The sequence below is a fragment of the Bartonella capreoli genome (genome assembly GCF_902813205.1).
Classification (GTDB): Bacteria; Pseudomonadota; Alphaproteobacteria; order Rhizobiales; family Rhizobiaceae; genus Bartonella; species Bartonella schoenbuchensis.
This window is the reverse complement of record NZ_CADDZX010000004.1, coordinates 57,672-115,342: the sequence shown is the minus strand read 5'-3', so window position 1 is coordinate 115,342 and position 57,671 is coordinate 57,672. Positions and strand designations below refer to the sequence as shown.

General features: G+C 35.1%; 53 protein-coding genes and 2 tRNA genes (2 of these 55 cut by a window edge). 28 read left to right on the top strand and 27 right to left on the bottom strand.

The genetic code is table 11. The features are described from left to right. Positions 1 to 334, top strand: the 3' end of a protein-coding gene (locus J7R05_RS04885) for a multidrug effflux MFS transporter (protein ID WP_208541417.1). 866 nt of this gene lie to the left of the window's left edge; the window shows 334 of its 1,200 coding nt (coding positions 867-1,200); the start codon falls outside the window, past its left edge; its stop codon occupies positions 332 to 334. Positions 335 to 936: 602 nt separating this feature from the next. On the opposite strand, the gene J7R05_RS04880 is transcribed toward J7R05_RS04885, so the two are convergent. After that, the gene (locus tag J7R05_RS04880) at positions 937 to 1,503 is read right to left on the bottom strand and encodes a hypothetical protein (RefSeq protein ID WP_208541416.1); all 567 of its coding nucleotides are present in this window, start codon (positions 1,501 to 1,503) and stop codon (positions 937 to 939) included. A 471-nt stretch (positions 1,504 to 1,974) separates the two neighbouring features. Here J7R05_RS04880 and J7R05_RS09270 point away from each other — a divergent pair, with 471 nt between their 5' ends. From J7R05_RS09270 to J7R05_RS04865, 3 genes are all read left to right on the top strand, one after another. Beyond that, positions 1,975 to 2,220 (top strand): single stranded DNA-binding domain-containing protein, encoded by a 246-nt coding sequence (locus J7R05_RS09270; protein WP_281388219.1) that lies wholly within the window; start codon positions 1,975 to 1,977, stop codon positions 2,218 to 2,220. Between the two features lie 149 nt (positions 2,221 to 2,369). Next, the gene (locus tag J7R05_RS04870; RefSeq protein ID WP_208541415.1) at positions 2,370 to 3,506 is read left to right on the top strand and encodes a N4-gp56 family major capsid protein; all 1,137 of its coding nucleotides are present in this window, start codon (positions 2,370 to 2,372) and stop codon (positions 3,504 to 3,506) included. A gap of 457 nt (positions 3,507 to 3,963) precedes the next feature. Further along, positions 3,964 to 4,101 (top strand): hypothetical protein, encoded by a 138-nt coding sequence (locus tag J7R05_RS04865; protein ID WP_208541414.1) that lies wholly within the window; start codon positions 3,964 to 3,966, stop codon positions 4,099 to 4,101. A 240-nt stretch (positions 4,102 to 4,341) separates the two neighbouring features. Here J7R05_RS04865 and J7R05_RS04860 read toward each other — a convergent pair. The 4 genes from J7R05_RS04860 to J7R05_RS04845 form a co-directional block, all read right to left on the bottom strand. After that, positions 4,342 to 4,417, bottom strand: a tRNA-Thr gene (locus tag J7R05_RS04860). 205 nt (positions 4,418 to 4,622) lie between these two features. After that, positions 4,623 to 5,969 carry an acetyl-CoA carboxylase biotin carboxylase subunit gene (gene accC, locus J7R05_RS04855; RefSeq protein ID WP_208541413.1) on the bottom strand — a complete coding sequence of 449 codons (1,347 nt, stop codon included), beginning with the start codon at positions 5,967 to 5,969 and terminating at the stop codon, positions 4,623 to 4,625. Positions 5,970 to 5,983: 14 nt separating this feature from the next. Beyond that, a complete protein-coding gene (gene accB / locus J7R05_RS04850; RefSeq protein ID WP_208541412.1) occupies positions 5,984 to 6,469 on the bottom strand; it encodes an acetyl-CoA carboxylase biotin carboxyl carrier protein in 486 nt (161 codons plus the stop codon). 226 nt (positions 6,470 to 6,695) lie between these two features. After that, positions 6,696 to 7,553, bottom strand: a complete 858-nt coding sequence (locus tag J7R05_RS04845; RefSeq protein WP_208541411.1) for a DsbA family protein — start codon at positions 7,551 to 7,553, stop codon at positions 6,696 to 6,698. Between the two features lie 671 nt (positions 7,554 to 8,224). Between J7R05_RS04845 and glpD the strand changes: the two genes are divergently transcribed. The 3 genes from glpD (at position 8,225) to cobT (ending at position 12,677) form a co-directional block, all read left to right on the top strand. Then, positions 8,225 to 9,730: a glycerol-3-phosphate dehydrogenase gene (gene glpD / locus J7R05_RS04840; protein ID WP_208541410.1), complete on the top strand. Its 1,506-nt coding sequence runs from the start codon at positions 8,225 to 8,227 to the stop codon at positions 9,728 to 9,730. A 436-nt stretch (positions 9,731 to 10,166) separates the two neighbouring features. Next, the gene (dusA, locus tag J7R05_RS04835; RefSeq protein ID WP_208541409.1) at positions 10,167 to 11,147 is read left to right on the top strand and encodes a tRNA dihydrouridine(20/20a) synthase DusA; all 981 of its coding nucleotides are present in this window, start codon (positions 10,167 to 10,169) and stop codon (positions 11,145 to 11,147) included. Between the two features lie 531 nt (positions 11,148 to 11,678). After that, complete coding sequence (gene cobT / locus J7R05_RS04830) at positions 11,679 to 12,677, top strand: nicotinate-nucleotide--dimethylbenzimidazole phosphoribosyltransferase (RefSeq protein ID WP_208541408.1); 999 nt, start codon at positions 11,679 to 11,681, stop codon at positions 12,675 to 12,677. 526 nt (positions 12,678 to 13,203) lie between these two features. Here cobT and J7R05_RS04825 read toward each other — a convergent pair. The 5 genes from J7R05_RS04825 to topA all read right to left on the bottom strand — a co-directional run bounded on the left by J7R05_RS04825 (position 13,204) and on the right by topA (position 20,658). Further along, on the bottom strand, positions 13,204 to 13,839 hold the full coding sequence (locus J7R05_RS04825; protein ID WP_208541407.1) for a uracil-DNA glycosylase family protein: 636 nt from the start codon (positions 13,837 to 13,839) through the stop codon (positions 13,204 to 13,206). Positions 13,840 to 13,882: 43 nt separating this feature from the next. Further along, entirely contained in the window at positions 13,883 to 14,455 is a 573-nt protein-coding gene (locus J7R05_RS04820; protein WP_208541406.1) for a thermonuclease family protein, read from the bottom strand. A 540-nt stretch (positions 14,456 to 14,995) separates the two neighbouring features. Continuing rightward, positions 14,996 to 15,163: a 50S ribosomal protein L33 gene (gene rpmG / locus J7R05_RS04815; RefSeq protein WP_007477349.1), complete on the bottom strand. Its 168-nt coding sequence runs from the start codon at positions 15,161 to 15,163 to the stop codon at positions 14,996 to 14,998. A gap of 609 nt (positions 15,164 to 15,772) precedes the next feature. Further along, complete coding sequence (gene rnr / locus J7R05_RS04810) at positions 15,773 to 18,049, bottom strand: ribonuclease R (RefSeq protein WP_208541405.1); 2,277 nt, start codon at positions 18,047 to 18,049, stop codon at positions 15,773 to 15,775. 59 nt (positions 18,050 to 18,108) lie between these two features. After that, on the bottom strand, positions 18,109 to 20,658 hold the full coding sequence (gene topA, locus J7R05_RS04805) for a type I DNA topoisomerase (protein ID WP_208541404.1): 2,550 nt from the start codon (positions 20,656 to 20,658) through the stop codon (positions 18,109 to 18,111). A gap of 247 nt (positions 20,659 to 20,905) precedes the next feature. Between topA and J7R05_RS09575 the strand changes: the two genes are divergently transcribed. Then, positions 20,906 to 21,112 (top strand): hypothetical protein, encoded by a 207-nt coding sequence (locus J7R05_RS09575; protein ID WP_343070503.1) that lies wholly within the window; start codon positions 20,906 to 20,908, stop codon positions 21,110 to 21,112. On the opposite strand, the gene dprA is transcribed toward J7R05_RS09575, so the two are convergent. Genes dprA through J7R05_RS04785 form a run of 4 tightly spaced genes read right to left on the bottom strand, consistent with a single transcriptional unit; the run spans position 21,042 to position 25,159 of the window. Beyond that, a complete protein-coding gene (gene dprA, locus J7R05_RS04800) occupies positions 21,042 to 22,274 on the bottom strand; it encodes a DNA-processing protein DprA (protein WP_208541403.1) in 1,233 nt (410 codons plus the stop codon). The genes J7R05_RS09575 and dprA overlap by 71 nt on opposite strands. Further along, positions 22,231 to 22,884, bottom strand: a complete 654-nt coding sequence (gene plsY, locus J7R05_RS04795; protein WP_208541402.1) for a glycerol-3-phosphate 1-O-acyltransferase PlsY — start codon at positions 22,882 to 22,884, stop codon at positions 22,231 to 22,233. The genes dprA and plsY overlap by 44 nt, the downstream gene beginning before the upstream one ends. Before the next feature lie 8 nt (positions 22,885 to 22,892). After that, entirely contained in the window at positions 22,893 to 24,197 is a 1,305-nt protein-coding gene (locus J7R05_RS04790) for a dihydroorotase (RefSeq protein WP_208541401.1), read from the bottom strand. After that, a complete protein-coding gene (locus tag J7R05_RS04785; protein ID WP_208541400.1) occupies positions 24,194 to 25,159 on the bottom strand; it encodes an aspartate carbamoyltransferase catalytic subunit in 966 nt (321 codons plus the stop codon). The genes J7R05_RS04790 and J7R05_RS04785 overlap by 4 nt, the downstream gene beginning before the upstream one ends. Before the next feature lie 112 nt (positions 25,160 to 25,271). Here J7R05_RS04785 and J7R05_RS04780 point away from each other — a divergent pair, with 112 nt between their 5' ends. After that, on the top strand, positions 25,272 to 26,897 hold the full coding sequence (locus J7R05_RS04780) for an acyl-CoA dehydrogenase family protein (protein WP_208541399.1): 1,626 nt from the start codon (positions 25,272 to 25,274) through the stop codon (positions 26,895 to 26,897). On the opposite strand, the gene ruvX is transcribed toward J7R05_RS04780, so the two are convergent. Then, positions 26,882 to 27,361 carry a Holliday junction resolvase RuvX gene (ruvX, locus tag J7R05_RS04775; protein WP_010703727.1) on the bottom strand — a complete coding sequence of 160 codons (480 nt, stop codon included), beginning with the start codon at positions 27,359 to 27,361 and terminating at the stop codon, positions 26,882 to 26,884. The genes J7R05_RS04780 and ruvX overlap by 16 nt on opposite strands. A gap of 155 nt (positions 27,362 to 27,516) precedes the next feature. Between ruvX and gatC the strand changes: the two genes are divergently transcribed. Beyond that, positions 27,517 to 27,804, top strand: a complete 288-nt coding sequence (gene gatC / locus J7R05_RS04770; RefSeq protein WP_078663314.1) for an Asp-tRNA(Asn)/Glu-tRNA(Gln) amidotransferase subunit GatC — start codon at positions 27,517 to 27,519, stop codon at positions 27,802 to 27,804. 29 nt (positions 27,805 to 27,833) lie between these two features. Next, positions 27,834 to 29,318, top strand: coding sequence for an Asp-tRNA(Asn)/Glu-tRNA(Gln) amidotransferase subunit GatA (gatA, locus tag J7R05_RS04765; RefSeq protein WP_208541398.1), 1,485 nt, complete (start codon positions 27,834 to 27,836; stop codon positions 29,316 to 29,318). Between the two features lie 101 nt (positions 29,319 to 29,419). Here the strand turns inward: gatA and J7R05_RS04760 are convergent, their stop codons facing one another. The 5 genes from J7R05_RS04760 to J7R05_RS04740 all read right to left on the bottom strand — a co-directional run bounded on the left by J7R05_RS04760 (position 29,420) and on the right by J7R05_RS04740 (position 34,286). Continuing rightward, positions 29,420 to 30,130, bottom strand: coding sequence for an ABC transporter ATP-binding protein (locus tag J7R05_RS04760; protein ID WP_208541397.1), 711 nt, complete (start codon positions 30,128 to 30,130; stop codon positions 29,420 to 29,422). Next, complete coding sequence (locus J7R05_RS04755) at positions 30,117 to 30,899, bottom strand: ABC transporter ATP-binding protein (protein WP_208541396.1); 783 nt, start codon at positions 30,897 to 30,899, stop codon at positions 30,117 to 30,119. The genes J7R05_RS04760 and J7R05_RS04755 overlap by 14 nt, the downstream gene beginning before the upstream one ends. After that, a complete protein-coding gene (locus tag J7R05_RS04750; protein ID WP_078689743.1) occupies positions 30,896 to 31,954 on the bottom strand; it encodes a branched-chain amino acid ABC transporter permease in 1,059 nt (352 codons plus the stop codon). The genes J7R05_RS04755 and J7R05_RS04750 overlap by 4 nt, the downstream gene beginning before the upstream one ends. After that, entirely contained in the window at positions 31,954 to 33,030 is a 1,077-nt protein-coding gene (locus tag J7R05_RS04745; protein ID WP_208541395.1) for a branched-chain amino acid ABC transporter permease, read from the bottom strand. Before J7R05_RS04745 ends, J7R05_RS04750 begins: the two co-directional genes overlap by 1 nt. A gap of 122 nt (positions 33,031 to 33,152) precedes the next feature. Then, positions 33,153 to 34,286, bottom strand: coding sequence for an ABC transporter substrate-binding protein (locus tag J7R05_RS04740; protein ID WP_078689745.1), 1,134 nt, complete (start codon positions 34,284 to 34,286; stop codon positions 33,153 to 33,155). A gap of 304 nt (positions 34,287 to 34,590) precedes the next feature. On the opposite strand from J7R05_RS04740, the gene J7R05_RS04735 reads away from it, so the two are divergent. The 4 genes from J7R05_RS04735 to J7R05_RS04720 all read left to right on the top strand — a co-directional run bounded on the left by J7R05_RS04735 (position 34,591) and on the right by J7R05_RS04720 (position 37,635). Next, entirely contained in the window at positions 34,591 to 35,166 is a 576-nt protein-coding gene (locus J7R05_RS04735) for a cold-shock protein (protein WP_208541394.1), read from the top strand. A gap of 186 nt (positions 35,167 to 35,352) precedes the next feature. After that, positions 35,353 to 35,799, top strand: coding sequence for a DUF192 domain-containing protein (locus J7R05_RS04730; RefSeq protein ID WP_208541393.1), 447 nt, complete (start codon positions 35,353 to 35,355; stop codon positions 35,797 to 35,799). Then, the gene (locus tag J7R05_RS04725) at positions 35,796 to 36,569 is read left to right on the top strand and encodes an alpha/beta fold hydrolase (protein ID WP_010703737.1); all 774 of its coding nucleotides are present in this window, start codon (positions 35,796 to 35,798) and stop codon (positions 36,567 to 36,569) included. The genes J7R05_RS04730 and J7R05_RS04725 overlap by 4 nt, the downstream gene beginning before the upstream one ends. 853 nt (positions 36,570 to 37,422) lie before the next feature. After that, positions 37,423 to 37,635 (top strand): DUF3126 family protein, encoded by a 213-nt coding sequence (locus tag J7R05_RS04720; protein ID WP_010701184.1) that lies wholly within the window; start codon positions 37,423 to 37,425, stop codon positions 37,633 to 37,635. Between the two features lie 48 nt (positions 37,636 to 37,683). Here J7R05_RS04720 and radC read toward each other — a convergent pair whose 3' ends face one another. From radC to sfsA, 3 genes are read right to left on the bottom strand one after another with little or no spacing between them, the layout of a single operon-like run. Then, the gene (gene radC, locus J7R05_RS04715) at positions 37,684 to 38,478 is read right to left on the bottom strand and encodes a RadC family protein (protein WP_208541392.1); all 795 of its coding nucleotides are present in this window, start codon (positions 38,476 to 38,478) and stop codon (positions 37,684 to 37,686) included. A gap of 17 nt (positions 38,479 to 38,495) precedes the next feature. Further along, positions 38,496 to 39,326, bottom strand: a complete 831-nt coding sequence (gene map, locus J7R05_RS04710; protein WP_208541391.1) for a type I methionyl aminopeptidase — start codon at positions 39,324 to 39,326, stop codon at positions 38,496 to 38,498. Beyond that, positions 39,310 to 40,035, bottom strand: a complete 726-nt coding sequence (gene sfsA / locus J7R05_RS04705) for a DNA/RNA nuclease SfsA (RefSeq protein WP_208541390.1) — start codon at positions 40,033 to 40,035, stop codon at positions 39,310 to 39,312. Before sfsA ends, map begins: the two co-directional genes overlap by 17 nt. Positions 40,036 to 40,357: 322 nt before the next feature. Here sfsA and J7R05_RS04700 point away from each other — a divergent pair, with 322 nt between their 5' ends. From J7R05_RS04700 to ttcA, 4 genes are all read left to right on the top strand, one after another. Next, the gene (locus tag J7R05_RS04700; protein ID WP_208541389.1) at positions 40,358 to 41,197 is read left to right on the top strand and encodes an RNA methyltransferase; all 840 of its coding nucleotides are present in this window, start codon (positions 40,358 to 40,360) and stop codon (positions 41,195 to 41,197) included. Beyond that, positions 41,190 to 42,002, top strand: coding sequence for a glutamate racemase (gene murI, locus J7R05_RS04695; protein WP_208541388.1), 813 nt, complete (start codon positions 41,190 to 41,192; stop codon positions 42,000 to 42,002). The genes J7R05_RS04700 and murI overlap by 8 nt, the downstream gene beginning before the upstream one ends. A gap of 178 nt (positions 42,003 to 42,180) precedes the next feature. Next, a complete protein-coding gene (gene rpsD, locus J7R05_RS04690) occupies positions 42,181 to 42,798 on the top strand; it encodes a 30S ribosomal protein S4 (protein WP_010703743.1) in 618 nt (205 codons plus the stop codon). A gap of 354 nt (positions 42,799 to 43,152) precedes the next feature. Continuing rightward, positions 43,153 to 43,941 (top strand): tRNA 2-thiocytidine(32) synthetase TtcA, encoded by a 789-nt coding sequence (ttcA, locus tag J7R05_RS04685; protein ID WP_208541387.1) that lies wholly within the window; start codon positions 43,153 to 43,155, stop codon positions 43,939 to 43,941. Position 43,942: 1 nt separating this feature from the next. Here ttcA and rimO read toward each other — a convergent pair whose 3' ends face one another. Together rimO and lexA are read right to left on the bottom strand one after the other, a co-directional pair. Beyond that, a complete protein-coding gene (gene rimO / locus J7R05_RS04680) occupies positions 43,943 to 45,256 on the bottom strand; it encodes a 30S ribosomal protein S12 methylthiotransferase RimO (protein WP_208541386.1) in 1,314 nt (437 codons plus the stop codon). A gap of 274 nt (positions 45,257 to 45,530) precedes the next feature. Then, a complete protein-coding gene (lexA, locus tag J7R05_RS04675; protein WP_208541385.1) occupies positions 45,531 to 46,244 on the bottom strand; it encodes a transcriptional repressor LexA in 714 nt (237 codons plus the stop codon). 915 nt (positions 46,245 to 47,159) lie between these two features. Between lexA and J7R05_RS04670 the strand changes: the two genes are divergently transcribed. From J7R05_RS04670 to J7R05_RS04635, 8 genes are all read left to right on the top strand, one after another. Beyond that, positions 47,160 to 47,235 (top strand) — tRNA-Lys (locus J7R05_RS04670). A 377-nt stretch (positions 47,236 to 47,612) separates the two neighbouring features. Then, positions 47,613 to 48,491, top strand: a complete 879-nt coding sequence (locus J7R05_RS04665) for a septal ring lytic transglycosylase RlpA family protein (protein WP_208541384.1) — start codon at positions 47,613 to 47,615, stop codon at positions 48,489 to 48,491. Between the two features lie 613 nt (positions 48,492 to 49,104). Next, a complete protein-coding gene (tmk, locus tag J7R05_RS04660) occupies positions 49,105 to 49,749 on the top strand; it encodes a dTMP kinase (RefSeq protein WP_208541383.1) in 645 nt (214 codons plus the stop codon). Beyond that, positions 49,746 to 50,801 carry a DNA polymerase III subunit delta' gene (locus tag J7R05_RS04655; RefSeq protein ID WP_208541382.1) on the top strand — a complete coding sequence of 352 codons (1,056 nt, stop codon included), beginning with the start codon at positions 49,746 to 49,748 and terminating at the stop codon, positions 50,799 to 50,801. Before tmk ends, J7R05_RS04655 begins: the two co-directional genes overlap by 4 nt. 60 nt (positions 50,802 to 50,861) lie before the next feature. Then, entirely contained in the window at positions 50,862 to 52,421 is a 1,560-nt protein-coding gene (gene metG, locus J7R05_RS04650; RefSeq protein ID WP_208541381.1) for a methionine--tRNA ligase, read from the top strand. Beyond that, positions 52,411 to 53,184: a TatD family hydrolase gene (locus J7R05_RS04645; RefSeq protein ID WP_208541450.1), complete on the top strand. Its 774-nt coding sequence runs from the start codon at positions 52,411 to 52,413 to the stop codon at positions 53,182 to 53,184. Before metG ends, J7R05_RS04645 begins: the two co-directional genes overlap by 11 nt. 5 nt (positions 53,185 to 53,189) lie before the next feature. Further along, positions 53,190 to 54,002 carry an MBL fold metallo-hydrolase gene (locus tag J7R05_RS04640; protein WP_208541380.1) on the top strand — a complete coding sequence of 271 codons (813 nt, stop codon included), beginning with the start codon at positions 53,190 to 53,192 and terminating at the stop codon, positions 54,000 to 54,002. Positions 54,003 to 54,314: 312 nt separating this feature from the next. Then, complete coding sequence (locus tag J7R05_RS04635; protein WP_010703753.1) at positions 54,315 to 54,680, top strand: response regulator; 366 nt, start codon at positions 54,315 to 54,317, stop codon at positions 54,678 to 54,680. A gap of 141 nt (positions 54,681 to 54,821) precedes the next feature. Here the strand turns inward: J7R05_RS04635 and rpsI are convergent, their stop codons facing one another. After that, complete coding sequence (gene rpsI / locus J7R05_RS04630) at positions 54,822 to 55,319, bottom strand: 30S ribosomal protein S9 (RefSeq protein WP_182479443.1); 498 nt, start codon at positions 55,317 to 55,319, stop codon at positions 54,822 to 54,824. Positions 55,320 to 55,322: 3 nt separating this feature from the next. After that, positions 55,323 to 55,787: a 50S ribosomal protein L13 gene (gene rplM / locus J7R05_RS04625; RefSeq protein ID WP_208541379.1), complete on the bottom strand. Its 465-nt coding sequence runs from the start codon at positions 55,785 to 55,787 to the stop codon at positions 55,323 to 55,325. Between the two features lie 297 nt (positions 55,788 to 56,084). Here rplM and recJ point away from each other — a divergent pair, with 297 nt between their 5' ends. Then, on the top strand, positions 56,085 to 57,671 hold the 5' portion of the coding sequence (gene recJ / locus J7R05_RS04620; RefSeq protein ID WP_208541378.1) for a single-stranded-DNA-specific exonuclease RecJ. It continues 198 nt past the right edge of the window; only the first 1,587 of its 1,785 coding nucleotides appear in the window; the start codon lies at positions 56,085 to 56,087; the stop codon falls past the right edge of the window.

Below are 57,671 nucleotides of genomic sequence, written 5' to 3'. Positions count from 1 at the left end.
GGGAATGTTGTTTGCTTTACAAATATTTGTAAGCCCATGGCCACTTGTGACAAGTTTAATAACTATTTCTATTATTACTTTTGGTAATGGTTTTTTATTGCCGTTGGGAACTGCATTGGCCATTTCATCTCATTCACACGCTGCTGGAGCAGCATCTGGCGTTATGGGAGCTTTGCAATTGGGTAGTGCTGCATTAAGTGCCGCAATTATCGGAAAAATATCTGGACATATTCCATGGGTTGTAGCGATTTTATTGGCTACATATTGCCTAGTAGGTTTTATCATTTATATTCGAAGAGCGCATTATTTTATGACTTTGGAGATAAAATCGTAAGCTAAATTAAAAGATACAATGGGAAAATTTTTGCTTTGTGAGGAAGTTTCAATTTTTTCGGTTACAAGCAATTTTGAAACACGTTTGAGTAATTTAGCTGTTAAATAGGGTGTTACGAAGCTTTTTATTTGCAAGAGATTATTAAACACGGAATAAAGGAAGCGGAGGATTATTACTTAGCTTGATAAGTGAAAGAGCGTGTTTGGAATGGAGATGCTTTTTATAACTTTGAGGAGGTGCGGCGTGAGCTTGGCTTGGACGATAGATATGAAAAAAGTTCCCAATTTTTTAAAAATAAAGTAAGAAGCACGGCGGATTATAATTTTTATGTCAATACATTGCTCCTCTCGAAAATGTATGTGCAATGGGTAAGTCCAGAGGTCAATTATTAGGTTTATAGAAGCATCATGTAGGAGATTACAGGATACTTCTGTAACCTTCTATGATAAGGAGTTTGTTGTGTTAGTTTTGGCTGTTAGATACAGGAAGAATATATATAAAGTTAAGGCAAATGCTTCGACTATTTTAAAATTAACATCATATCTTTGTATCCTCCATTAAAAATATTTAATAATTGATATTATTTACAACTATTAACTATATTATGGCTCCATCATATCGTATACTCTTTGAATATCTGTACAAAATTGTGGAACCTTTTTAATAATTTCACTATAAGCAGGTGTAGTAATTGCTACATCTATTGTAGACACTAGATCTGCCATTTGCGTTTCTGGGGTCATACCATCAGGGGAAGTAAGAAATTTTTCTGCGTACTTAAATATTGGATCTTTAAAATTTTGTGCCGAAATAAAAGCATTTTCTTTCCAATTATAGTCATAGCGTAGTGTACGTATATATGCTGGCAAGTTTGTCCATGACATTTCTTTATTATAATCACCCTGTAATAAATTTGCATAACGTCCACACAAAGTAATAAGTATGTGACGATGTCGTACTAAATGAAATCTTGAAAAGAAGTTATTATAACCACGAGAGTATATATATGCTGATGCTTTTTGCATTTTTTCGTAGTGTTCTAAATTTTTGTATTTTTTACTCACATATTTGTAATAAAGCGCATTATACTGATCTAAATCATTTACATTGGTACATCCAAATATCACTAAGGCGGGTAATAAAACTATAAATTTGACGATACGTATCATGATATTCTCCCCACCTTTTGCTTAATCAGTAATTTTTTACTACCGTATAATCGATTCGTTGAAAGGGAGCAATTTACACTAATTTAGATTGATTGAGATAAAAGTATACTAGATCGTGATTTTTTAGTTGACAGGGGTAAAAGAATACAGTATTTAATGACATTGTGGTACTAGTTTTATTGTGCCCAAAATTACAGTAATAATACTATTTTTATTTTTTACTATATTGCTAGAAGCCCTGCAAATGCGGGGTTTTTTGTTAAAAATATCAAGTTTATTCGTTTTTATTGATTGACGATTTATTGACCTTCTCTTTGTTCTCGAGAGTGAGGTCTTTTTTATATCTCAATCATTCAAAAGGAATAATCTATGGCATCTAGAGTAGAAAGGGTGAACTTTTGTATAACCACTTTCAAAGATATATAGGTCAAAGAATAAAGAATAGAGAAAACAGAATGACATTCTGTCGTAATTTTTCTATATTTTTCAAAGATTGTGCTGCAATATCTCAACAAAGGCTCTAGAGTTTACTGTATTAAAGATCAATTACAAACGCACGGATGGCAAGGTAAAAATGGACAAGAACGTTACATAATGGGAATTGTCTTGCCGCCATATAAGGGTGAATTAAAGCTACTGTGCAGAGAAAATGATGATGATTTTTGTCAAGAGAAGGCTTTACTCTATGACAAAAGCTCAATTTGTAGCATGGATTGAGCAAAATTCTGAAAAGTTTGAACAAGTTATGAGCGGGCATATAAAAGATATGCACCTTAGCTCACTAAAGATAACCAAGTGATGTTGCTTGGTTATGCCGCACAAATGCGGCATTTTTTTAAACAAAACAAAGAAAGGTATTTTAAAAAATGGTTACAACACAAATAGATATCAATGACCCATTAGCAATTAGCGTTTTTGCTAAGGAGCTCAATACAGAGATTTTAAAAGCATTGCCCATTACACCACTTATGGGGAAAGGTAAAAATAGCATCATCCAAGTTGAGGATAAATTAGGAAAAACAGCGGGTGATTCAATCACAATGGGATTACGGGCCAAACTTATGGGTGATGGTATTAGCGAAGGCCAAAAGCTCAAAGGTAATGAAGAATCGTTCCAGTTTAGTGATAGGATATTTATTGATGAGCTTGCTCACGTTGTACGTATTAAAAATGAAGGGTCGATCGATCAGGAACATGTTTTATTTAATCTGCGTAAAAAGGCGAAAGATAGATTTATTGATTGGTATGTAGACTGTTTAAGCATGATGTTTTTTATTCAAGCTACAGGGTATACAGTGCCATGGATGAAGCTTGAGGGGTGCACCATGCCAATTGAACCTGCGCATTATGGTTTTAATAAACCCTTAGAGCCAAGCAGTATGCGCATTGTTCGCCCAGGTCAGAAAAAAGCTGATGAAGAACTTACAAAAGACGATAAATTTACTCTATCTCTTATCGATCAAGCTGTGCTGCACGCAAAACTGGCTACCCCTCAAATTAGACCGGTGCGTATCAATGGAAAAAGTGTCTATGTGATGTATCTTCATCCAACACAGGTGACGCAATTACGCACAAATAAAGATTTTAATCAATGGGTGAATATTAACAAGGAAGTTTATGATAACCCAAGTTTTAAAAACACAATTTTTGATGGGGCAGTAGGGATGTATAATGATGTTATTTTACGTGAAGATACATATGTGCCTCACGGTGTTGATTCAAAAACGAAAGAACCTATTTTATCTGTTCGACGTGCTGTTTTGCTTGGTGCACAAAGTATTATCATGGCTTATGGGCGTGTTGGCAACAGTGAAGTCCAAGGTAATGAAGAAACACGCTATAATTTGGTGGAAAAGATGTTTGATTATGAATCTAAGTTTGGTGTGCTTACCAGAACTATTATTGGTATGAAAAAGTCACGCTATACTTTATCGTATTCTAATCAGGGGGAACAAGACTTTGGTACCATTGTCATCCCATCTTTTGCTGAAGGTAATGTATAATATCAATAAGCAAAATGAGATTTAAATAATATTTAGAAAATTAATAAATTTTTATATCTTAGTTTTCTGAGAATGATATTTATTGCAATTAACTTACTTTAGTTTTTTGGATTGAAAATTCCTATGTATTTGTTTTTACTAGAAATTTCTGTAATTATCTAAATGAATTTAATTATATAGCCATTAACTAAAAAGCATAAAGGGGAGAAGTGTTGTCTATCTTATTTTAAAAAGAACTACCTTTAGTTATTAAGTGGACTTTTTCCCATTGGTGATGCAAATAGTAAACAATGAATAATTTAATTATAACACAAACCAATGGCCAAATTGAGAAAATCTAATTTTTATAAAACACAAGAGTTATTGGGTATATAAATGACTATACACTAGAAGAAAATTTTGAATACAGTACTAAGATTGCGTCAGACAATAGAAACGAGTTCAGCGTCAGCAAACTTTGAAGTTTTTACAATCAAAAGGGCATAGTGATAAAGAGGCGCAAGTAATTGCACAAAACATTAATCTTGCTATGAAAATTATTAGCGATACATTAAGTCCTGTCGGCCCTCAGGAGGCTTATAGAATATTGATGTAAGAAAAAATAACACAAGGATAGCTTAATAATATGGCTTTCTACGTTGCAACATAGGCAGGCGAGATTATGCTTATCCAAGGAATATAACACTCTGCTTCTGCATTAAGGGAAAATAAATCTGGGTTAGGTTTTAACAATGTATTCTCAGAGCCTAAGCCTGGGTATATATACATTAACCTATTATTTTATCCCTAATCTTAAAAAATAAAATCAATAGGTTGTACGATAATAAAAAGCATATGGTGCCCCCAGAGAGACTCGAACTCCCGACCCCCTGATTACAAATCAGGTGCTCTACCAACTGAGCTATAAGGGCATTACTGTATCGGAAGTAACACAAACTTACAAAAAGGCAAATAGAAAATTATAGATTTCAATACATATTTTTAAAAAAGTATATTTTAAAGTTGAAATAGTTGGATTTGTATTATGCTCTTATCTCTTACAATTTTAATGTTTATTAAGAGATAAATAAAGCGTTATTCAAACCTAATCACTTTTGCTACTGTTTATAAATTTGGTCAAGCTGATTTATCAGCAAGATACTTTTCTAACCAGTGGATGTTATAGTTTCCATCAATAATATCTTGGTTACCAATAAGATCGCGAAATAAAGGTAACGTAGTTTTAATTCCATCAACCACAAACTCATCTAAAGCACGTCGTAAACGCATCATACACTCTAAGCGTGTACGCCCATGAACAATTAATTTGCCAATTAAGCTGTCATAATAAGGTGGAATATAATAACCTGAATAAGCACCTGAATCGACACGAACCCCTAAACCTCCAGGTGTGTGAAAATGTGTGATAAGTCCTGGTGATGGCGTAAAGTTAATTGGATTTTCAGCATTAATACGGCATTCAATAGCATGGCCAGAAAAACGAATATCATCTTGTGCAACTGAAAGCCCTTGACCAGATGCAATATGAATTTGTTCATGGACCAAATCTATACCTGTAATTGCCTCAGTTACAGGATGTTCAACCTGTAAACGGGTATTCATTTCAATAAAATAGAATTCTCCATTTTCATAAAGAAATTCAATAGTTCCTGCTCCACGATAACCAAGTTTTGCGCAAGCATTTGCAACAATGGAACCAATCTTTTTTCGTTCAAGTTCATTAAGGGCAGGTGAGTATGCTTCTTCCCATACTTTTTGATGGCGTCGTTGAAGTGAACAATCACGTTCTCCTAAATGAATGGCATTGCCAGCTCCATCACCTATAACTTGAATTTCAATATGGCGTGGTTTTTCTAAATATTTTTCGATATAAACTGCATCATTATTAAATGCAGCACGAGCTTCTGAACGTGCTGTATTGAAAGCAGTGGAAAGTTCTTTTTCAGAACGAACGACTTTCATACCGCGCCCGCCACCACCTGCAGAAGCTTTAATAATAACAGGGTAACCGATTTCATCAATAATACGCAGAGCTTCTTTTTCATCAGTTACAGCTCCATCTGAACCCGGTACAATAGGAATTCCAAGATTTTTAGCGGTTTTTTTTGCTTCAATTTTATCACCCATGATGCGAATATGCGCAGATGTTGGGCCAATAAATGTAATTTCATGGGCTTCTAAAATGTCTGCAAATTTTGCATTTTCAGAAAGAAATCCATATCCTGGATGAATAGCATCAGCTCCTGTAATCTCGCACGCAGAAATAATTTGGTGAATATTTAAATAAGAATCACGAGATGGAGGAGGGCCAATACAAACACTTTCATCAGAAAGACGAACATGCATAGCGTCAGCATCAGCAGTTGAATGAATAGCTACAGTTTTGATTCCAAGCTCTTTACAAGCCCGTAGGATGCGAAGAGCAATTTCTCCTCGGTTAGCAATGAGGATTTTCTGAATCATATCTACCTCTCGCTTTATTCAACAATAATAAGTGGTTCATCAAACTCAACTGGTTGAGCATCTTTAACAAGAACAGCAGTTACGGTGCCTGAACGTGGTGACGGAATATGATTCATTGTTTTCATTGCTTCAATGATGAGCAATGTTTGACCTTCAGAAACATTTTGTCCTATTTCTACAAAAGGTTGTGCACCGGGTGCAGGTGCAAGATATGCAGTACCAACCATTGGAGATGTTATTGCGTTATTTGATTGCTCTTCTTTTGTCGGGGTTGGAGCCGTTAGGTTTGAAGAAGAGGTTACAGTAGGAGCCGGAATAGACGCATAAATTGTTTGTTCAGAAGCTGCTAAAGTGTTTTGGCGTGATACACAAATACGAAGCCCACCTTGTTCAAGCTCAATATTAGTTAAATTTGTATCATTCAAAATTTTAGCAAGGTCGCGGATAAGTTCCATATTAATTTCGGTATGTTTAGTCGCATCCGTTTTTTTTATTGCCATTTTATTTATAACTCCTTGATCAATAAAGATCATCGCTATTTACATTTTTATGCTTAAATGTCTCTAGGCGGTTCATTACCTTTTTGTCTGGTGTTTTCATTACACTTTGCAGTTTTAGTTTATTCTGCTCGACAAAGTCACACTTATAAGCTTGTTAACAAAAAAGAGAAAGTTAGAAAATATATTTTGATATCTCTCAATAGTTTTAGTGGGGTAAAAAAAGGTTTCATTGTATGCTCTCTATTGCTTCTTTTAAAATATCTTCACTTACAGCTCCAATGAATACTTTATCGCCAATAATATGAGAGGGAGTACCGTTAATATTTAATGTGGAAGCAATTTGAATATTTCTTTTAAAGGACTCCTGCAGGTTCGGGTTTTGTATTGCATTATACAGATCTTTTTCATTTGCTCCTAATGAAACCGCTATTTTTATAGCCTTGGCTTTGTTTGCACGATTCTGGCTCGTTAAAAGTTTTTTATAAAATTGGAAATATTTCTCTGGAAATTGTTGTCGAAAAGCATAAGCAATTGTATGCGCTTCTATCGAATCAGGACCTAAAATGGGTAAATCTTTGATAATTATTCGCAGGTCTGGGTATTCTTTTATTAAGTTTACCATACTAGGGTAAAAACGTTTACAAAAATTACAATTGTAATCAAAAAATTCAACAAGTGTTACTTTACCATTTGGATTGCCAAAAACAGCATCGTGAGGAGATTGAAAAATTTCCTTTTCTAATGATTTAACAACAAAAGCTTGTTGTTCCTCTATCCCCCCCAGCTTTTTTTGGAGGACAAGCTGCATTTCAATCATAATTTCTGGATTTTGGAGAAGGTAGTCTTTTACAATTTCTCGGATATAATCATCGTTTGTACGTGTTGTGAGTTTTTCACTAAGTTTGGATAAAAAAGTGGAATCTTCCAGAAGCTGTATTTTAAGGCTTTCTGTGATTGAATTATTTAATGTTGTCTCTTTTGCTTTTAAGCTTGATAGAGGTAAGCAGATTAAAATACTTAACGTAACTATCACTGAAAATTTTGCAATGAATGTTGTTGTTAAGTGTTGAAGCTGATGTGTCATCTATATATCTTTATATTTTAATAGAGTATCTATAAAACTATAGGGGAAGTATTATGTATACGCAACAAAACATTGAATCATGGCATAAACTTAGTGGGTAATAGAAATAACATCAATTGCTTTTTTTACTACTATGAAAAATTATTCTATGATGCATGATTTGCAGTAGCTATATTTTCTACTCAGGTTGTTTTTTGTATTGAAAAACCTGAAATAAACGCACAAAAATAAATATTCTTCTAATCTTAATGCCATAAGGTCACTTTAATAAAAACTTTTTTTAAAGCTGCTATATTGTGTGTTATATAATGCCTTTCTATTATAATTATCTCAAAGTATGGCAAAACAATGCAAATTTTACAAAATGTTTGAAGAACCATAAATATTTTCTCAATGCCTTAAATATTGACCACTAAAATGTTTATTAGACAGTTTATTTTTTGCTCTAATATATCTATTCTTTTGAAGCTATATTTTTTAGTTTTTACAATAGTTTGATGGTGATATTTTTCTTTTTTTATTTAATGCCATTTTAATTTATTCTGGTATCAATATTGTTTATATTAAATAAACAGTAGTCCCATATTGGAGTGAGAATAATTCATACCGATTTAATTATCTTTTATATTGAGCACAGTGAAGCAAAATGCATTTAATATGAAAGTGAAATTATGAAAGCCACAACGCATTATGATTTGTTTATTATTGGGGGTGGGATAAACGGATGTGGAGTGGCAAGAGATGCAGCAGGTCGTGGGTTTAGTGTTGGATTAGCTGAAATGAACGATCTTGCATCGGGTACGTCAAGTGCATCAACAAAGCTTATTCATGGTGGTCTTCGTTATCTTGAATATTATGAATTTGGACTTGTTCGTGAAGCATTGAAGGAACGAGAAATTATTTGGCGTATGGCTCCACATATTGTGCGTCCTTTGCGTTTTATTCTTCCCTATCATAAAAGAATGCGTCCTGCTTGGATGTTACGTTTTGGGTTTTTCCTTTATGACTATCTTGGTGGTTGGAATCAAAAACTATGGCGTAGCAAAAAGGTTGATTTTTCAAAAGAATTTAGCACTCCACTTCAGAAAATTTATAATAAAGGCTTTGAGTATTCCGATGCAACAGTAGATGATGCCCGTTTAGTTATTGCCAATGCACGCGATGCAAAAAAAAGAGGGGCTGACATAAAAGTACGCACAGAAGTTTTATCTTTAAAAATAGAAGAACAAAAATGGCTTATAACGCTTCATGATAAGTTAAATAATCAAGAATATTGTGTTTCTGCCTCCTATATTGCAAATATGGCAGGACCTTGGGTCAATCATATTTTAAGCAATGTTTTAGATTATAAAGAATATTCACCAGTGCGGCTTGTCAAAGGGTCTCATATCGTAGTCCCAAGCCTTTATACTCATGATCGTGCTTATATTTTTAAAAATAATGATGGCCGTATTATTTTTGCTATTCCGTATCAAGAAGAATTTACATTAATTGGAACAACAGATTATGACTATCAAGGTGATCTTACTGATATTCGTATTAGCAATGCAGAGATTGACTATATTTGCGCAGCAGCAAATGAATATTTCGCTCAACCAATATTACGTGAAAACATTGTGTGGAGCTATTCTGGCGTTCGCCCGCTTTATGATAATGGTGCTACAAAAGCACAAGAGACTACACGTAATTATGTTTTGAAAGAAGTGGGCATAGGAAGTGCTCCACGAATTCTTAATCTTTATGGTGGCAAGATTACAACTTATCGTAAATTAGCTGAAGATGTAATGAAGTTTGTTGAAAAGGCGCTTGGTTCTAAGGGGGTGGCGTGGACAATAAATTCAGTGCTACCTGGTGGTGATTTTCCGTGTGATCAACTGGGTATGATTGAAAAAAAGATTGCTCTTTTGCTTCCAGATTTAGATGCATTTACATGGCGCAGGCTTGCTCGCTCCTATGGTACAGAAGCACTCATAATATTTGCCAATGGTAAGGCAGATAGAGGAAAAGATTTTGGGCATGGACTTTATGAAGTAGAAGTCAAATGGTTAATGGAAAAGGAATGGGCTAAGACGTGTGAAGATGTATTATGGCGTCGTTCAAAACTTGGACTTTTATTGAATAAACAAGAAACTGATGTTCTTGCTACTTATATAAAGGATAAAAGAAAGATCGACTAAAATTATAGATCTTATTGATTAATTAGCACTACGGTATTTTTAGTATATTTGTACCGAGACAATTTCTAATATATCACAATATTAGTCTTGTTATTACCTTATTTTAAAATGATCAAAATCCTTTAGATTTTAAAATGGTAAAATGTGTTGTGAAAAAATAGCAAAGATGAATTTGGGGTACGAGTGTTCCGTAGTTGAAATATGGAATAGTAAAGCAAATTTAGCTGTATCTAATGAAGGAGAACAATGCCTTTTGTATTTACTATTTAATTTTAACAAAATTTAGGTAATTTAGAAAAGGCAATAAGTATAAAGCGCGTTTTTATATCCTCAACCGATAGTAGAAAGTGATAAAAACTATTGTGGGTAGGAAAAAAGACATTTCTCGTATACATGAATAAAATGCTATGAATGAAAATGTATAAGTAATGCTTTTATGACGTTGTATAATTCTCCATCATTAGTAAAATTTGCAGTAGCACCAATGCTAGATTGGACGGATCGGCATTGCCGTTTTTTTTATCGTCTTTTGACAAAAAAAGCACTGCTTTATACTGAAATGGTTGTAGCAGATGCTGCAATCCATGGCATTCGTGAACGACTATTGGGTTTTAGTGATGATGAACACCCAATTGCATTGCAATTAGGTGGATCGGATTCGCAAAAATTAGCAGAAGCGGCGCGAATTGCAGAAGACTTTGGATATGATGAAATAAACCTCAATGTTGGTTGTCCATCAAATCGTGTTCAAGCAGGCATGTTTGGTGCTTGTTTGATGCTCCATCCTGATATTGTGGCAAGAGCTGTAGAAGCAATGAAGCAGGCTGTGACCATATCTGTGACTGTTAAATGTCGTATAGGTGTAGATAAACAAGATGAAGAATTAGCCTTAGATATTTTAGCTGACCAAGTATGGAACGCCGGCTGTGATGCGCTCTGGGTGCATGCACGCAAAGCGTGGTTAAAAGGATTAAGTCCGAAAGAAAATCGTGGTATTCCAGAACTCAATTATGAAAGAGTTTATAAATTAAAACGTAAATATCCCCATAAATTTATTGGGATAAATGGTGGAATTCAATCAGTTGATGAAGTCAAAGAACATTTAAAATTATGTGATGCCACCATGGTGGGACGGAAAGTTTATCACGATCCAGCTTTACTCATGTCCATTGATTCTAAAATATATGGTCAACCGCACAGCGATCTTAGTGATTGTGATCTCATTGATGCTATGTGTGATTATGCTGCTAAACATATAGCTTCAGGTGGACGTCTTTCTCATGTGACACGCCATATGATTAATTTATTTCATGGTCGAAATGGTGCACGTCGGTGGCGGCAAATATTATCAAATGACGCAACAAGAAGAGATGCAGATGTGTCTGTTTTAAAAGAAGCTTTTGCTGCTTTTGTTTAAGATAAATTTCGTTGAAATTCTAAATTATATTCTAATATTTTACATTAATTTATTTATATTATATATTGTAATTTATATATAATTTTATAATTATATTAAACAATCAAAAGAAAAGGGGAGGCGCTAAATACGATCATCTATTGATAATGAAACCCTGTTAAAATTTGAAAAAGAAGATGTGAAGGACTTTTTTATAAATACATATGTAATAAATACTGAAACATTACGATTTTTGGAATGTTTTCGCGGTAAAGAATCCATAAATTCGGTAAGCTTACCTTTGTTAAAGCATGCTAGTTATATATAGATGTTATGAGTAGGGTACAGATAAGCATTTCTATAATAAAAATAAGTCGCATTATTAGCAATATTATCAGCATTTAGAAATAAATGATTTTAAAAAATTAAAGATAAATCATTACTTCAATTACAACGTAGTATATTTATACTGTAAAAAAACAACGAATTATTTATACTCTGTTTATAAGATAAAATTTTATTGATACGCTATAGAGTTAAAAAGATATTTTTATGAACAGCAGTCCATTTGATGATTTTCATGCATTATTAACAAATTTACCAAGTCCTGATGAGTTTTCTATGATTTTGGCTAGAAAACAGCAAACACAATTAGTAAAGCCACAGGGAGCTCTAGGAAAGTTGGGAGATATCGCGGTTTGGTATGCAGGGTGGAGAGGTGAGGAAAAGCCAATTATAACACAGCCTTTAGTGGCTATTTTTTCTGGTAATCACGGTATTGTTGAGGAAAATGTTACACCGTTTCCGCAATCTATGACACAAGAGGTGGTAAAAAAGATTACTGCTGGTGGTGCGGCCATCAATCAAATCTGCATGGCTTATAATCTTAGACTAAAGGTATTTGACTTAGCTCTAGAATGCCCAACAATGAATATTACTAAAGATGCAGCAATGGGTGAGCATAATACAGCTGCAACAATGGCATTTGGTATGGAATCAATTGCTGGAGGAACAGATCTTTTGTGTATAGGTGAAATGGGAATTGGTAACTCGACAGTAGCATCAGCCTTATGTCTGGCTTTATTTGGTGGGGAGGCTGAAGAATGGGCTGAATCTGGTAGGGGGGCTGTAGGAGAATTTTATGAACGCAAAGTGAGGGCAATAAAAACAGCTATTTCTTTACATGAGGGTTATTTAAATGATCCTTTTGAAATTATGCGTCGCTTAGGAGGGCGTGAAATTGCAGCGATGGTGGGTGCTATCTTAGCAGCAAGAATGGAAAAAATTCCAGTTATCTTGGATGGTTTTGTAGCAACAGTAGCAGCAGCAGTATTATATAAAATAAATCCAAGGATACTTGATCATATTATTATTGGTCATATTTCTTCTGAACCAGCTCATCGTAAGCTTTTGGAAAAAATTGAAAAAGAACCACTTTTAGATTTAAAGATGTGTTTTGGAGAAGGAACAGGTGCGGCTATGGCTGCGGGTGTGGTCAAGGCTGCTCTTTTAACCCATGCACAAATGACAGCTTGTGAACAAGAAGATTAGAAAAAATAATAATGTGATCAATAAATATCGAGAAGAGTTTTAAGAGTTCTACTCATTTTTTGCTGTTTTATATAATCAAGGGGGTATATTGCCATCAGTTAATTCTATTATGAAAAAAGATGGGAAGCTGCAGAACGTCAATTTAACAATTAAAATCTTTTATAAAAGCCATCATGCTTTCAATATTGGAACTACAAAACGCAATAAGTAGTAGGTGTTTCAAACTTTATTTGATAAAATTTAATCATTTCGTGAAATTTTTTATAATTTTTGAAAAATATTAGAATTGTTTACGATGTTACTTGAGTCAAATAGGAATAACTGTGATATACGCAGCTGCTTTTTTAAGAAAAGTAGCAACACAACATTAAATAATACTATTTTTTAGAGTTTTTAAATTTTGTGCCAGAAAAGGGTTATAAAAATCAATTTTTTAAGGCAAATCGATGACAGAAAATGGTAATATTTTCTTGCGAAAAATAAATTTAAGATCAAGATAATTTATCCTTTTTTCTTCAGTACTAAATTATAAAAACTTACGCACCAAATGACGAAGATATACGATCAATTCATCATTAAACCATGGGTGTTGTTGTAGCCAAAAAGTATTTCGCCATGATGGATGAGGTAAGGGCATAACATTGTATCCTCGGGGTTGACGGATAGAAAGAATGTTTTTCCAATCATTAACGGTTTCTGAAACGGTTTTATGTTTAAGTTCTGCAATGTGCCATTTTTGTGCATAATTTCCAATAGCAAGGACAAGCTTTATTTGAGGCATAGCCTGAAATACTTTTTCATGCCATATTTCTTGACATTCGCGTCTTGGTGGTAAATCAGATTTATTTTGATCATAACCAGGAAAACAAAATCCCATGGGAACAATAGCAAATAAAGATCTATCATAAAATTGGTCGCTTGTTACACCTAGCCAATTGCGTAATCTATCTCCAGAACGATCATTGAAAGGAATAGAGGTTTCATGAACGCGTAATCCCGGGGCTTGGCCTGCAATTGCAATAGAAGCTGTTTTGGATAAATAAACAACAGGTTTTGGTTCATGGGGAAGAGGAGGAAAATAATGTGGACGTTCAATACAAACACGACAAGAACGAATTTGTTCTCTCAATTTAATAATTTGATCACGTTTTTGCTGCGTCATGATAGATAAAAACTAATGACAGCATTACGAAAAAGCAATAATTTTATCTTTTTATATAAGGGTGAACTTTTCGCCACTCTTGCGGTTGTTGAAAATACGATTGCCATATACCCTTTTTTTGCGCTTTAGCCTTTTGCTCTTCCTTCTGGTAGGTATAACCATAGTAACTTATAGCCCACCCATCACGCACCATTTTTGCATTAATATTTTTGACTTTTTCTGTTCTACATGTTCCAAGAACACGCTGATATTTGTCTTTTTTATTCCAATAACAGGTAACAAATCGGTTCGCTATAAGCTTTTGTAAATGCTCTTTGGCTCTAATGCCGCATGGGTAACGCTCTGCCTCGATACCACAAAATTGACGCAGTTCAGGAGCATCAATTCCTACAAGTCGGATCATAACATCGCCAATTCTGATTGAATCACCATCAATAACAATCGCATTCCCCGTAATGGATTCTGTTGAAGCAGAAACTACTTCTTGAGGTCGCGACCAAGCGCACCTCACATTAATCGTTACATTAATGAAAACACTGACGGCTATAAAAGCCTCTAAAACTGTAACTTTCCGATAAAAGTCACTTAAATCAAAATAAAAAGCATTATTTTTCATAAAAGAGTTAATATCATAATGTGTTCCATTAAGTCAAGATACAATTTATATTGTGGAATTATCTTATTTTTTTAATGTAGATTACATCATTATGATAATAAATATTTCGGAGCAATACCTATTAGTATTAATATTATACGGCTAAAAGCCCCTTTGAATACTCAAATATTCAAATTTATAATGTTGTTCGTTAACTAACTGAGTTTATTTTCTTATAATTTACGTATACAGTAAAAAAAATCCATTTGTTTGAGCTATTTTAAACTGCCCTAGTTGAGCAACCTTTGTTGTCATCTTCAATATAAAAAGTCTTTTCCCATAATAAAGCAGCAAAATATCCGACAATTAATGGAATTTTTGGCAAGATAAATCGTCATCATTTGGAGCAAAATACAAACTAATTATTTAACCAATTTTGCTTTAAATAGTAGCTATGAGATAAATCTTTTAAAAAACGCTCAACACTTATTAGTGTTTTTTAAGTGTGTTTATATAATTAGCAGAAATAAACAGCGCTACAATTTAAATAGATGAAATCAATTACTTGATTTTTGTTTCTTTAAACTCAACGTGTTTTCTAGCAATTGGGTCATATTTACGTTTGCTCATTTTGTCTGTCATTGTGCGGCTATTTTTCTTTGTTACATAGAAAAAACCAGTATCTGCAGTTGACAAAAGCTTAATTTTAATAGTTGCTGCTTTAGCCATAATAAGGATCCTATTAAACTGAAAATGATACTATTTTGCTCTCAAAACTCATTTTTGATGCAATTATATTTCATTATCAACACTACGGATGTTATAAAAAAAGTCAAGACTTGATTAGCTTTCTTATCAGGAAAGTGTAAGTACTGGATTAATATATCAGCCAAGAAAGTAAATCATCACAGAGGAAAAATAAAAAAGTTTTTAAATATTTGTTGCTTGACCAATAACAATTACTTCAATGAGTATGCTAATTCTAGATCGAAAATGATCCACGGTAATTGTTGTGATTTCACTATAATTAATGATGTTATTTTTAAAAATCTGTTTAGTCATTAGCAGTAAAGCAAATTGTGTTTTCTGCTTTTAATGTTAACACTTAATCTAAGCAGGGTAGGGTTTTTAAGAATTAATCTTATTTTTCCATATGCTTCTTGAACAATGATCAGTGTGATCGTTTGTATAGTCTAATTATAAATAATGAACTGCAACTTTTTTCAAATACGGACAGAATCAATTGAAGTAAAAATAAATATTCTTATAGCGTAGTGATAATTTAAATTCTTTCTTAGAAAAAGGTAATATCTAAGGACAAAGATATAGTTTATTTTTTCAATATCGTCTTTGTTTATAGGAATTACGTTCCCGTTTTTTTGCTATAAATTTGTTTTTACGATAGGGAATGGATGAAAAAGTAAACGAATGAGGTTGCGTTAATATTTCAAAACATAAAGCACCAGCAAGAGGCTGTACTTCTATAAGCTTTACCTCTACCTCGTCGCCAAGTTGATAGCCTTTGCAACTCCATTTTCCTATAAGGGTATGTTGTGTTTCATCAAAATGATAGTAATCACGTTTAAGTGTAGAAATGGGCACAAAGCCGTCTGCATTTAGTTTATCAAGTGAAATAAAAAGACCTGCTTTTGTAACTCCAGAAATGCGACCTTTAAATGAATGGCCTATTTTATTAGCCAAATAATGTGCAACAAGCCGATCAACAGTTTCTCTTTCAGCCATCATTGCGCGGCGTTCATATGCAGAAATTTGTATGGCAATTGCTGTTAAATTTTGTTCTTGTGAATCTGTTAGTTTGCCGTCACCTAATTGCAGGGATTTAATAAGTGCTCGATGAACAATCAAATCAGCATAACGACGGATTGGTGATGTAAAATGTGTATAGTTATGCAGATTTAAGCCAAAGTGACCTATATTTTCAGGATTATATTCAGCTTGAGATTGTGAGCGTAAAATAACCTGATTAACCAATTCCTGTTGTTGTGTATTAATGACTTGCGTAAGAATATTATTGAATCGTTCTGATGTAAGTTCTGCTCTTCGAGAAAATGATATTCCTAAACTCTGAAGAAAGTTCTGTAGTATTTCTTGTTTTGCGAGAGATGGCTTGTCATGAACGCGATAAATAAAGGGCTGATGATGTTCTTTTAATGTTTCCGCGGCTGCAACATTAGCTTGTATCATAAATTCTTCAATTAAGCGATGTGCTTCTAGATGAGGTGGAACCACGACATCTTTAATGCGCCCATTTTGATCAAGAATAATCTTTTTTTCTGGTACCTCTAATTCAAGTGGTTTTCGACGATTGCGTGCAATTTTGAGTTTGGTATAAGCGCTCCACAATGGTTGCAAGATATTCTCAAGAAGAGGGGCTGTTTTTTCATTTGTATTTCCTTCAATTGCACATTGTACTTCTTGATAGGATAGTTTAGCTACCGTACGCATAATAATACGGTGGAAACTATGTTTGCGTTTGTTGCCATTTGCATCAAAAATCATACGAACAGCTAAAGCAGGCCTGTCTTTTCCTTCAAGAAGAGAGCATAAATTATTAGAGATGTATTCAGGAAGCATTGGTACAACGCAATCAGGAAAATAAACAGAATTGCCTCGTTTCAATGCTTCTTGGTCTAAAGCACTTCCTGTTTTCACATAATAAGAGACATCTGCGATTGCTACAGTGACAATCCAACCATCGTTATTTGCAGGATCTTCATCTTTTACGGCATAAACGGCATCGTCATGGTCTTTTGCATCTGGTGGATCAATTGTAATAAACGGTAACTGTCGCCAATCTTCACGATTTGTTGTGCTGACAATAGGTTTTGCATCTTTGGCTTGCTTCAAGACCTCTTCAGGAAAAACATAAGGAATTCCTTTTGAAATAAGCGCAATCATTGAAAGTGCTTTTTCACTATCGATAGATCCCAAAACATTTTTTACTTTTGCGCTTTTTGATCTGTAAGCTGTATTTTTTCTAATTTCAGCTTCAACGAGATCACCCGATTTTATATCAACATCTAAGGGTGTTTCAATAATTAGGTCATTAGTTTTACGGTCTATAGAACAAAGCTGCCATTGGTTATTTTCTAATTTTTTTACTATACCAAGCATAGTCCTTTCTTGCTTATTAATTTTGCGGATAATACGCCCTGTATAGGAAAAACTTTGAGGGGTCTTATTTCGAAAAATTTTTACAAGAAAATAATCTCCAAGACTAATACTGACTCCTTTTATATAGCGAGGAGGTATTTCAATATTTGGCGTTAAATCACCCTTCCATTCAAGAGGGTGTGCAATAAAACCGCCATTATTATCTGATGCACTTATTTTAACTAAAGTAACAGGCGGCAGTCTTTCTTGAGTCGTTATTTTCTTATGTTTTTTTGATATAGAGCTAGGATCCTTCAACTGATCGAGCATATCTTTCAACCAACGGCGAGAATCGCCTTTTAAATTAAAAGCCTTAGCGATTTCGCGTTTATTTAATAGGTTAGGATTATCAGTAATAAAAGACAAAATTTCTGCTTTATTAGGCAGTTGTTCAGTATAAGAAGACTGAAGATATTTTGTTTTTTTCTGACCTTTAACCAAAATTTATGCCTCTTTTATTTTAGAAAAAATTTTTTCGATGCTATCTTTTTCTTGTGTAACTATTTTTTCCTATTCACTCTTTGCCCTTTTTTAGGAGCGGATGCTTTGGCCAAGAGAAGGTCTAATGCTTCTGAAAGTGTTACATCAGCGGGGTCTTTATCTTTTGGTAATGTGGCATTAATTTTTCCCCAATTTACATACAAACCATAACGTCCATCGCGCACAGTGACAGTTCCACCTTCTGGGTGCTCACCTAATGTGATCAGTGCTTCAGGTGTTGTCCGGCCCCGTTTTGTTTTATTTTCTTGTTTTTCAGCTAACACTGTAACAGCACGATTGATACCAATTTCAAAAACTTCATTGATATCAGAAAGATTTGCAGATTTTCCGTCATGAGAAAGATAGGGGCCATACCGCCCGATTGTGGCTGTGATTATTTTTCCTGTTTCAGGGTGAGCTCCAATTTCACGGGGAAGAGATAGCAAAGATAGGGCTTGATTAAGATCAATATTTTTTCTTGCCCACTCTTTTGGTAGCCCTACACGTTTTGCTCCTTTATCTTGACCAAGTTGAATATATGAACCAAAGCGACCAGTGCAAAGAAAGATATCTTTTCCCGTTTCAGGATCAACGCCAAGTACAAGAGGCTCGTCACTGCGCACAGCTTCACTTTCTTCTCCTGTATCTATACCAAGTTGGCGTGTATATTTGCATTCAGGATAATTGGAACAGCCAACAAATGCACCATAACGCCCTAATTTTAGCGATAACTGGCCATTTGTACAAAGAGGACAAGATCGGGGATCACTTCCATCTTCACGCGTAGGAAAAGCAAGAGGTGCTAATATTACGTTTAAGGCATCAAGGACAGGCGTTATACGCAATTTCTGGATATCGGTAACGGATGCATTAAATTCATTCCAAAAGTCATGTAAAACATCTTTCCAAGCTAGTTTTCCATCCGATATAAGATCGAGTTTTTCTTCAAGATTTGCTGTAAAGTCGTACTCTACATAACGGTTAAAGAAACTTTCAAGAAAAGCTGTGACAATACGTCCTTTAGCATCAGGAACAAGCTTTCGTTTATCAGTTACAGTATAGCCACGTTCAGAAAGTATCGCTAATATAGAGGCATAAGTTGAAGGGCGACCAATACCCAATTCTTCAAGTTTTTTGATTAATGAAGCTTCAGAATAACGGGGAGGGGGCTCTGTAGTGTGTTGAGTTACCTCAACTTTTTCTTTTGTTAGTGCTTCATTAGCGTTGATGTGGGGTAGGCGCGCTGATTCATCATCTTCACTATTTTCTTCATCTCGTTGATCGGTATAGGCAGAAATAAAACCATCAAAGCGAATAACAGACCCTGTTGCACGCAAATTTGCATTATTTTCTCCTTGAATCGCTTGAATTTCAACTGTTGTACGTTCAATTTCAGCAGAACACATTTGGCTTGCAATAGCGCGTTTCCATATCAATTCATATAATTTTGCTTGATCACTATCAAGAAAATTGCGTATTTGATTGGGGTTGCGTTGAAAATCTGTTGGGCGAATAGCTTCATGCGCTTCTTGTGCATTTTTTGCTTTTGTTGAATAAAAACGTGGTTTTTGAGGAACATAGTTATTACCAAAGGATTCTTTAATCACTTTTCGTGCTGAATCAATGGCTTCTGTTGCCATTTGTACACCATCTGTACGCATATAAGTGATAAGACCTGATGTTTCACCATTAATTTCAACACCTTCATAAAGTTTTTGTGCAATTCGCATAGTACGAGAAGGAGAGAAACCTAATTTTGAAGAGGCAGCTTGCTGTAACGTGGATGTTGTAAATGGTGGGGAAGGATTTCTTTTTATAGGTTTTGCTTCAACATTTAAAGCACGATATTCTGCCTCCTCCAGCATGGAGCGGATTTTTTCTGCTTGTTCTAAGGATTTAATATCAAGCTTTCCAAGTTTTTCTTGGTTAAATGCTACCAGTCGCGCGTAAAAATTATCATCTCGAATCGTTTTTAAGGATGTTGTAATCGACCAGTAATCTTCTTTAATGAAATGTTCTATTTCTGATTCGCGATCGCAAATAATACGTAAAGCAACCGATTGAACACGACCAGCTGAACGGGAACCTGGTAGTTTACGCCATAAAACAGGTGAAAGTGTAAAACCAACCAGATAATCAAGAGCGCGGCGCGCAAGGTAAGCATCAACGAGCGATATATCAATATCACGCGGATTATTCATAGCATCAAGTACAGATTTTTTAGTGATTGCGTTGAAAACAACCCGTTTAACAGGTTTATCCTTTAAAACTTTTTTTTGATTAAGAACATCAAGAATGTGCCATGAAATGGCTTCCCCTTCACGGTCGGGGTCTGTTGCCAAAATAAGACTATCAGCTTCTTTAACTGCTTTTGCTATTTCGTTTAAACGTTTTGCAGAAGCAGTATCGATATCCCATTTCATGGCAAAATCTTGATCAGGTAGAACCGAGCCATCTTTTGCAGACAAATCACGCACATGCCCAAATGATGCTACTACTTTATATTGAGGTCCAAGATATTTATTAATTGTCTTTGCTTTAGCTGGAGATTCGACGATAACGATATCCATGATTTTATCCGAATGTTAAAATAAAAAATTCTCTCTATAAACTCCTTTCAAATGAATAGCTAATGGCAATTAGTCAAGAACACATAAAAAAAACTATATTATACAACTTTTGATTGTTATTATTTAAAATACACTTTATAAGAGACCGCATAACTTATTTTCCGTGGCTCATATAAAAAAGTATGCGGTAAAATATTAAGATAACATCTATTGAGAGATGGGGAGAATGCTCAAGGATAAAAAAAATATGCCTATAAATCGTTTAAAAATTATCCATTATATCACGGATATGTCAAAACAAATGAGTCAAATGGCGCGTCAAGCTCATAGTCCACTTTTAGCATTACTCTTGGATATGGTAGCCAAAGAGGGGCAAAGTATTATTAATAACTCTGAGGGGCTTGGGGAGGATTCAACGCCGACAATGACACACAACCGTCAGAGTGTCGAATAAGCTTCCCAGCAAGTTCAAGTTCAACTAATAAGAGGTAAAGGTTTTGTAAGGGAATATTTGAATGACTACTTAATGTATCTAGATCAATTGGAGTTGTTGAAAGAGCTGAAAGGACAGCTAGGCGTTCTGAATCATTTCTAGTAGAAGCAGATTTATCAGTTTCTGTATTAGGTAAATTAAAACCTTCCTGTTGAAATTGAATTGGATATTCTTTTTCAAAAAGATTGAGCTGAGAACTTACAGTATTTGAGACTAATGGTGTAAGTGTTTCTATAATATCAGAAGGGTGTGTAACCAATAAAGCACCTTCTTTAATAAGATTATTTGTACCAACTGATCTTGGATCAAGTGGAGAACCGGGAATGGCAAAAATTAATCGTCCTATTTCAACAGCTTGACGGGCTGTAATTAAGGATCCTGACCGCATAGCTGCTTCTGTTACTAAGAGGCCAAGCGATAAACCTGCAATAATACGATTTCTTCTTGGAAAATCGATAGCACGTGGTTTCCAACCAACAGGCATTTCACTAATAATTGCTCCACCATTCGTGATAATATCATCATAAAGTTTTTTATTTTCAGGAGGATAGATATGATCAATTCCGCCAGCCATAACTGCAACGGTACCTGTTTTTAAACTTGTTTGGTGAGCAATACTATCAATTCCACGTGCAAGTCCAGAAATGGTTATAAAACCAGCGTTACCAAGAAAATGAGAAAATTGAGCAGTTAGTTTCTTACCTGCTGCCGAAGCGTTTCGAGAGCCAATAATCCCAACGGAGGATTTATGAAAAACTGAAACATTGCCTTTGATAGTAATGAGTGGTGGGGAGGCTTCTGTTACCTTAAGATATGCTGGATAATCTGGTTCTCCTACGCCGACAAAACGAATACCCAATTTTTCAGCTTTTTGCATCTCTTTTTCAGCATCTTCTAACGTTGCTATTCGAATAGGTGCACAACGACCACCTTTTCTACTAAGCTCAGGAAGTACAGCCAAAGCATTTTCTGCTGTTTTATAATGATCAATTAAATTACGAAAAGTAACAGGCCCAACATTTTCACTACGTAATAACCGCAACCAGTTTAAACGTTGATGATCAGTAAGTGGAATCCCTTTATTTATTTCTGTTTTTAGTGCCAATCTTACTTTCTTTCCCAACTAATAATCTACTGATATTCGTGTGATGTTTTATAATCACAAGTATGCTCATTATTACTATTATGCAATGAGCATAGAAGTAAGGAGAAAAAAAATAAATAAAAATTGGAACAATAATAACAGCAATAAGCCCGGATAATGAAGAATAATGCGTAAATAGAAAAATTCCTATCCAGATGATGACAAAAACAACTGCTGATGGCCAGTAAAACCCTAAGCATACACCTAGATAAGTAGCAACACCTTTGCCACCTTTAAATTTAAGCCATATGGGGAAAATGTGTCCTAAGAAAGCAAAAAAGCCAGCTAGAATAACAATAATACTGTGTTCTACTGGAATACTGCTTCCTGCTGGATAGATTAGAAGTTTTGCAATTAGGATAACAATAGTTCCCTTTAGCATATCGCAAAGAAAAGTAAGAGCTGCAATTGTCTTATTTCCTGTACGTAAAACATTTGTCGTTCCAATATTTCCAGAGCCAATTGTCCTTATATCGCCAAGTTTAGCAAAGCGTGTGAAAAGCAGCCCAAATGGGATAGAACCGATGAGATAAGATATCAGAAAAATAAATCCTATATGAACTTGAAAGAGCGCTTCTATTTCATTCATCAAAAATCTCATTTAATTTGTTGATCAAGCTTAAACACTGACTGGCCTTTAACAAGTGTTTGGATAACACGTCCTTGAAAGTGTGTGTTCTCAAATGGTGTGTTTTTTGAACGTGAATGAAGCATATCTGAAGATAGTATCCATGGTTCATCAAGATCAACTAAAATGAGATCTGCATTAGCACCTTTTATGAGTGTTCCAGCATTAAGACCAAAGAGTTTTGCAGGTGCTGTTGATAAGAGTTCAGTCAACCTCAAAAGAGATATCATTTCATTGTGATAGAGGAGTAAAGCCACACTTAAGAGAGTTTCCATGCCAATAGCACCTGCTTGAGCATCTTGGAATGGTAAGCGTTTTGTATCAACATTTTGAGGGTCATGAGAAGAAACAATAATATCAACTGTTCCATCTTTTATTGCTTCAATCATTGCTATACGATCTTCTTCTGCACGCAGTGGAGGCATTAAACGGAAAAAGGTACGATATTCACCGACATCATTTTCATTAAGGGATAAATGATTAATGGATACGCCGGCTGAAATTTTTGTATTGTTCTGTTTTGCTAAACGAATAGCATCGGCAGACATAGCTGTTGATATTTGTGCAGCGTGATAGCGTGCTTGTGTTAATGCAGCCAGTCGTAAATCTCTTTCCAATGGAATGATTTCCGCTTCACGCGGAATTCCACAAAGGCCAAGCCAACTTGCCAATAAACCTTCGTTCATAACACCTTGACCTGTAAGGTCTTTGTCTTGTGTTTCATGAATCAAAGTGACATCAAAATCACGCGCATAAGTCATTGCGCGTCGCATAACAGATGAATTTTGAAGAGTTTTTTTCCCTTCACTAAAAGCAACAGCACCTGCATTTTTTAATAAACCGAATTCGGCAATTTCTTGTCCACCTAAACCTTGGGTGATAGCAGCAACAGGATAAATATTGACCAATGACATTTCATGTGCTGTGCGCGTAATAAATTCAACAAGCGCCACATTATCAATAACTGGTTGTGTATCTGGCATCATGAGGAAGGAAGTAATACCTCCTGCTGCTGCAGATTGGCTAGCTAAAGCGATTGTTTCACGGTGCTCAGCTCCTGGCTCACCAACAAAAACTCGTGCATCAACAAGTCCAGGTAGAATCGCTTTATTTTGTGCATCAATAATTTCTGCACCTTCGGGTGTTCCTTGATTTAAAGCTTCTTTTCCAGCTGCTATAATCAGTCCATTTTCAATAATAACTGTACCAATTTCGTCAATTGTACGCGAAGGATCAACAATACGAGCGTTTTGAAAAACCATTGGTTTTGTCATTTCTTTTCTCCACTCCAATTATGACGCGAATCGAGTAAGGCTTCCATTACAGCCATGCGCACAGCGATTCCCATTTTTACTTGTGTGTGGATCACGCTTTGTACTCCATCTGCTATGTCAGAAGCAATTTCTACACCACGGTTTATTGGGCCAGGATGCATGACGATGCAATCACTTTTTGCATAAGCTAAATTCTCTTTATGTAAACCGAAATGATGAAAATATTCACGAACGGAAGGAATAAAGGCACCTACCATACGTTCGCGTTGTAAGCGTAACATCATGATAACATCAGCACCTTTAAGACCTTCTTTCATTGTGTTAAAAACTTCAACGCTCATGTCTGCTATTCCAGTTGGCAGAAGTGTTGAAGGAGCAATAACACGAACACGTGCTCCTAAAGCATTAAGGCTAATAATATTGGAACGTGCGACACGTGAATGCAAGATATCTCCACAAATTGCAACAGTTAATCCTTCAATACGTCCTTTTATTCTTCGAATAGTCAGGGCATCTAATAAAGCTTGTGTTGGGTGCTCATGTGCACCATCGCCTGCATTAATGACACAACAATCAACTTTTTGTGCTAAAAGAGCAGCTGCTCCGGCGCAGTTATGGCGAATGATGAGTATGTCCGGATTCATTGCGTTGAGAGTTATTGCTGTATCAATCAATGTTTCTCCTTTTTTGACGGATGAATTACTGATAGCCATATTCATCACGTTGGCTCCTAACCGCTTACCAGCTAGTTCGAATGAGGATTGTGTTCGCGTGGAGGCTTCAAAGAAAAGATTAATTTGAGTACGCCCATACAGTGTGGTTTTTTTGTTGTCAATTGCCTTGGAAAAAGTAATATTTGCATCTGCACGGTCAAGCAGTGTGGTAAGGTCTTGTACATTTAAACCTTTAATACCTAAAAGATGACGGTAGGGGAAAATCGGAAAAAGAGTATTTTGAGTCATAGCATTCTTTTCTAGAGATTTCTAAAGAATTTAAACAAGTATTTGTTTGAATGTAATAAATGTAAAAAGATAAATAGTCTATGATATCAATGATTCGAATAAGGAATATACTATGAGTGCTCTGTTTATACAGAATGGCCACCGAAAAAATGCGTTTCTTAGTGATACACTTATGTTTCGTATTGCATCTAATTTGCCTGCATCTTTATTAGCAAGTTTTGAAGAAATAGGGGCATTTGTAGCTAGCCATGAAGCACGAGATCTCTCCCGTTTAGCAAATCACCATCGACCAATATTACGCTATAATACCGAATGGAGCCAATTAACAGAACAGTTAGAAATTCACCCTGCCTATGATACTCTTCAAAGATATTCTAGACAAGTGGGGTTAAGTACTTCACTGTGGGAAAATATAGCTTCGGAAAGTGGAATACGTTATCAGGCACGTGCTATTCGTTTAGCTTTATCTGCCGGTCTGGAAACCGGTCATTTGAATGAGGTTATTATAACAAGTGCAGCTATTGCGGTATTAATTGGTGACGTTAAGTTATTTAAAAGATGGCGAAACGTGCTTTTGTCACGTCAATATGATTCATCCCTCAAGCCTATTGATGATAAAAAAGGTGCTTCTCTTACTTGTGCTTTTGATAATGTTGCAAAAAGTGAAAAATATCCTTCTAGTTTTCCAATTGCTCAGAAAGTTTCTTTTGATGAAAAGATGGGGCGTGATCTGTATCATTTAAATAGTGTGAAAACCAATGTTATTAATCCGGTCGCTGATGGGTATCTTGTTAGTGCGGAAATAGATGGTCATTTAAGCTGCTTTTTAGTTCCACGCGTGCAAGAAAATGGTGCAATAAATAATATCTCAATTCATTATTTATTGCAGCGTTCTGGAGAATATTCGGTGCCAGAGGGGGTTGTCCATTTCCAAGGCAGTTATGGTTGGCTTTTGGGAAATATTGGGGAGGGGGCTAAAATAATTAAAGATATCGAGACTATGACACGCTTTGATCAGTCTGTGATATCAACAGGTGTTTTGCGCGCAGCACTTCAATTTGGCATAGACTTTTTTCGACAAAAAATGCCAAATCAGCCTTTACCACCACTAACAGAGCGTATTTTTGCTGATATTGCACTTGATATTGCTGCTTCACAAGCATTGGTTTTACGTTTAGCACGGGCATTTGATAATGCTACAAATAGTCGCTCTGAAGCAGCTTTTGCACGTATTATGACGCCTATTATTGCTTGTCATGTAAATCAATTAGTTGTTCCTATTGTTAGTGAAATTATTGCACAGCTTGGTTTAGAAAGTTTTGTGGAAGGCAATCCATTATCGCAAATGTTACATGATGGATCTGCACGGATAGTTAGAAATAATGATTCTAATCAATTGGTGAGGGACGCGATTCTTATAGCTAATAAAGCACCTGGATTATTTCAGCAACTGTTAGAAAAAATTGCAACTAATATTGGGCCAGCAGGTCCGCGAGCAGTTGAAATTATCAAATCTGCTATCCATATGGCTTCAACAAATGAAGGAGCAGGTCGTTTTTTTGTTGAGCAAGTGGCATATGCTGCTGCAACTGCATCATTACGTTATAAGGAAATGGAATATATTGTAAATGCTTACATGGAAAGCCGCCTTGGAGGACAATGGAGACTATCCTATGGTATGATGATTGCACGATATAATCCCGGACAATTATTGGAGATCCTTTATCCTTCTGTGTGATTTAGGTTCTGAATTCTATCAAGAACGCCTTGTAATATAAAAGCAGCAGCTGCAGAATCAATACGGGCTGCTCTTTTAGCGCGCGATACATCCATTTCTAAAAGGGAGCGTTGTGCAGCAATTGTTGACAATCGTTCATCCCAAAAAACAAATGGAATTTTTGTATATGCTCCCATATTGCTAACAAAAGTTCGGGTTGCTTGAACACGAGGGCCGTTACTTCCATCCATGTTAACAGGCAAGCCAATAACGGCAACCCCTACATTTTCATTATTAAAGATTTGAACAAGTGTAAGGGCATCTAAGGTAAATTTTTTCCGCTGAATGACGGGGCGTGGATTTGAAAAGGTTAAACTGATATCAGAAATAGCAATTCCGATAGTTTTTGTGCCCAAATCCAAACCTGCTATCGTTTGTTTGGGTAAAAGATGTGTAGTAATTTCATGTATGTTAATGACAGCCATGTGTTTATACTTAGAGTTTCTTAATATTTTAGATTAATATTTATAGTGAAGTTTTGATACAGATATCAATATTCTTGCGCTTATAGAAGTGAGCTTGTATAGCCAAAACATGAAGAGAGTAATGTCGCAATCAAATTTGAGCAGAAAGGCATAATATGTCTGTTGATAATAAAACAGTCAAAAGAGTGGCACATTTAGCGCGTATTGCTATTCATGATGATGAAACAGAACGCATGACAAAGGAATTCAATGCCATTTTAGAGTTTGTAGAACAACTTAATGAAGTTGATATCAATGGAGTTGAACCATTAACATCGGTAATGCCTATGGCTTTGCGAATGCGTGAAGATAATATTACAGATGGTAATAAAGCTGCAGAAATTGTAGCAAATGCACCTATAACAGAAGAAAATTTCTTTCTTGTTTCAAAGGTCGTCGAGTAATTTTTAATATTTAAAATTCGAGAATCAATATGACTGATTTAACAACCCTAACGATTGCACAAGCTCGTGATGCTTTAACAAAGAGAGATCTAAAAGCAACTGAATTAACAGAAGCTTATTTAAAAGCAATTGAATTAGCTAATCCAACTTTAAATGTCTATGTGGCGCTAACAGCAGAACAAGCAACAAAAATGGCTGCTGAATCAGATAAGCGTTTTGCGAAAGGGCAAGCTGGTATTTTAGAGGGGATTCCACTAGGAATTAAGGATCTTTTTGCAACACAAGATGTCCATACTCAAGCTTGTTCATATATTCTCGATGGTTTTAAACCTAAATACGAATCAACAGTAACGGCTAATTTGTGGAAAGATGGGGCGGTTATGTTAGGCAAACTTAATATGGATGAGTTTGCGATGGGATCGTCTAATGAAACATCACATTATGGGCCAGCTATTAATCCATGGCGGAAAAAAGGATCAGATGAAAAACTTGTCCCAGGTGGTTCTTCAGGTGGTTCTGCAGCTGCTGTTGCAGCACGACTTTGTGCAGGAGCAACAGCAACTGACACTGGTGGGTCAATACGCCAGCCAGCGGCATTTACTGGTACTGTTGGAATAAAGCCGACTTATGGGCGGTGTTCACGGTGGGGGACCATAGCGTATGCTTCATCGCTTGATCAAGCTGGGCCTATCGGACGAGATGTGCGTGATTGCGCGATTATGCTTAAATCAATGGCTTCCTTTGATGATAAAGATTCAACTTCGGTTAATGTACCTGTGCCTGATTATGAAAATTATATAGGTCAATCAATTAAGGGAATGAAAATTGGTATTCCAAAAGAATACTATATTGAAGGAATGTCTGCTGAAATTGTTGACCTTTGGCAAAAAGGGATGGATTGGCTAAAGGAAGCAGGGGCTCAGATTATTGATATTTCATTACCTCATACAAAATATGCTTTGCCCGCTTATTATGTTGTAGCTCCTGCAGAAGCGTCTTCTAATTTAGCACGCTATGATGGTGTCCGTTTTGGGCTTCGTATGCCAGGGAAAGATGTCATTGAAATGTATGAGAATACGCGCTCATCTGGCTTTGGTGATGAGGTTAAACGGCGTATTTTAATTGGTACCTATGTTCTTTCTGCAGGTTATTATGATGCTTATTATCTTAGAGCTCAAAAGGTGCGAACATTAATTAAACGTGATTTTGATCAATGTTTTGCTGCTGGTGTTGACGCTATTTTAACGCCTACAACACCGGTATCAGCTTTTGGTATTGCTGATGAAAAAATAAAGAATGACACAATAGCAATGTATTTAAACGATATCTGTACTGTGTCAGTTAATATGGCGGGATTACCAGGTATTTCTGTTCCTGCAGGTTTATCATTAAATGGTTTACCACTAGGATTGCAATTGATTGGTAAGCCTTTTGCTGAGGAAACAATTTTTCAGATAGCTTACATTATAGAGCAGGCAGCGGGAACGTCAAATGCTGAAAAATGGTGGCCATAAAAAATCACAAGCTTACATTTTTTATGAAGAAATAAAAACACTCTCTCCTTAAGAGACAGGGAAAGATCTTTTGGAGTGGACTGTAATTTCGTATTATAATTTTAGCCGCCAAGATATGCTTCTTTTACACGTGGATCAGAAAGCATAGCTTGGCTTTTACCATGAAATAAAATTTTTCCTACTTCTAAAATATAAGCATAATCGGCAACAGAAAGAGCTGCAAATGCGTTTTGTTCAATAAGAAGAACAGTTTTTCCCATTTCATTAATTTTGCGGATGATCGAAAAAATTTCTTGTACAAGAAGTGGTGCTAAACCAAGAGACGGTTCATCCAATATCACCACGTCAGGATTGCTTATAAGTGCACGTCCTACAGCCAGCATTTGTTGTTCACCGCCTGACATCGTACCACCCAATTGCTTGGATCTTTCACGTAACCGTGGAAATAAGTCAAATATCCATTCAATATCATGAGCAATACCGACTTTGTCATTACGAATATAAGCGCCTAACTGGAGATTTTCTAAAACAGTCAAATGAGGCATAATACGCCGCCCTTCAGGACTTAATGCAATGCCCAATTGTAAAATTTCTTCGGGCTGCTTTTCTGTAATAGATTCACCTTTATATATAATATCTCCGTAAATAGGCCGGTTAAGCCCTGCAATAGAACGTACAGTACTGCTTTTTCCTGCTCCATTGGCACCAATTAAAGTTACTATACTCCCTTTTTTTATGGACATAGAAATATCTTGAATAGCTTTAATAGCGCCGTAATGAACGTGAAGATTTTTTATTTCAAGAATGTTCATACATATCTCCCCCAAGATAAGCTTTAATAACTTTAGGATTATGGCGAATTTCATCTGGTGTACCATTGGCGATGCAACGGCCATATTCTAACACCCAAATATCTTGGCAAAGCCCCATGACAACTTTCATATCATGTTCAATAAGTAGAATTGTAAGGTCAAATTCTGTTCTTACTTTTTCTATGAATTTTCTAAGTTCTTCGCTTTCTTGAGGATTCATTCCAGCAGCAGGTTCATCAAGAAGAAGTAATTTGGGTTTTGTTGCTAAAGCCCGAGCAATTTCTAAACGCCGTTGTGCACCATAAGCCAAGGTGGTTGCTGGCTGGTTGGCGAGATAAGCAAGCTGAAGTCGTTCAAGAATCTCCATCGATTCTTTATAAAGCTTGTTTTTTTCTTTAATTGCACTCGGTAATAAAAGAGCGGAAGCAAACCATGGGTATTTTTGCCGAACGTGGGCACCAACCATGACATTTTGCAATACTGTTAATCCTGAAAAAAGGCGAATATTTTGAAATGTTCGTGCAATATGGCGTTTACAGATAATATGAGGTGAAAGACCACAAATATTTTTCCCGTCTAGAAGAATTTTTCCATTTGTAGGTGTATAAAAACCAGAAATTATATTAAAAACAGTAGTTTTTCCAGCACCATTGGGACCAATTAATCCAGTAATTGTTCCCCGTTTAATAGCCATATTGATATTGTTAACAGCGATTAATCCGCCAAAACGCATTATAACATCATTAAGTGAAAGAATAATGTCATTCATGACTTTTCCTCACTACTAGAGAGTGTCCTCCTTGTTAAAAGGGAATAAATCCAATTCCATGAAAATTCACGTTGACCTAATAATCCTTTTCTCCAGAATAAGATAATTATCAGCAATAGAAGTGAAAAAACAACCATACGTAGTCCTGGTATTCCTGGAATATATATAAAACTTAAATTTAATGGAGATTCAATAATACGAAGTGATTCAAGCATCACTGTAATAATAATGCTGCCTACAATACTTCCTGTAATAGAACCAAGACCACCGGCAACAACAATCATCAAAATATTAAAGGTTAGAAGGAAGTTGAACATTTTAGGATCGATGGTTGAAATAAGAGCAGCTGTTAATGCACCTCCAATACCTGCAAAAAATGCACCAACAGTGAAAGAAAGGCTACGATAGAAGAAAGTGTTGACGCCCATTGTTTTTGAGGCGATTTCATCATCACGAATAGCGCGCAATACATTACCAATATTACTTTGTAATAGAAGAGTTATAAAAATAATTGTAAATGCTAACCAACCATAATTCCACCACAATGTAGCATTTTGGGGTATTCCTTTAATTCCCAATGAACCGTTTGTTAAAGATGTAGCATTGGTAATAATGACGCGAATAATTTCTGCAAAACCTAATGTTGCAATTCCAAGATAGTCACCACCAAGGCGTAATATAGGCAAAGCGACCAATAAGCCTATAGCTGCAGCACATAAACCACTTATAATGACAGCAATAAAAAAAGGTAATTGCAAATTTTGCAATGGTTCAGCTATCGGTTCTAGAATCCACATCATTTCTTTTTGTTCAGGAGAGAGAAGTAAAATTGCACATATATAAGCACCAATAGCCATAAAACCAGCATGTCCAAGAGAGAACATACCTGTAAATCCGTAAATCAAATTAAGAGAGATTGCCAATATGGCGTTTATAGCAATAAGATTGATAATACGCAGTGTATAGTTATTAAAATGAGTATCGGCATAAAATAAAAAACCGATGAGAGCCACAATACTGATAAATGATAGAAAAAGCGTAGTTGATTTTGCCATTAGATTTTCTCTTGACTTTTTTTGCCCATTAAACCAGTTGGCATTACCAGCAGGATAACAATTAATAAAATAAAAGCGAAAGCATCTCGATATCCAGATAAAGCTGGGAAAAAGGCGATAATCATAATTTCAAGAAAACCTAATAATAATCCTCCGAGCATTGCTCCTAGAATTGATCCAATACCTCCAATAACAGTAGCGATAAATGCTTTTAGTCCAGGAAGTATACCCATATAAGGCTGGATTTGAGGATAACGTAAAGCCCACATGATTCCTGCTATGGCACCTAATGCCGAACCTATAGCAAATGTGAATGCGATAATCTTGTTAACAGAAACACCCATTAAACGAGCAGTTTCAATATCATGCGAAATTGCACGCATAGCAAGACCAGGTTTTGTTCTATGAATAATCCATAACAAGAGAACAACAAGAATAAAGGAAACAACAGGAACAATAAAGGACATAGGGCTAATTCGAATAATTGCATCTGATCCTTGTCCGAAATGCCATTGGATTGGTGTGACAAGAAAATCTGGCTGTTTCACACCCTTGGGAACACCACTAAAAAGTACAGTTGCAAGATTTTCAATGAAAAAGGAAATACCAATTGCACTGATGAGCACCGAAATTCGTGGAGCATTACGCAAAGGCTTATAGGCACATTGATCAACAGCAATACCTAGCGCACTTGTGATAAAAATTGAAAAACAAATGGCTAAAATCCAAATCGGTGTGAAATTTTGTGGAGCAATTTTTGAATAATAAATGAGCCCCAAAATAAGGATAAAAAGAATTGCAATCCAATAAATTTTAGGGCGTTTTTTAAACCCTATAAACACTGAATAATAAATGAGAAGAGCTAACAATATAAGCAGGACAGCAACCCACGCAGGCATAAAGCTAATTGTAGAAAAGAAAACGAAATATGCCCCTAACATAAAGATATCGCCGTGAGCAAAATTAATTAATCTTAAGATACCATAAACCATGGTATAACCAATCGCGATAAGCCCATAAAGCGATCCCAATGCTAGCGCGTTAAAAAAATGCTGAATGAACATTTCAGTATTCATCTTTTGTCCTTCTGCATTTGTTAGTTCATATAGGGTAGAATATAAGATTTTTGAATAATTTAATTGAAAGAATAATTTTCAATCAGATCTTATATTTTGATTTAATAATCAATGTTCTAAAATTAAATGGCAGGCTTGATTTCATTTAAATAGATACGTTTGCCACCTTTTATTTCAATAACACCGATAGGGATTTGAGGATTGTGATTTTCATCCATAGACATACTACCAAAAGGTGTTTGTACATCTTTCAATTTACTCAATTCTATAGTGATTGCTTCACGATCAGCACTTGCAGCATTTTCAATAGCTTTCATAAACATTATGTAAGCTGTGTACCCTAAAACTGAATTGATATTTGGCTCTTTATGGGGGTAAGCTGTCTTCCATTCGTTTGTAAATTCTTGTGCAGCTCTTGACATATTTGGCATGTTTTTATCGTAGGGGAGTGTTGTATGTAAAAAGTTTTCTGCAGCTTGTCCTGCAATTGCAATAGTTTCTGGGTTGTCCATAGCATCACCCCCCATGATGCGGAATTGTGCACCTAATTCACGCGCTTGTTTCATGATAATGGAACCTTCAGAAAAATAAGATGGGATAAATAAAACATCAGGTTTTTGTGCTATAATTTGTGTGAGAGCAGCTGAAAAATCTTGATCTCCAGAATTATAATTTAAATTTAAGATAACTTCACCACCTAGTTTTTTGAATGAACGATTAAAATAATTTGCAAGTCCAATTGCGTAATCGCTTGATATATCTTTTAATATAGCTGCTTTTTTTGCATGTAAATTTTGAATTGCGTAAGTTGCAGCACCTGCACCTTGATAAGGATCAATGAAGCATGTACGAAAAGAGTATTTTTTGCCATGCGTAATAAGCGGATTTGTTGCTGAAGTCACAATAACAGGAGTTTTTGCTTTTTCAGATACTTCTCCACCAGCTAATGCTAATGAAGAGCCATAAGTTCCAATAATACCGTTAACATTATCATTTGCAGTTAAACGCATGACAGCATTAGCTGCTTCTACTTTATCGGATTTATTGTCAATAATAATAAGCTCGACTTTACGTCCTAGTATCTCAGGTATTTTTTTATGTGCCAACTGTATACCTTCCAGTTCAAGTTGACCTCCAAATGCATTTTGGCCTGTTAATGGAAGGTAAACACCAATTTTAATAGGAGCATTAGCATAAGCATTCGCTATAAGCATCACCATTGTAGCGATTATAGTGAGGAATTTCTTCAATTGCATTGTATACTCCCCTTATTTATAAGTGTAATTTTATACTTTATATTGAACTCTATTATCATGCAAGTTACACAATTAATAAAAATTAATCATTGTGTATGAAGGTTCTTTATTAACCGTGTGAAGTATACGATTAAAGGTTTCAGAGAAGTATTTATATTGTGGATTAATTTGCCAAATTTTAGGTGTTACTACAATGTAGGGGAAATCTTATCTTGGGGCTTGCTTGTTGATACAATAGCAATGTTTACTGAACGTGATAAGAATCAATTTGTAGAATTTAACCCTACAGGAATCATGTTTGATTATGACGAGTAAGGATACCTTAAAAAATTATTCCCTGTCTGAAGATAATTTCGATATTTGTGGTGAAATTACTGAAATTAGTGGTGTTATTAAATGGTTTGATGGCAGTAAGGGGTATGGGTTTATAGTACCTGATTTATGTGGTCTTCCTGATATATTATTACATGTTACTGTAATGCGACGAGATGGATTTCAAACAGCTTTGGAAGGCGCTAAAATTATTTGCGCTGTAAAGAAAACTGAACGGGGATTAAAATGTGTCCAGGTCAAGTCTATTGATTTATCATCTGCTGTTCACCCATCAGAAATTCCGGTACGTACACATATTATAGTTACTCCTGAAAGTGGTTTAGAGCGTGCAATTGTTAAGTGGTTTGATCGTGATAAAGGCTTTGGTTTTCTTAGCCGAGGGCAGGGAACAGAAGATATCTTTATTCACATGGAAACATTGCGTCGTTTTGGTTTAGCAGAGCTTCGTTCTGGTCAAGTTGTTATTGTGCGTTTTGGTAAAGGAGAAAAAGGCCTGATGACAGCAGAAATTTACCCTGATATAGCACTTCCATTTGCTACGCATTAAATTTCAATATTATAGTTTATTTTATTTCTTTTGTTTAAGATTTTAATGTTTTTTATCTTCTAATAAAGCTAAAAAATTAATCATTAAGAAGGAGTAAGATATTTGAAGTTTTCTAAAAGAAAACAAATCATTCAATTGATCTTTTTTTGTATAGGGGTATTTTTTTGTGTAGGTATAAAAGTGATTATGGCAAAAAAGCCTATACAGATTCCTGTTGATTCAACCCCCTTAGTAATTAATACAAAACAAGGTGCATTTTCTTATAATGTTGAAATTGCCTTTTCACAAGCTCAGTCAAGCACTGGCTTGATGTATCGCACTCATTTTCCTCAAAATCATGTAATGTTATTTAAAAGTTCAGTAAATAACACATCTGAGAATACACAGGAAATGTTTATGTGGATGGCAAATACTCCTTTACCCTTGGATATGATTTTTTTAAACTCTGAGGGAATTATTGTTTCAATTGTTGAAAATACCCGTATATTTTCGGAAGATATTATTTCATCAATGGTGCCGGCAGTTTTCGCTATTGAACTCAATGCTGGTGAAGTTGCCGATAAAAACATACAAAAAGGGCAGCGTGTTATTCATCCTGCTATTTGTGGGAAATGTAAAGGTAATAGAAAATGACGGCAAAAGATGTTTATTTTTTTGAACACGATGGTTTACGATTTGCTTATCGTGAAGAAGGTCAAGGTATTCCTATTTTGTTGATTCATGGCTTTGGATCTTCTGCACGGATTAATTGGTATGCAACAGGGTGGTTTCGTAGCCTTGTTGAAGCAGGTTATCGAGTTATAGCTCTCGATAATCGTGGACATGGTGATTCAGTTAAAAGTTATGATCCTTTATTTTACACTCCTCAAGCTATGGCTGGCGATGCGGTTAAATTGCTTCAACACTTAGGATTATCTAAAGTTCATGTTATGGGATATTCCATGGGTGCTCGGATCAGTGCATTTATGGCGCTTTTGTATCCAACATATGTGCATAGTGTTATTTTTGGAGGTTTAGGGATTGGTATGGTAACAGGGGGAGGTGACTGGAAACCCGTTTCAGAAGCTCTTTTAGCAGAAGATGTTTCAACCATTACTAATGCGCGTGGTCTGATGTTCCGTAAATTTGTAGATCAAACTAAAAGTGATAGACGCGCTCTTGCTACTTGTATCATGACATCAGCACAAAAATTAACAGAGTCTGATGTTCATAAAATCAAGCAACCTGCACTTGTTGCTGTTGGTTCGTTGGATGATATCAGTGGTGAGGCAGAACCATTAGTAGCTTTGTTGCCACATGGTGAAGTGTTAGAAATTCCAGGAAGAGATCATATGCTTGCTGTGGGAGATCAGGTTTATAAAAAAGGTGTTATCGACTTTCTTTCTCGTTATCCGATTGCATGAAATTCATTTATAATTATAGAAAGCTGAAATAAAATTTAACATTTTGTTATTTTGAATAATATAAAAAGCTTATCCGGAATTTCTGTTTTATTGTACAGCTTATGTTTAAAGACAGAAAGATATTGGTAAAAGCTTACATTAAGCGATTATATTATAATTTAATTTTTATATATAAAAATATTGAAATAAATAATATAATTCAATTAAATATTTCAGTTTTTTAATTTGCAAAATAAATGGAATAATTTTTATATCATAGATTTTTATAGACAAATCGTAACTGCTATAAATTTAACACAACTTATGCTAGAATAAAAATCTTCTTCACAATAAATTAATTGAACTTATTCTCTTTTTGAGTTCAAAGTTATTGTCTATAAAAATAAAAGAGTAAATTATTTTTCAAAGATATTTTCTGTTGGTATTTATTTACTTAGTAAATAATTATTGGAAAAAGATTACTGTAGATCATGCAAAAAGTTTCATGGTAAGTAAAACATTGTTTGTAGGAAATAATGTTTTTATTTATAATAACTTTACTTGAAGTAAAATAACTAAGCATTGTGGCGGTTGATATTTAAGGTATGTTTCTAATATCTTTATAGAAGAGGGGGTTAAATAAAAAAATAAAACGAAGATTGTTGTTTATTTTTTTATTTTAAAATTTAATAATAATTATAGGATTTTTATTAAAAGTTATTCAATAAAGTTTGTAAAAATGATCTTGTTTTAAACATAAATAACATGATTAAAGATTGGGAATAAAAAATTTTTACCATCTTTGCAGAATCATAGAAGTATTTTATCTGCAAAAAAAGAATTAATTGATAATCTTAAAATGTAGGAGAGTGCGGTGAATGCTGATGAAATAAGAAAACTTGATAGTTATTTTAAAAAGACGTTCCAAAATTCAGCATTGCAAGTAAAAGCACGGCCGAAAAAAGATGATTCTTGTGAAGTTTATATCGGGGATGAATTTTTGGGTATTATTTACCGGGACGAGGATGAAGATGAATTATCCTATAACTTCTCAATGGCTATATTAGATATTGATCTAGGAAAGTGACGCAATTAATTGTAATTGGAATACGATTTTCTTCTGCATTCAATTGGTTTATATAAGTTTTAGTGCTTTAAAGCTTGTGTAATCGTTACGCGCGATAATAAGGTGGTCGTGAAGAATAATTCCGAGTGCATTGGCAATATCTTTTAATCTGTACGTCATTGATATATCTGCATCAGAAGGTGTAGCATCGCCGGAAGGGTGGTTGTGAACTAAGATAAGCCCTGATGCAGATAATTCTAAAGCTCGAGAGACAATTTCACGAGGGTAGACAGGAGTATGATCGATAGTGCCAGTTTGTTGCACCTCATCAGAAAGTAGACCGTTTTTCTTATCAAGAAATAGAACACGAAATTGTTCCCGTGTTTCATGTGCCATAACAGCTTTGCAATAAGCTAATACTTTATCCCACGTGGAAAAAATATCACGCTTAGACAGTTGTGCACGAGCAAGGCGTCCTGCGACACCTGAAATAATTTTTAAGTCTATTGCAGTAGCTGGGCCACATCCAGGAACTTCTTGAAGAAGGTTAATATCAGCGTTCAACACATCAGTTAATGAGCCAAAACGTTCTATTAAATCTTTGGCTATTATTTTTGTGTTTACTCGAGGAAGAGTACGGAAAAGCAATAGTTCAAGATATTCATAATCCTCAATTGCATTGCCCTTCGTTTTTAAGTAGCGTTTACGCAGACGTTCACGATGTCCTTCATAATGTTTAGTTATTTTTGAATTTGTTTTAAGCTTTTCATTTTTTGTTTGTGCTATCGGATTAAGTGAAGCACTTGATGTTAGCTCAAAGGAATTGTTTTGCATGACTCCATTTTTATTTGATTTTTTAACCATAATATTACTACATTTATTTAAGCATATGAACTTGGAACATAAAAAATATCTTTAGGAGATTCAGTAAATATTTCGCATCCTTGATTTGTTACGCCAATAGTATGTTCATACTGTGCAGTAAGTGAACGATCACGTGTCACAGCAGTCCAGCCATCAGATAAAATCTTAACTTGTGGCTTGCCAAGGTTAATCATGGGTTCAATTGTGAATATCATACCTTGTTTTAGCTCTTCACCTTCCCCTGGGTTTCCGTAATGTAAAATATTTGGTGCATCATGAAAAAGTTGACCAATTCCATGACCACAAAAATCTCTCACAATTGAGCACCGTTCAGATTCTGCATAACGCTGAATGGCTGCGCCAATATCACCTGTAGTTGCACCAGGTTTAACTGCTGCAATTCCCCTCATAAGGCTTTCATGGGTTATTTTTAGCAAGCGTTCTGCAGCACGCTTGATTTTTCCAACAGGATACATGCGACTTGAATCTCCATGCCAACCATTGAGAATGAATGTTACATCAATATTAACAATATCACCTTCTTGCAAAGGCCTTTTATTGGGTATGCCATGGCAAACAACGTGATTGATAGATGTGCAGCATGAGTGGCTGTATCCATGATAATTTAAGTCAGCAGGTAAAGCACCGCGTTCAGCTCCATAAATAAAGACAAAATCATCAATTTCTTGTGTAGTGATACCAGGTTTAATGATATCTGTGAGTGCATCAAGGCATTCTGCTGCAATGCGACCAACTTTACGCATTTCAGAAAAAGCATAGTCGTCAAAGATACGAATTTGTCCATTAAATTTTAAGGGTACTTTATTATATTCAATATAACTGATCATTTTTCTTGCTATTTTCTATTTTTACTTGGTGAATCGGAAAAATACCTTTTATACTTACGTGACATTTTATAGCATAAAATTCTACCCCTGATTTTAAAGCTAAATCAAATTTACATCCATAAGTGGGATCAAGATCACGGCAAACTGTAAAAGCTGAGCAATCTTCTCGTTGAATGATATAAAGCATAGCTGCTCGCTTTCCTTGTTGCACAATTTTTATGAGCTCATCAAGATGGCGTGCACCACGTTTTGTTACGGTATCGGGAAATTCTGCTAATCCCTTTTGACGTATGAAATGAACGTTTTTTACTTCCAGATAACATTCTGGAAGGGTGTCATCATGTAGAAGAAAATCAATACGTGAGTGTGTACCGTAGCGTTGTTCACTTAAAATGGTTTTATATCCACTTAATTCGGGCAATAAGCCATTTTGAATTGCTTCTAATGCAAGTTTGTTAGGTAAAGTTGTATTAACGCCAACCAAAGTATTATCTGCTTCGACAATTTCTAATCGATATGGATATTTTCGCTTAGGATCATTACTGTATGAAAGCCAAACATTAGAGTCGGGAGTTGTTAACCCAAGCATCGAGCCTGTGTTGGGCACTGAAACGGTAAAGATATGCTGATCATTCTTTCTGACATCAGCAAGAAAGCGTTTATAACGGCGGACAAGCTTTGCAGGATAGAGTTCAGGAACAAAGAACATATTCCCTTATTAAAGGGCATAATCTTATAATTCAACTCAAGACTTATATTTAGATGAGTTGAAGCACATCAGATATAGTTACATTGGCATAAAAAATAATAGTTGTAACAATCAATAACATTGTTATGAGTGCAAGAGTCATTTTTCTTTCGGAATTCATACTTAATCCTTTTTTAGATAAATCAATGAATTTCTATTGAGAAGATAAAATTGACTACAATTTGTCACTAAAAAGGTTATTTCATGGAGTATTGATTTGAGAGGTTGAGTTGCAGAAAAAAATAGCTATAGAGATATGATTTATGAAGATCGGTGAAATGAAATGGCTGGGACAAATAGGAGACGTCAAAATATAATGAATGGTCCAATTATTGTCTTAGTTGAGCCGCAATTGCCAGAAAATATTGGTATGGTGGCAAGAGCGATGGCAAATTTTGGACTATCTAATCTTCGGCTGGTTAAACCACGGGAAGTATTTCCAAATGAAAAAGCTAGAGCTGCAGCCAGTAAAGCTGATCATATTATTGATAATGCGTTAGTTTTTAATACATTATATGACGCAATCGCAGATTTAAATTATGTTTTGGGCACAACAGCACGTAAAAGATGTGGTTTTAAGACGGTTAGAAGTGCTGTAGAAGCAGCAGGTATTTTACGTTATCATGAAGGTATTGGGCATAAAATAGGTATTTTATTTGGTAGAGAAAGATGGGGGCTTAAAAATGATGAAATTAGCTTTGCTGATGAAATTGTTACTTTTCCGGTTAATCCTGCTTTTGCTTCATTGAATATTGCACAAGCAGTTTTGTTGATGTCTTATGAATGGATGAAATCTGGTTTAGATGATTTAAACGATACGGCTTTTCGTGTAGCAGAAATGAAATCAGCGGATAAGGCCACGCTGCACGGTTTTTTATCGCAATTAGAAAATGCTTTGGATTCTCGTGGATATTTTAGACCGCAAGAACGCAAAGAGGTGATGGTCCTCAATATACGCTCTGTTTTTACACGTGCTAAATTGAGTGAATCTGAAATTCGACTGCTACGGGGAGTTATATCTTCACTAGATCATTTTTCACCTGAATTTCCACGGGGTAGCGGTGTACCTGTGGGGCGTAATCGCAAAAAGAAAATCACAACAGGTATAAATACTAATGAGTGAGCGACCACTTCTTTTTTTTGATAGCGGTATTGGTGGGTTAACAGTGGTGGAGGAAGTACGCGCTCTTATTTCTGAATTCCAATTTATTTATGTTGCTGATGATGCAGGATTTCCCTATGGTATTTGGAGTGAAGATGCTTTGAAACAACGCATTTTAAAGATTTTTACAAATCTATTAAAACTTTATAATCCTATTTTATGTGTTATTGCCTGCAATACGGCTTCTACATTGGTGATAACAGATTTACGACGAAAATTTCCTAATATTCTTTTTGTTGGAACTGTACCTGCAATTAAATTAGCAGCTAAAAAGACAAAGTCAGGTCTTATTTCAGTGTTAGCAACTCCTGGGACGATTCAACGTGCATATACACATAAATTAATAGATTCTTTTGCCAATCAGTGCCATGTTCAGCTTGTAGGGAGTACAAAACTTGCAGGATTTGCTGAAAATTATTTACGTGGAAATCCTATCGATGACAAAGGATTGCGTCATGAAATCTTACCGTGCTTTGTTGAGAAAAATGGCAAATATACAGATGTTATTGTCTTAGCTTGCACACACTATCCTTTTTTAATTAATTTATTTCACAAGCAGGCTTTATGGACGGTAAGTTGGATTGATCCAGCAAAAGCTATAGCCAGGCGCACCAGATCGTTATTATTAGAGGAAATACAAAATAAAAACATAAAGAAACATGAAGACTGTGCTTTATTTACATCGCAAACTATAGGAGTTGCAACTGAGCATTTATTACAAAAGTTTGGTTTTAGTATAGTAAAGGGAGTTGACTTTAAAGTATAATTGAATAAAGTTATTTTAAATTTTTCTTTTAAGAAAATAATATTAATTGACGTGTCCCGTGGATAGCTTTCAAATTTGTGTGTGAGATATCCTGTCAGTCTTCACTTTAGAAGGCAGAGGAGGGTGCGTTTCCTTGAGGTCTATATTTTGACCTTGTTTTTTATGTAAAGGAAATGCGATGAGTAAGCGCGAATCAACAAAGTATAAAATTGACCGCCGTATGGGGGAAAATATCTGGGGGCGTCCCAAGTCTCCTGTAAATCGTCGTGAATATGGTCCTGGTCAACACGGACAGCGCCGTAAAGGTAAACTTTCTGATTATGGTATCCAGTTGCGTGCTAAGCAGAAATTAAAAGGATTTTACGGTGATATTTCAGAAAAGCAATTTCGTAAAATTTATGAAGAAGCTGTTCGTCGTCGCGGTGATACAAGTGAAAATCTTATCGGTCTTCTAGAGTCACGTTTAGATGCTATTGTTTATCGCGCAAAATTTGTACCTACTATTTTTGCTTCTCGTCAATTTATCAATCATGGTCACGTCAATGTAAATGGTCGACGTACCAACATTCAGTCATACCGTTGTAAGCCAGGTGATGTTATTGAAGTTCGTGAAAAATCAAAGCAGCTTGTTTTGGTCTTAGAATCTATACAGTTAGCTGAACGTGATGTACCTGAATATATTGAAGCAGACCATAGCAAAATGAAAGCGACTTTTACTCGTATTCCTGCTTTTTCAGATGTTCCTTATGCTGTTCACATGGAACCTAATTTAGTTGTTGAGTTTTATTCACGCTAAATTTTTTAGTAGGTTTATCACTCTCTAATTTGATTGTGTATTTTAAAAGAGCTACGTTGTTTCGCAATCGTTGGAACTGATAACATCATTAATTTGCTGAGGTTATCAGTTTTTTCTGCGATAGAGTACGTACGTTTTTATCTTTTTGATTATAGATATCCAATTTACAGACAGGATTTAGCATAAATTTAAATCCTGTTATATTTGTTGCTGCTTGTATTATGATTGAAAGTGAACCATTGTATTATTATACAGGGTATAGTATTATAAATTAAACTTTCTAAGTAATATCGAACAATAGAAAATGTAGGTATAGGTGGTCTTTTGGAGGAGAGTATTGATGATTGCCATCCAATGTTTCGAGTTGCCCCTTCAACTGTAGAATTTAATAAATTACGTAAACGACTTTTACGTCATATACGGCAAGCGTTCGATGATTTCTCTATGTTATCTTCAGGGAAAAAATGGCTTGTTGCTTTATCCGGTGGGAAAGATTCTTATGGTTTACTGGCTCTTCTCTTAGATTTAAAATGGCGTGGTCTTTTACAAATTGAAATTTTAGCTTGTAATCTTGATCAAGGTCAACCAGGCTTTCCAAAGCATATTCTTCCTGATTATTTGAATAGTTATCAAATTCCTTATCGCATTGAATATCAGGATACTTATTCAGTTGTTACAGATAAGCTGACACCAACGCAAACATATTGTTCGCTTTGTTCCAGGTTGCGGCGTGGGCATTTGTATCGTATCGCACGTGAGGAGGGGTGTTCTGCATTAGTACTGGGACATCATCGTGATGATGTTTTAGAAACGTTTTTTATGAATTTATTTCATGGTGGTCGTTTAGCAGCTATGCCTGGAAAGCTTATAAATGATGAGGGGGATCTTTTTGTTTTGCGCCCTCTTGTTTATGCAGCTGAAGAAGATATGAAAAAGTTTTCTCAAGCAATGCAATTTCCTATTATTCCTTGTAATCTTTGTGGTAGCCAAAGTGGTTTACAACGCAATGTAATAAAAGAAATGCTAAATGATATCGAAAAAAGAATGCCAGGGCGAAAAGATACTATGATTCGTGCTTTAACAAATGTACGCCCAAGTCATTTGCTTGATAAAAAACTTTTCGCTTTTAATGCTTTACTATAATTTAAACAGCAATACCATAAAGATCGTAGGCATCGGATTGTTCGATTTTAACAGTAACAAATTCACCGCTACGAAGTGGTCGCCGTGATGATATATGAACAACACCATCTATTTCTGGAGCATCATACTTACTGCGGCCTTTAGCCACTTTACCTTGACTTTCATCAATGAGGATTTGAAGCCTTTGTCCAATCTTTTTCTTTAAAAGACGGGCAGAAATTTGTTGTTGTTTTGCCATAAAGCGATGCCAACGACTTTCTTTCACTTCTTCCGCGACGTTTCCTAATTCAAGATCGTTTGCAGCAGCACCTTTTACTGCCTCATATTTAAAGCAACCAGCACGCTCAATTTTTGTTTCTTCTAACCATTCAAGAAGCATCTCAAAATCTTCATTGGTTTCTCCTGGAAAACCAACAATGAATGTTGATCGCAAAGTGAGATCTGGACAAATTTTTCGCCACTCTTCAATTCTACGATTCGTTTTTTCCATATGAGCAGGGCGTTTCATATTGCGTAAAACAGTTGGTGATGCGTGCTGAAAAGGGATATCTAAATAAGGGAGGATTTTTCCTGCAGCCATCAGTTCAATAACTGCATCAACATGAGGGTAAGGATAAACATAGTGCATACGCACCCAAACACCCATATCTCCTAGTTCGCGACAAAGATCTAAAAATTTAGTTTTTATTGTGCGGTCTTTCCAAGAGCTTTCAGCATATTTAATATCAATACCATAAGCACTAGTGTCTTGTGAAATAATCAAGAGTTCTTTTACGCCTGCTTGTACAAGCTTTTCTGCTTCGCGGAGAATATCGCCTATAGGGCGAGAGACCAAATTACCGCGCAGAGCAGGGATAATACAAAAACTACATCGATTAGAACATCCTTCAGAAATTTTTAAATAAGCATAATGGCGGGGTGTAAGGCGGATACCTTGCGGAGGAACTAAATCAACGAAGGGGTCATGGACTGGAGGAACGACTGTATGAACTGCTTGTATGACGTTTTCATATGCTTGTGGTCCAGTAATAGCTAATACACTAGGGTGTGCTTGACGGATAACATCAGGTTCAGCACCAAGACATCCAGTTACAATAACTTTTCCGTTTTCTTTGATAGCTTTTTCAATATTAGCGAGTGATTCAGTTCGTGCAGAATCAAGAAAACCACAGGTATTAACAATAACGAGATCCGCTCCTTGGTGCTTATGTGAGATTTCGTAACCTTCAGAACGAAGACTTGTAATAATACGCTCAGAATCTACAAGTGCTTTTGGACAACCGAGAGAAACAAAACTAATGCGAGGTGCTGCCATAATTAATCCTTGTAATTCTTTAACGAAAATCTAACTGATCCATTATTCCTATTTTTTAGGAATAATGTCTGCATACTCTTTAACCTTTAGACGCATTTGATACATTTTGCTACAAAAGTTATGTAAACTTATTTATAATCACGAGCACACAGAATACAAAAGACAAAAACGCTAATAAATAGCGTTATCTATAATCATCACGGTGACGACTTTGTATATAGACATTTCCAAAACGTACACAGCTGTTTATTTATATTTTTAACTATTTTGTCTTTTAATAATGACGAATAAGCCCAATGAGTCTGCCTTGTATATGAACACGTTCAGGCTTATATACGCGCGTTTCATAATGAGGATTTGCAGCTTCTAATGCAATCGAAGCCCCTTTACGTCGGTAACGTTTTAAAGTTGCTTCTTGTTTATCAATTAATGCAACAATAATTTCACCTTGTGTTGCTGTATTTTGACGTTTAACAATTATAGTATCTTTATCAATAATACCTGCCTCAACCATAGAATCACCTTTAACTTCCAGGGCATAATACTCACCTAAACCAATCATGTCTGGTGGAAGAGAAAGTGTATTTGTTTGCTGCTGTATTGCCGAAATAGGTACGCCAGCAGCAATACGGCCCATAATAGGGATAGTAATATTTTGTTTGTTTTTCGTGTCAGAATGATCAAGATTATCAAGGTCTTGAAATGTTTTCTTTTTGTTTTTTTCTACCATACTTGGAAAAATTTTACGTGCAGAAGAAAGATCGAATGTTATTTTATCAGGAAGTCGGATAACTTCTACTGCACGAGCACGGTTTGGCAAACGACGTATAAAACCACGCTCTTCTAAAGCTGTAATAAGCCTATGAATGCTGGATTTTGAAGCAAGCTCTAATGCATTTCTCATCTCATCAAAGGAGGGGGGAACACCAGTTTCTTTCATATGATTGTGCATGAATAAAAGTAGCTCATATTGTTTACATGTCAGCATTCAACATTCCAATCAAAAAATCGAAAAAGAAAAAATAGAAGACAAAGCATAAGTATTTTATGATTATTCTACAATTTTTTTAAAATAACGCAAAACTCTTCATTTTATTTGAGTCTAGAAATTTAAGCCTAGAAATAAAGAATGTGGGGTCATTTGTTTTTTATCTGACAATATTCGTATATATCACCGGTCAAATTTATATTTTTTAGTTATCAGCTATATGGAATATCATTTTTTAGGTAAGAATATAAATTGATTATTGATGGATAGAAAATTTCTTAAACTTTAATTTATATTAGGGTGTATTTTTAACAGATATAATTATAGTTTTTAGTGTGATTTTGTGGATATCAACTAAGACTTTTCTCAGGTTGAAATAAATAATTGTCGTATGATTTTATGATTGGCTTTCGAAAAGCGTTATCTCTACCTTATAGAGATAGACTCAAATATTTTGCCTACTTTATTATAATAATAGATCAATTAAAGAACAACTTTTCAAGTGAATGTAGCCAGTTACGAATTGCATAGCTAGAATCATTTTATCAAATGATTAATTCACAACAATGTTAGCTACTGTTTGAAAGATTAAGCTACACTAAAATTGTGTAAAAAAGAAGCAAAGAATTCTTGAAAATTTGAATCATTAATATTTTGTTTTCATTTGAATGATGTCGTTTGCATTTACTGAAAAGCATATCTTCTACCTATATTAATGGGTGTAAAGAGTACAATATGCGTTGTGTATTATTTTGTATCCTAAAAGAGTGCATAAAATAGTAAGAAAGTTGGGTGTAATAAACAGTATTTTGATAAACAAAGTAAAAAATAATATTTTTTCATAAAAGGTGTTGACCAAATGAAAAGTCGACCGTATGTTCCCATTCATTTTCCACAAGCAAAATAATTGTGTGGGAGCGCGTAGCTCAGTTGGTAGAGCAACTGACTTTTAATCAGTAGGTCCAGGGTTCGAATCCCTGCGCGCTCACCATAAATAATGTTTCCAAATTCCTCGTAAATTGATAAAAATTATTTATGCTATTTGTAAATTATACCTGTTTTCTATTATTCATATAAAGTAAGCTCGGCTTAATTCACAATTTATATTATGATGTTTTGTTTCTGATTTTATGCTTATAACTTATTGATTTTGTTTAATTTTTATCAACCTTAGGCATACATCACCTTTTGTAAATTATAACAAATATTCTTTTATATTATGTTAATAGCTTGATGAAAGATTGATTTTTAGAATACCATAAATCTAACGAATATAGTCATTCATGGGTATAAATTTTTCTACCGTACACAAAGAATGTAATTTCCATATTTACAATAAAAGCTGAAGAAGGGTAAGCGGGCTGATAAATGCTTTTAAATAGTAAAAGAAAGTTAACCTCCGTTGTTAAAATGATATTTCAATTTGTGCCTATGATTGCTGCTGTTGGTTTATTAACAGCTTGTGCAAACCAAACAACACAATTTGCAGGGAAAAGTTCCACCAATACAACACCTAAGGTAAAGGCTGGAAAGGCTGTTACTGTACCTGAAAAGGCTTTGAACACACAGCATAAATCAAAAAATAAAGGCAGTAGAGCTGTTGTTGGTAAACCTTATCAAATAAAAGGAAAATGGTATTATCCAGAAGACGATCCAACTTATAAACGTGTTGGTCAAGCATCATGGTATGGTTCAGATTTCCATGGGCGTTTAACTGCAAATGGTGAAATCTATGATATGAATCTTTTAACTGCTGCCCACCCTACGATGCCTTTGCCTAGTTATGCTCGCGTTACAAACCTAGAAAATGGCTCTTCTATTATTGTTAGGGTAAATGACCGTGGTCCTTTTATAAAAGATAGAATTATTGACTTATCCAAACAAGCTGCAACAATTCTTGGTTATATCGATAAAGGGGTTACGAATGTTAAAGTAGAGTATGTCAGCAAAGCGCCTGTAAATGATTATGATAATGCTTATTTAATGGCCTCTTATACATCTAGAGATTATAATTCATCTATGATGCTAGCATTAGCAAATACTCTAGAAGACAAAGAAGATAATGTATTTTTTACGTTTAATACAGGTCACCAAAAACAGCTGATGAAGGCTGCAGTAAATCCAAAACAATCAATTGGAACTTTTCCGATAAAATTACCAGATATTGGCCCTGTTTTGATTAATAAACCCACATCACTTAATCAACTAGCTTTTGCTCATAAACTCAATAAAGAAAACTCAGGATAAGCCTATTTGTAATTATCTTAAGAAAAAACGCAAAAAGTAGCAAATGATCCAAGGAAATATAAATATTTTCATTAAAAAACAAAGCTGAATTAAATATATTTAAAGCAAGCCAATAACTGAATGAAATGTTATAAGAAAATCCTATATAACAAAAAATGTATAATATATAATATGTTATATTAATAATATAATGTATTTTATAAAATAATTTTTATAATTATAAGAAAAACATAAAAAATTTTTTAATTTATAAATATATTCTTTGTGAAGAATAAATAACCTCTTTTTTGTACAATCTGCTTTTTATATTGATTTTCTAAGCAAAGAGGAAACAACTGCATAATAGCAATAACATTAAAGTTTTTTTCTTATTTTGGAATTAATGTTTAATAGATAAAAGCGCAAAATCTCTACACCATGATCGCTATTATTGATGGTGCATGATAATATTAAAAAACAGAATAATATTATCTTTTTCCTATTTTCATTAGCAAAATTAATGACAATTGAAGTAATATTTTATTTATTTTTAAAATGCGCTTTATAAAATAACAATTGGATGCTTAAAAAAATACTTATAATATAAGCCAAAGTAAGGAATTAAGGTTTATACGTGTCAGGTTATTTTATTACATTTGAAGGAGGGGAAGGAGCGGGTAAAACGACTCAAATTTCTTTGCTTGCGCAGTATCTTCGTAGCAAAAACTATGATGTTGTTATAACCCGAGAGCCTGGAGGAACAGCGGGTGCTGAAGCAATGCGCTATGTTTTATTATCAGGTAATACGGAACAATATGGTGCATTCATTGAAGCAGTCTTATTTACAGCGGCACGTGTTGACCATGTTAATGAAGTTATTCTACCTTCTTTGCAGGCAGGAAAAATTGTTTTATGCGATCGTTTTATTGATTCTATGCGGGTTTATCAGGGGCTTAATAATAAGGTGAATTCTCACCTTCTTTCTGTTTTAGAACGTATCGGTCTGGGTACAGTTATGCCCAATTTGACATTTTTGTTAGATATACCAGCAACGTTTGGTATGGAGCGCACAGATTTACGAAGGAAAGAAATTGGAAAGATCGATTATTTCGAAAAAGATCAATTAAATATTCAAGAACAAAGACGACAAGCTTTTCTCCAATTGGCCAGAAATGAACCCTTTAGATTTCGTGTAATTGATGCAACCTGTGCAGTAGAAACGATAGCATCACAAATAAAAGATATCTGTCATCAGTTAATATTGGGTCATGTGCTATGAGTGATATCAATTTTTTACGCCAATATGATGATATCGAAGGGGTTTTATCACCATCACAAAATAACATCATCATCGGTCATAAAGAAGTTCGTCACTTTTTGGGGCAAATACGTAAAGAAGGGCGTGTACATCATGCATTATTATTTGAAGGAGAGCGAGGGATTGGTAAAGCAACATTAGCATTTCACTTTGCTTGGAATATTTTAAGTAATCAAGAAAGTGGTTTTTTGCAGCCAGAACATGATTCAGTTGTATGGCACCAGATAATGCAGGGTAGTCATCCTGGTCTTATACACGTTTCTCGCCATTTTGATTTAAAAACACAAAAATTCAAAACAAGTATATCAATTGATGATATCCGCGATGTCACACATTTTTTGAACCAAACATCGCAAGATGGTGGATGGCGTATTATTATCATCGATTCTGCAGATGATATGAGTAGAAGTGCTGCTAATGCAATTCTCAAAATGCTTGAAGAGCCTCCAGTAAAGGCTTTATTTATTATTATTACACATTGTTCAGGAAAATTACTTCCGACAATTCGCTCACGCTGTCAACAAATCTCTTTGCGACCATTGTGTGATGATGAGATGAAACAGGTTATTTCACATATTCTTTCTGATCAGGGGGGGGCTGATAAAGAGACTATGGAAATGGTTGTTCAAAAATCCCAAGGGAATCCTCGAAAAGCGATCTTACTTACGTGTTATGGTGGGCTTGAAATTGTTCAAACTATTGATAGTTTTTTAGAACAATCAGTTTGTAATCTAGCTCTTGTCCACAATTTTGCACAGACACTTTCGTCATCGGATTCGGATGTCAAATTTCAACAATTTTGTGATGAAATTCTTGATAAGATTCAAAAAAGAGCTATTATTTCGGCTGAAAAGGGGATTCTCACTCTTTCAAAAAAATATGCACAAACATGGCAAGAGATTTATCAGGAAATAGCACAACTGCAGTCATTTAATCTTGATAAAAAGCAATTTATTATCAATCTACTTTTTAAAGTTCATAAGATCATTCACGAATCTAAGCTTTTTCCGTGACAATGTAATTAATAGGCGTTATGTCATTGTATCCTTTTTTATGTTTCAACTGGGTATAACATGCGTGACACATATTATATAACAACTCCAATTTTTTATCCTAATGGTGCCCCGCATATTGGGCATGCTTATAATGCAATTGCGAGTGATTCTTTAGCCCGTTTTCAACGATTAGACGGTAAAGACGTATTTTTTCTATCTGGCACGGATGAGCATGGTCTCAAAATGCAACAGGCGGCAGAGGCATTGAACATAACACCTCAGCAACTTGCAGACCATAACAGTGCTATCTTTCAAAAGATGCTTACAAAGTTAAACTGTTCTAACGATGATTTCATTCGCACGACAGAAGAAAGACATCACCGAACCTGTCAAGCGATTTGGAAAAAAATGGAAGCTAATGGAGATATTTACCTTGATCGTTATGCCGGTTGGTATTCGGTTCGTCAAGAATCTTATTATGAAGAAAAGGATACCCAAATTGGGGAAGATGGAATCCGTCGTGAAAAAGAGCTAGGATCTCCAGTTGAGTGGAATGAAGAAGAAAGTTATTTTTTTAGGCTTTCTCGTTATGAAAAAGTTCTTCTTGAGCATTATGAAAAATATCCTGATTTCATTGGTCCCAATGAACGGCGTAATGAAATTATAAGTTTTATCAAATCAGGGTTGAAAGATATTTCCATTTCTCGGACGAATTTTAATTGGGGAGTTGGTGTTCCCAATAACTCAAAGCATGTAATGTACGTTTGGGTTGATGCGCTTACAAATTATCTTACAGCAATTGATTTTTTTAATGAAACATCAAAAAAACGTCATTTTTGGTCTGCAAGTACTCATATTATTGGCAAAGATATTATTCGTTTCCACGCAATCTATTGGCCGGCATTTTTGATGTCAGCTGGGATTGAATTACCTAAACGTATTTTTGCGCACGGTTTTTTGTTAAATCGCGGTGCAAAAATGTCAAAATCCGTTGGAAATGTAGTTGACCCTTTTGAAATAATTGACCGTTATGGCCTTGATCAAGTCCGTTATTTTTTTCTTCGTGAAGTACCATTCGGGCAAGATGGTAGTTATAATCACGAAAGTTTCGTAAATCGTATTACTGCAGATCTTGTTAATGATCTTGGCAATTTAGCACAGCGCTCTTTATCCATGATACAAAAAAATTGTGACGCAAAAATTCCTGCGCCAACTGAATTTTTAGCTCAGGATGGACAACTTTTAGAACAATCTCTTCAAGTAATTGAGGTTGCACGCCAAGCTATGTCACGCCAGGCGCCACATTTAGCACTTTCAGCTATTTTTTCAGTTGTAGCAGATGCTAACCGCTATTTTGCCAGTGAAGAGCCTTGGAGTTTATGTAAAAGTAATCCAGAAAGATTTTTTACAGTTCTTTATGTAACTTTGGAAGTTTTGCGACGGATAGGTATTATGCTCTTGCCTTTTATTCCTCAATCAGCTGCTAAACTTCTTGATAGTCTTGCAATTGCTAAAGAAGATCGCTTATTACATCATATAAGCGATTCAAAAATTAAAGAAGGTGAAAATCTTCCATTGCCGGTGCCGATTTTTCCCCGTTATGTCTTTAAGAAAGCTGATGTGAATGATGTTGATTGATACGCACTGTCATCTTGATTTTGAAGATTTTTCTCAGGATTTGGATGGTGTTATTCAACGGGCTTTAGCTGTTGATGTTGGACGTATGATAACAATTTCAACACATGTTCATAAGTTGGATAAACTTTTAGCAATCACAAAAGCTTATGAACAGGTTTTTTGTTCTGTTGGTACTCACCCTAATCATGTGTGTGAAGAACAAAATATTAAAGCTGAAAATCTTATTTGTTTATCAAAACATCCCAAAATTGTCGCATTTGGTGAGTCTGGGCTTGATTATCATTATAATTATAGTTCACCACAAGAACAAAAAAAGAGCTTTCGGGAACATATCATTGCTTCTCGGGAAACACAGCTACCTCTTGTAATTCATTCACGTAATGCAGATGCTGATATGGAGCAGATATTACGTGAACAAATGAAAGAAGGGGAATTTCCATTTATTTTTCATTGTTATTCGTCTGGCATGCAGCTTGCTCGTGCTGGCATTGAGCTTGGTGGCTATATATCTTTTTCAGGTATTCTCACTTTTAAAAATGCATTCGAAATTCGTGAAATAGCAAAAATTGTGCCTCATGAACGTTTGTTAATTGAAACAGATTCACCATTTTTAGCACCTGTTCCTTACCGTGGACAAACAAATGAGCCGTCTTTTGTGCGTCATACAGCGGTTATTTTGGCTGAAACTCTCGACTTAAGTATTGAAGAAATCGCTCAGATAACAACACAAAATGCTTTTCGTTTATTTAGCAAAATGAAATAAAAAGAATGTTTGATTGTTACCGATTTACGATATTGGGTTGTGGTTCGTCTCCAGGAGTACCGCGTTCCAATGGTTATTGGGGAGCTTGTGATCCGAACAATCCGAAAAATAAACGCTATAGAACTTCTCTTTTAGTTGAACGAATTGATAAATCGGGAAAGAAAACAACAGTTGTTATTGACACAGGTCCAGATTTTCGATCACAAATGATAAAATCGCATGTTAACCATCTTGATGCTGCTGTCTATACACATCCTCATGCAGATCATGTTCATGGTATTGATGATTTACGTAGTTATGCGCTTGCCCAAAAATGTTTAATAGATATTTATGCAAATGCATTTACGTTAAAGTATCTTAATGAGTCTTTTGGTTATTGTTTTCAAACACCAAAGGGTTCCAATTATTCCCCCATTTTAAAGGCACATCTTATAAATGAAAACAGTGAATTTACAATTCAAGGGCAGGGCGGAGCAATTACTTTTAACACACATTTACAATTTCATGGTGCCATTAACTCTTTGGGTTTTCGTATTGGCAATGTTGCTTATTGTACAGATGTAAACCAATTTCCTGCAGAAGCATTACAAAACCTTATGGATTTAGATGTTTTAATTATTGACTCTCTTCAATTTAAACCTCATCCAAGTCATTTTTCGGTTGATCAAGCATTGCATTGGATAAAGTATTTAAAGCCTAAACGAGCTATATTAACTCATATGGATAATTCGCTTGATTATAATGATGTTTTAAATTACGTCCCACCAAACGTTGAGCCTGCTTATCAAGGTCTTACCTTTGAAACAAATGTACTCTAGAATATATAAAATTATTGAATTTACGTACAATAAAGTCATGAAATAGAGAATAATTTGAGTTTTAATGTCAATTGAAAACAAAGTATATAGGCTTTATCTAACAATTACAGTGTATATTACATATTCTTTATAATAATTATTCTCTCTTTTTTGCAAAATTAAGTGTCAATATATTTCTTTTGAGAAGTGGATCCAATACAATTTTCTAGGTACTATAGTGCTACAAAAAAGGTTTGTGTAGAAAAATTAGAAAAAGAAAATATGCATTTTTGTTTATATTTCCTATTTTTATAGAAGGGTAAATTTATATTAATGTTAAAGAAAGTCATGATCGTAGAAGATAACGAACTGAATATGAAGTTATTCCGTGATCTTGTAGAGGTGAGTGGCTATGAAACCGTTGAAACACGTAATGGTCTTATTGCATTAGATTTAGCTCGCTCGACAAAGCCCTCTCTTATTATTATGGATATTCAGTTGCCTGAAGTTTCAGGGATTGATGTTATTAAACAACTAAAAGAGGATGAAGAACTTAAATCTATTCCTATTGTTGCTGTAACAGCTTTTGCCATGAAGGGGGATGAAGAGCGCATTCGTGCAAGTGGATGTGAAGAATATATGTCAAAACCTATTTCTGTTCCACATTTTATTACAATGCTGAAGTCTTTTTTAGACTGAAGTTGTTATTCAGTTTTCTTTTTTAATGGCAATAGGAAGATAAACTGAGAGTGTAACTTTCAAAAATAGTCTTTTAATATACTATTAAAATAAAAACCCCACTAAAAAGTGGGGTTTTACGTATCATACAAGAACTGAAAATTAACGCTTTGAGAATTGGAAAGAGCGACGTGCTTTCGCTTTACCATATTTTTTACGCTCAACAACACGACTATCTCGTGTAAGAAACCCACCTTTTTTTAAGATAGGACGAAGTTCTGGTTCATAGTAAGTTAAAGCTTTAGAAATTCCATGACGTACCGCACCTGCTTGGCCAGAAAGACCACCACCAGCAACAGTTGCAACAATGTCAAATTGGGTATCTCTGTTGGTTATAACAATCGGCTGACGAAGAATCATTCTAAGAACAGGACGGGCAAAATATTTATCAAACTCTTTATTATTAATGGTAATTTTTCCAGAGCCTGGCTTGACCCATACACGAGCAACAGCATCTTTACGTTTTCCTGTTGCATAAGCACGCTTTTGTGAATCAAGTTTTTGCACGTGAATAGGAGCAGCAACATTTTCACTTTTATTATTAACTTCTACAGTCGATATTGTTGCACCAAGTTCAGAAAGAGAATTAATTTCAGCCATAATTTAAGCAATCCTTTTATTTTTGCGGTTTAGAGCACCGACATCAAGAGCTTCGGGCTGTTGCGCTGCATGCGGATGTTGACTGCCAGCATAAACACGTAAATTTTTCATTTGACGACGACCGAGTGGACCACGGGGAATCATGCGCTCTACTGCTTTTTCAACAATTCGCTCAGGAAAACGACCTTCAAGAATTTGACGAGCTGTACGCTCTTTAATGCCACCGATATAGCCAGTGTGCCAATAATATTTCTTATCGGTATATTTTTTGCCAGTAAGAGCCACTTTTTCTGCATTGATAACAATGACATTGTCACCATTATCGACATGGGGGGTAAAAGTAGTTTTATGTTTGCCACGTAAGCGATTGGCAACGAGCGTGGCAAGACGACCTAAAACAAGGTTTTCTGCGTTAATAATAACCCATTTCTTTACCACTTCAGTTGGCTTTTGTGAAAAAGTTGCCATAGAAGTATCCTTTATTAAAGCCCTTTAATATGAAAACATTTTTATTATTTTACGTTGTGAATGATTACCACAACAAAATACATCTCAGTATATGTTATCTGTCTGATATAATGTCTTACGATTTGCGTCAAGAAAAAATAAAAACTAATAAATAACGCAATTACAAATAAGAGTATTATAATGCTCTTAAGTGTAACAGTCTATTCATATCATGAGATAAAATATGATGCTATATAAAATATTTCATCTTTTAAGTGCTAATTGTATTTTTGCTACTTTCGTTGTACATAAAGGATAATGCAGTTACCCTATTATTGTCTCAATGTTAAATCTTCTGCTTGTGATCAAGCTTGGGTGGATCCTCTTAATATTCAAGGGATCAACAATGCTCGTGCTATTTCTCAAAAATTTGGTTTTCCAGATCAATTAGCTCGGGTTCTTGCTGCAAGAAACGTTGATGAATCTGAAGCTGTTTCTTTTATTAATCCCACGCTACGCAATCTATTGCCTAATCCAGAAAGCTTTACGGATATGCAATGTGCAGCAGAGCGCTTGGTTAAAGCTATTATGAACCGAGAGAAAATAGCTGTTTTTGGTGATTATGACGTTGATGGAGCTTGTTCATCAGCGCTTTTGGCACGTTTTTTACGTTATTTTGGTATAATAGTTAAAATCTATATTCCTGATCGTATCGTTGAGGGCTATGGTCCAAATGAACAAGCAATGAAGATGCTAGCCCAAGAAGGGGCGAGTTTAATTATTACCGTTGATTGTGGTGCAAACAGTCCAGATGCAATAAAGGCAGCTAGGCTTGCAGGTGCTGATGTTGTAGTTTTAGATCATCACCAAATGTCAGACGTTCATCAGGAGGCTGTTGCTCTTGTTAACCCTAATCGCCCTGATGATTTTTCTGAACAAGGGCATTTATGTGCTGCTGGCATCGTATTTGTTACATTAGTATGGGTAAATCATTTACTGCGAAAGCAAAAATGGACAGAGACTGTTCCTGACCTTTTGAGTATGCTTGATCTTGTTGCATTAGCCACTGTATGCGATGTGGTTCCATTGCGAGGTGTTAATCGCGCTTTTGTAGTAAAAGGGCTTCAAGTAGCGCGTTCTATGCATAATGTCGGGATAGCTGCTTTAGCAAAGGTTGCACGTATAGGTGAGCCAATTAACAGTTTTCATTTAGGTTTTTTATTAGGGCCTAGAATTAATGCGGGAGGGCGCATTGGAGACCAAGCTTTGGGAGCACGCTTGCTCAGTTGTGATAATAGAGATGAAGCTGATAAAATGGCAGAGCAATTAAATAAGCTTAATCAGGAACGTCAAGAAATGGAAGCTATTCAATTAGCTCAAGCAGAAGCTTATATTGATTCTGTTCATCACGATAAAGAAATGTCGTCATCACTTGTTGTTGCTTGTCAAGAATGGCACCCAGGAATTGTTGGTATTCTTGCATCTCGTTTAAAAGAACGTTTTTTTTGTCCTGTTTTTGTAATTGCTTTAAAAGCAGATGGTAGCGGTACAGGGTCAGGACGTTCAATTAGTGGTGTGGATTTAGGTGCACTTGTTCATGAAGCTGTTACATTAAACTTATTAGAAAAAGGGGGAGGGCATAGTATGGCAGCTGGGATTACAATTCAATCTACGAAAGTTGAAGCTTTTCGAGAATGGTTAGAAGAAAAGGTTTCTTTAGTAGTTTCGCAATTGCGTGCTAAAAAGTCTCTTAGTATAGATGGCTTTCTTTCTGCTTCTGGTGCTAATAAAGATCTTTTTGATATGATTGAAAAAGCAGGCCCTTTTGGTTCGGAAAATGCTACACCTGTTTTTGTTCTTCCTTCTCATAGATTGGTCAGTGTATGTGAGGTTGGGAAAGGGCAT

Coding starts and splice junctions, on each gene's coding strand:
- radC (WP_208541392.1), bottom strand. CDS start 38,478: ATGGTTAAAAAATCAAATAAAAATGGAGTCATGCAAAACAATTCCTTT.
- topA (WP_208541404.1), bottom strand. CDS start 20,658: ATGGATATCGTTATCGTCGAATCTCCAGCTAAAGCAAAGACAATTAAT.
- J7R05_RS04640 (WP_208541380.1), top strand. CDS start 53,190: ATGTTTGATTGTTACCGATTTACGATATTGGGTTGTGGTTCGTCTCCA.
- ruvX (WP_010703727.1), bottom strand. CDS start 27,361: ATGGCTGTCATTAACATACATGAAATTACTACACATCTTTTACCCAAA.
- map (WP_208541391.1), bottom strand. CDS start 39,326: ATGATCAGTTATATTGAATATAATAAAGTACCCTTAAAATTTAATGGA.
- gatA (WP_208541398.1), top strand. CDS start 27,834: ATGACTGATTTAACAACCCTAACGATTGCACAAGCTCGTGATGCTTTA.
- J7R05_RS04645 (WP_208541450.1), top strand. CDS start 52,411: ATGTTGATTGATACGCACTGTCATCTTGATTTTGAAGATTTTTCTCAG.
- J7R05_RS04730 (WP_208541393.1), top strand. CDS start 35,353: ATGGCAAAAAAGCCTATACAGATTCCTGTTGATTCAACCCCCTTAGTA.
- glpD (WP_208541410.1), top strand. CDS start 8,225: ATGAAAGCCACAACGCATTATGATTTGTTTATTATTGGGGGTGGGATA.
- gatC (WP_078663314.1), top strand. CDS start 27,517: ATGTCTGTTGATAATAAAACAGTCAAAAGAGTGGCACATTTAGCGCGT.
- J7R05_RS04845 (WP_208541411.1), bottom strand. CDS start 7,553: ATGACACATCAGCTTCAACACTTAACAACAACATTCATTGCAAAATTT.
- metG (WP_208541381.1), top strand. CDS start 50,862: ATGCGTGACACATATTATATAACAACTCCAATTTTTTATCCTAATGGT.
- rimO (WP_208541386.1), bottom strand. CDS start 45,256: ATGGCAGCACCTCGCATTAGTTTTGTTTCTCTCGGTTGTCCAAAAGCA.
- J7R05_RS04825 (WP_208541407.1), bottom strand. CDS start 13,839: ATGACGCAGCAAAAACGTGATCAAATTATTAAATTGAGAGAACAAATT.
- rpsI (WP_182479443.1), bottom strand. CDS start 55,319: ATGGCTGAAATTAATTCTCTTTCTGAACTTGGTGCAACAATATCGACT.
- accC (WP_208541413.1), bottom strand. CDS start 5,969: ATGATTCAGAAAATCCTCATTGCTAACCGAGGAGAAATTGCTCTTCGC.
- plsY (WP_208541402.1), bottom strand. CDS start 22,884: ATGAATGAAATAGAAGCGCTCTTTCAAGTTCATATAGGATTTATTTTT.
- rplM (WP_208541379.1), bottom strand. CDS start 55,787: ATGGCAACTTTTTCACAAAAGCCAACTGAAGTGGTAAAGAAATGGGTT.
- J7R05_RS04635 (WP_010703753.1), top strand. CDS start 54,315: ATGTTAAAGAAAGTCATGATCGTAGAAGATAACGAACTGAATATGAAG.
- J7R05_RS04760 (WP_208541397.1), bottom strand. CDS start 30,130: ATGAACATTCTTGAAATAAAAAATCTTCACGTTCATTACGGCGCTATT.
- J7R05_RS04735 (WP_208541394.1), top strand. CDS start 34,591: ATGACGAGTAAGGATACCTTAAAAAATTATTCCCTGTCTGAAGATAAT.
- cobT (WP_208541408.1), top strand. CDS start 11,679: ATGAACAGCAGTCCATTTGATGATTTTCATGCATTATTAACAAATTTA.
- sfsA (WP_208541390.1), bottom strand. CDS start 40,035: ATGTTCTTTGTTCCTGAACTCTATCCTGCAAAGCTTGTCCGCCGTTAT.
- accB (WP_208541412.1), bottom strand. CDS start 6,469: ATGGCAATAAAAAAAACGGATGCGACTAAACATACCGAAATTAATATG.
- J7R05_RS04750 (WP_078689743.1), bottom strand. CDS start 31,954: ATGGCAAAATCAACTACGCTTTTTCTATCATTTATCAGTATTGTGGCT.
- J7R05_RS04780 (WP_208541399.1), top strand. CDS start 25,272: ATGAGTGCTCTGTTTATACAGAATGGCCACCGAAAAAATGCGTTTCTT.
- lexA (WP_208541385.1), bottom strand. CDS start 46,244: ATGCTGACATGTAAACAATATGAGCTACTTTTATTCATGCACAATCAT.
- J7R05_RS04725 (WP_010703737.1), top strand. CDS start 35,796: ATGACGGCAAAAGATGTTTATTTTTTTGAACACGATGGTTTACGATTT.
- J7R05_RS04870 (WP_208541415.1), top strand. CDS start 2,370: ATGGTTACAACACAAATAGATATCAATGACCCATTAGCAATTAGCGTT.
- dusA (WP_208541409.1), top strand. CDS start 10,167: ATGACGTTGTATAATTCTCCATCATTAGTAAAATTTGCAGTAGCACCA.
- J7R05_RS04880 (WP_208541416.1), bottom strand. CDS start 1,503: ATGATACGTATCGTCAAATTTATAGTTTTATTACCCGCCTTAGTGATA.
- ttcA (WP_208541387.1), top strand. CDS start 43,153: ATGTTTCGAGTTGCCCCTTCAACTGTAGAATTTAATAAATTACGTAAA.
- rpsD (WP_010703743.1), top strand. CDS start 42,181: ATGAGTAAGCGCGAATCAACAAAGTATAAAATTGACCGCCGTATGGGG.
- murI (WP_208541388.1), top strand. CDS start 41,190: ATGAGTGAGCGACCACTTCTTTTTTTTGATAGCGGTATTGGTGGGTTA.
- J7R05_RS04785 (WP_208541400.1), bottom strand. CDS start 25,159: ATGACTCAAAATACTCTTTTTCCGATTTTCCCCTACCGTCATCTTTTA.
- J7R05_RS04790 (WP_208541401.1), bottom strand. CDS start 24,197: ATGACAAAACCAATGGTTTTTCAAAACGCTCGTATTGTTGATCCTTCG.
- J7R05_RS04745 (WP_208541395.1), bottom strand. CDS start 33,030: ATGAATACTGAAATGTTCATTCAGCATTTTTTTAACGCGCTAGCATTG.
- J7R05_RS04755 (WP_208541396.1), bottom strand. CDS start 30,899: ATGAATGACATTATTCTTTCACTTAATGATGTTATAATGCGTTTTGGC.
- J7R05_RS04700 (WP_208541389.1), top strand. CDS start 40,358: ATGGCTGGGACAAATAGGAGACGTCAAAATATAATGAATGGTCCAATT.
- J7R05_RS04665 (WP_208541384.1), top strand. CDS start 47,613: ATGCTTTTAAATAGTAAAAGAAAGTTAACCTCCGTTGTTAAAATGATA.
- J7R05_RS04740 (WP_078689745.1), bottom strand. CDS start 34,286: ATGCAATTGAAGAAATTCCTCACTATAATCGCTACAATGGTGATGCTT.
- J7R05_RS04820 (WP_208541406.1), bottom strand. CDS start 14,455: ATGAAAAATAATGCTTTTTATTTTGATTTAAGTGACTTTTATCGGAAA.
- J7R05_RS09575 (WP_343070503.1), top strand. CDS start 20,906: ATGCCTATAAATCGTTTAAAAATTATCCATTATATCACGGATATGTCA.
- J7R05_RS04655 (WP_208541382.1), top strand. CDS start 49,746: ATGAGTGATATCAATTTTTTACGCCAATATGATGATATCGAAGGGGTT.
- rpmG (WP_007477349.1), bottom strand. CDS start 15,163: ATGGCTAAAGCAGCAACTATTAAAATTAAGCTTTTGTCAACTGCAGAT.